Annotated in this window: 60 protein-coding genes (1 of these 60 running past the window's edge); 34 read left to right on the top strand and 26 right to left on the bottom strand. The window is 71.9% G+C overall.

Going from position 1 to position 55415, the window contains the following annotated elements; all coding sequences use genetic code 11:
• A protein-coding gene (locus tag F6W97_RS38535; protein WP_155375539.1) for a PrsW family intramembrane metalloprotease crosses the window boundary here: on the top strand, positions 1-20 show its final stretch. Its footprint begins 1408 nt before the window's first position; the window shows 20 of its 1428 coding nt (coding positions 1409-1428); its start codon lies off the left edge, out of view; it ends in the stop codon at positions 18-20.
• A gap of 66 nt (positions 21-86) precedes the next feature.
• On the opposite strand, the gene F6W97_RS38530 is transcribed toward F6W97_RS38535, so the two are convergent.
• The gene (locus F6W97_RS38530) at positions 87-1346 is read right to left on the bottom strand and encodes an AI-2E family transporter (RefSeq protein ID WP_230687330.1); all 1260 of its coding nucleotides are present in this window, start codon (positions 1344-1346) and stop codon (positions 87-89) included.
• Positions 1347-1427: 81 nt separating this feature from the next.
• Here F6W97_RS38530 and F6W97_RS38525 point away from each other — a divergent pair, with 81 nt between their 5' ends.
• On the top strand, positions 1428-1769 hold the full coding sequence (locus F6W97_RS38525; RefSeq protein WP_120317331.1) for a GroES family chaperonin: 342 nt from the start codon (positions 1428-1430) through the stop codon (positions 1767-1769).
• Between the two features lie 173 nt (positions 1770-1942).
• Positions 1943-3115, top strand: coding sequence for a DUF5685 family protein (locus F6W97_RS38520; protein ID WP_155375538.1), 1173 nt, complete (start codon positions 1943-1945; stop codon positions 3113-3115).
• A 137-nt stretch (positions 3116-3252) separates the two neighbouring features.
• On the opposite strand, the gene F6W97_RS38515 is transcribed toward F6W97_RS38520, so the two are convergent.
• Positions 3253-5331 carry an ATP-dependent DNA helicase gene (locus F6W97_RS38515; RefSeq protein ID WP_155375537.1) on the bottom strand — a complete coding sequence of 693 codons (2079 nt, stop codon included), beginning with the start codon at positions 5329-5331 and terminating at the stop codon, positions 3253-3255.
• 89 nt (positions 5332-5420) lie between these two features.
• On the opposite strand from F6W97_RS38515, the gene F6W97_RS38510 reads away from it, so the two are divergent.
• The 4 genes from F6W97_RS38510 to F6W97_RS38495 all read left to right on the top strand — a co-directional run bounded on the left by F6W97_RS38510 (position 5421) and on the right by F6W97_RS38495 (position 9070).
• Positions 5421-5912, top strand: coding sequence for a DUF402 domain-containing protein (locus F6W97_RS38510; RefSeq protein WP_155375536.1), 492 nt, complete (start codon positions 5421-5423; stop codon positions 5910-5912).
• 425 nt (positions 5913-6337) lie between these two features.
• A complete protein-coding gene (locus tag F6W97_RS38505) occupies positions 6338-7231 on the top strand; it encodes a PPK2 family polyphosphate kinase (RefSeq protein WP_155375535.1) in 894 nt (297 codons plus the stop codon).
• 117 nt (positions 7232-7348) lie between these two features.
• The gene (locus F6W97_RS38500) at positions 7349-7975 is read left to right on the top strand and encodes a DUF47 domain-containing protein (protein WP_155375534.1); all 627 of its coding nucleotides are present in this window, start codon (positions 7349-7351) and stop codon (positions 7973-7975) included.
• Positions 7976-8017: 42 nt separating this feature from the next.
• Positions 8018-9070: an inorganic phosphate transporter gene (locus F6W97_RS38495; RefSeq protein ID WP_155375533.1), complete on the top strand. Its 1053-nt coding sequence runs from the start codon at positions 8018-8020 to the stop codon at positions 9068-9070.
• Positions 9071-9175: 105 nt separating this feature from the next.
• Here F6W97_RS38495 and F6W97_RS38490 read toward each other — a convergent pair whose 3' ends face one another.
• The 3 genes from F6W97_RS38490 to mtfM all read right to left on the bottom strand — a co-directional run bounded on the left by F6W97_RS38490 (position 9176) and on the right by mtfM (position 11066).
• Positions 9176-10141 carry a Gfo/Idh/MocA family protein gene (locus F6W97_RS38490; RefSeq protein WP_155375532.1) on the bottom strand — a complete coding sequence of 322 codons (966 nt, stop codon included), beginning with the start codon at positions 10139-10141 and terminating at the stop codon, positions 9176-9178.
• A gap of 121 nt (positions 10142-10262) precedes the next feature.
• Positions 10263-10856 (bottom strand): heme-binding beta-barrel domain-containing protein, encoded by a 594-nt coding sequence (locus F6W97_RS38485; RefSeq protein ID WP_196279523.1) that lies wholly within the window; start codon positions 10854-10856, stop codon positions 10263-10265.
• Positions 10857-10961: 105 nt separating this feature from the next.
• The gene (gene mtfM, locus F6W97_RS41335) at positions 10962-11066 is read right to left on the bottom strand and encodes a small membrane protein MtfM (RefSeq protein WP_269059029.1); all 105 of its coding nucleotides are present in this window, start codon (positions 11064-11066) and stop codon (positions 10962-10964) included.
• Between the two features lie 39 nt (positions 11067-11105).
• Here mtfM and F6W97_RS38480 point away from each other — a divergent pair, with 39 nt between their 5' ends.
• The gene (locus F6W97_RS38480) at positions 11106-11477 is read left to right on the top strand and encodes a DsrE family protein (protein WP_407924648.1); all 372 of its coding nucleotides are present in this window, start codon (positions 11106-11108) and stop codon (positions 11475-11477) included.
• A 157-nt stretch (positions 11478-11634) separates the two neighbouring features.
• Here the strand turns inward: F6W97_RS38480 and F6W97_RS38475 are convergent, their stop codons facing one another.
• From F6W97_RS38475 to F6W97_RS38455, 6 genes are all read right to left on the bottom strand, one after another.
• A complete protein-coding gene (locus F6W97_RS38475) occupies positions 11635-12153 on the bottom strand; it encodes a hypothetical protein (RefSeq protein WP_155375530.1) in 519 nt (172 codons plus the stop codon).
• A gap of 273 nt (positions 12154-12426) precedes the next feature.
• Positions 12427-12759, bottom strand: a complete 333-nt coding sequence (locus F6W97_RS38470; protein ID WP_155375529.1) for a DUF1416 domain-containing protein — start codon at positions 12757-12759, stop codon at positions 12427-12429.
• Positions 12760-12764: 5 nt separating this feature from the next.
• Positions 12765-13613 carry a sulfurtransferase gene (locus F6W97_RS38465; protein ID WP_155375528.1) on the bottom strand — a complete coding sequence of 283 codons (849 nt, stop codon included), beginning with the start codon at positions 13611-13613 and terminating at the stop codon, positions 12765-12767.
• Between the two features lie 246 nt (positions 13614-13859).
• A complete protein-coding gene (locus F6W97_RS41480) occupies positions 13860-13937 on the bottom strand; it encodes an Ms5788A family Cys-rich leader peptide (RefSeq protein ID WP_322790472.1) in 78 nt (25 codons plus the stop codon).
• A 105-nt stretch (positions 13938-14042) separates the two neighbouring features.
• Positions 14043-14750: an LmeA family phospholipid-binding protein gene (locus tag F6W97_RS38460; protein WP_155375527.1), complete on the bottom strand. Its 708-nt coding sequence runs from the start codon at positions 14748-14750 to the stop codon at positions 14043-14045.
• Positions 14747-15730, bottom strand: a complete 984-nt coding sequence (locus F6W97_RS38455) for a hypothetical protein (RefSeq protein WP_407924644.1) — start codon at positions 15728-15730, stop codon at positions 14747-14749. The genes F6W97_RS38460 and F6W97_RS38455 overlap by 4 nt, the downstream gene beginning before the upstream one ends.
• Positions 15731-16082: 352 nt before the next feature.
• Between F6W97_RS38455 and F6W97_RS38450 the strand changes: the two genes are divergently transcribed.
• The 7 genes from F6W97_RS38450 (at position 16083) to pstB (ending at position 23793) form a co-directional block, all read left to right on the top strand.
• Positions 16083-16874: a winged helix-turn-helix transcriptional regulator gene (locus F6W97_RS38450; RefSeq protein ID WP_196279524.1), complete on the top strand. Its 792-nt coding sequence runs from the start codon at positions 16083-16085 to the stop codon at positions 16872-16874.
• A 107-nt stretch (positions 16875-16981) separates the two neighbouring features.
• Positions 16982-17923 carry a mycothiol synthase gene (gene mshD, locus F6W97_RS38445; RefSeq protein WP_155375524.1) on the top strand — a complete coding sequence of 314 codons (942 nt, stop codon included), beginning with the start codon at positions 16982-16984 and terminating at the stop codon, positions 17921-17923.
• A gap of 146 nt (positions 17924-18069) precedes the next feature.
• Positions 18070-19641, top strand: a complete 1572-nt coding sequence (locus F6W97_RS38440) for a hypothetical protein (protein WP_155375523.1) — start codon at positions 18070-18072, stop codon at positions 19639-19641.
• A 178-nt stretch (positions 19642-19819) separates the two neighbouring features.
• A complete protein-coding gene (gene pstS / locus F6W97_RS38435) occupies positions 19820-20884 on the top strand; it encodes a phosphate ABC transporter substrate-binding protein PstS (protein WP_230687329.1) in 1065 nt (354 codons plus the stop codon).
• An 89-nt stretch (positions 20885-20973) separates the two neighbouring features.
• Complete coding sequence (gene pstC, locus F6W97_RS38430) at positions 20974-21960, top strand: phosphate ABC transporter permease subunit PstC (protein ID WP_155375521.1); 987 nt, start codon at positions 20974-20976, stop codon at positions 21958-21960.
• A gap of 64 nt (positions 21961-22024) precedes the next feature.
• On the top strand, positions 22025-22939 hold the full coding sequence (gene pstA, locus F6W97_RS38425; protein ID WP_155375520.1) for a phosphate ABC transporter permease PstA: 915 nt from the start codon (positions 22025-22027) through the stop codon (positions 22937-22939).
• A gap of 62 nt (positions 22940-23001) precedes the next feature.
• A complete protein-coding gene (gene pstB, locus F6W97_RS38420; RefSeq protein ID WP_230687334.1) occupies positions 23002-23793 on the top strand; it encodes a phosphate ABC transporter ATP-binding protein PstB in 792 nt (263 codons plus the stop codon).
• Between the two features lie 111 nt (positions 23794-23904).
• Here pstB and F6W97_RS38415 read toward each other — a convergent pair whose 3' ends face one another.
• Genes F6W97_RS38415 through F6W97_RS38405 form a run of 3 tightly spaced genes read right to left on the bottom strand, consistent with a single transcriptional unit; the run spans position 23905 to position 26564 of the window.
• Entirely contained in the window at positions 23905-24486 is a 582-nt protein-coding gene (locus F6W97_RS38415) for an NUDIX hydrolase (RefSeq protein WP_155375518.1), read from the bottom strand.
• Complete coding sequence (locus tag F6W97_RS38410) at positions 24476-25651, bottom strand: thiolase family protein (protein ID WP_155375517.1); 1176 nt, start codon at positions 25649-25651, stop codon at positions 24476-24478. The genes F6W97_RS38415 and F6W97_RS38410 overlap by 11 nt, the downstream gene beginning before the upstream one ends.
• A gap of 31 nt (positions 25652-25682) precedes the next feature.
• Positions 25683-26564: an aminotransferase class IV gene (locus tag F6W97_RS38405; RefSeq protein ID WP_230687327.1), complete on the bottom strand. Its 882-nt coding sequence runs from the start codon at positions 26562-26564 to the stop codon at positions 25683-25685.
• A gap of 111 nt (positions 26565-26675) precedes the next feature.
• Here F6W97_RS38405 and F6W97_RS38400 point away from each other — a divergent pair, with 111 nt between their 5' ends.
• The 10 genes from F6W97_RS38400 (at position 26676) to F6W97_RS38355 (ending at position 35645) form a co-directional block, all read left to right on the top strand.
• Positions 26676-27098, top strand: coding sequence for a Fur family transcriptional regulator (locus tag F6W97_RS38400; RefSeq protein WP_144127817.1), 423 nt, complete (start codon positions 26676-26678; stop codon positions 27096-27098).
• Positions 27098-28165, top strand: coding sequence for a CAF17-like 4Fe-4S cluster assembly/insertion protein YgfZ (ygfZ, locus tag F6W97_RS38395; RefSeq protein WP_230687326.1), 1068 nt, complete (start codon positions 27098-27100; stop codon positions 28163-28165). The genes F6W97_RS38400 and ygfZ overlap by 1 nt, the downstream gene beginning before the upstream one ends.
• A gap of 20 nt (positions 28166-28185) precedes the next feature.
• On the top strand, positions 28186-29022 hold the full coding sequence (locus F6W97_RS38390; RefSeq protein WP_155375515.1) for a beta-keto acid cleavage family enzyme: 837 nt from the start codon (positions 28186-28188) through the stop codon (positions 29020-29022).
• A gap of 29 nt (positions 29023-29051) precedes the next feature.
• Positions 29052-29999 carry an asparaginase gene (locus tag F6W97_RS38385; protein ID WP_155375514.1) on the top strand — a complete coding sequence of 316 codons (948 nt, stop codon included), beginning with the start codon at positions 29052-29054 and terminating at the stop codon, positions 29997-29999.
• Positions 30000-30440: 441 nt separating this feature from the next.
• Positions 30441-30914: a helix-turn-helix domain-containing protein gene (locus tag F6W97_RS38380; RefSeq protein WP_407924647.1), complete on the top strand. Its 474-nt coding sequence runs from the start codon at positions 30441-30443 to the stop codon at positions 30912-30914.
• Positions 30915-30916: 2 nt separating this feature from the next.
• Complete coding sequence (locus tag F6W97_RS38375; protein WP_155375512.1) at positions 30917-31447, top strand: hypothetical protein; 531 nt, start codon at positions 30917-30919, stop codon at positions 31445-31447.
• A gap of 110 nt (positions 31448-31557) precedes the next feature.
• The gene (locus F6W97_RS38370) at positions 31558-31845 is read left to right on the top strand and encodes a DUF2516 family protein (protein WP_155375511.1); all 288 of its coding nucleotides are present in this window, start codon (positions 31558-31560) and stop codon (positions 31843-31845) included.
• Positions 31846-31852: 7 nt separating this feature from the next.
• Positions 31853-32743, top strand: coding sequence for an alpha/beta fold hydrolase (locus F6W97_RS38365; RefSeq protein WP_155375579.1), 891 nt, complete (start codon positions 31853-31855; stop codon positions 32741-32743).
• 23 nt (positions 32744-32766) lie between these two features.
• On the top strand, positions 32767-33531 hold the full coding sequence (locus F6W97_RS38360; protein WP_155375510.1) for an EI24 domain-containing protein: 765 nt from the start codon (positions 32767-32769) through the stop codon (positions 33529-33531).
• A gap of 5 nt (positions 33532-33536) precedes the next feature.
• Complete coding sequence (locus F6W97_RS38355; protein ID WP_155375509.1) at positions 33537-35645, top strand: endonuclease/exonuclease/phosphatase family protein; 2109 nt, start codon at positions 33537-33539, stop codon at positions 35643-35645.
• 145 nt (positions 35646-35790) lie between these two features.
• Here F6W97_RS38355 and F6W97_RS38350 read toward each other — a convergent pair whose 3' ends face one another.
• Positions 35791-36789: a LacI family DNA-binding transcriptional regulator gene (locus tag F6W97_RS38350; protein WP_155375508.1), complete on the bottom strand. Its 999-nt coding sequence runs from the start codon at positions 36787-36789 to the stop codon at positions 35791-35793.
• A gap of 12 nt (positions 36790-36801) precedes the next feature.
• On the bottom strand, positions 36802-37560 hold the full coding sequence (locus F6W97_RS38345; RefSeq protein ID WP_155375507.1) for a maleylpyruvate isomerase family mycothiol-dependent enzyme: 759 nt from the start codon (positions 37558-37560) through the stop codon (positions 36802-36804).
• 67 nt (positions 37561-37627) lie between these two features.
• On the opposite strand from F6W97_RS38345, the gene F6W97_RS38340 reads away from it, so the two are divergent.
• Positions 37628-38683: a UDP-N-acetylmuramate dehydrogenase gene (locus tag F6W97_RS38340; protein WP_155375506.1), complete on the top strand. Its 1056-nt coding sequence runs from the start codon at positions 37628-37630 to the stop codon at positions 38681-38683.
• Between the two features lie 157 nt (positions 38684-38840).
• Here the strand turns inward: F6W97_RS38340 and F6W97_RS41330 are convergent, their stop codons facing one another.
• The 3 genes from F6W97_RS41330 to F6W97_RS38330 form a co-directional block, all read right to left on the bottom strand.
• Positions 38841-38969, bottom strand: coding sequence for a hypothetical protein (locus F6W97_RS41330; protein WP_269059731.1), 129 nt, complete (start codon positions 38967-38969; stop codon positions 38841-38843).
• A gap of 106 nt (positions 38970-39075) precedes the next feature.
• Positions 39076-39885, bottom strand: coding sequence for a class I SAM-dependent methyltransferase (locus F6W97_RS38335; RefSeq protein WP_155375505.1), 810 nt, complete (start codon positions 39883-39885; stop codon positions 39076-39078).
• A 92-nt stretch (positions 39886-39977) separates the two neighbouring features.
• Positions 39978-40724, bottom strand: a complete 747-nt coding sequence (locus F6W97_RS38330; RefSeq protein WP_155375504.1) for an SDR family NAD(P)-dependent oxidoreductase — start codon at positions 40722-40724, stop codon at positions 39978-39980.
• Positions 40725-40767: 43 nt separating this feature from the next.
• Between F6W97_RS38330 and mshA the strand changes: the two genes are divergently transcribed.
• From mshA to F6W97_RS38305, 5 genes are all read left to right on the top strand, one after another.
• On the top strand, positions 40768-42114 hold the full coding sequence (mshA, locus tag F6W97_RS38325) for a D-inositol-3-phosphate glycosyltransferase (protein WP_155375503.1): 1347 nt from the start codon (positions 40768-40770) through the stop codon (positions 42112-42114).
• A 15-nt stretch (positions 42115-42129) separates the two neighbouring features.
• Positions 42130-42681 carry a type III secretion system chaperone family protein gene (locus F6W97_RS38320; RefSeq protein WP_155375502.1) on the top strand — a complete coding sequence of 184 codons (552 nt, stop codon included), beginning with the start codon at positions 42130-42132 and terminating at the stop codon, positions 42679-42681.
• Entirely contained in the window at positions 42678-43736 is a 1059-nt protein-coding gene (locus tag F6W97_RS38315) for a cobalamin biosynthesis protein (RefSeq protein WP_155375501.1), read from the top strand. Before F6W97_RS38320 ends, F6W97_RS38315 begins: the two co-directional genes overlap by 4 nt.
• On the top strand, positions 43726-44799 hold the full coding sequence (gene cobC, locus F6W97_RS38310; RefSeq protein WP_155375500.1) for an Rv2231c family pyridoxal phosphate-dependent protein CobC: 1074 nt from the start codon (positions 43726-43728) through the stop codon (positions 44797-44799). The genes F6W97_RS38315 and cobC overlap by 11 nt, the downstream gene beginning before the upstream one ends.
• A gap of 287 nt (positions 44800-45086) precedes the next feature.
• On the top strand, positions 45087-45299 hold the full coding sequence (locus F6W97_RS38305; RefSeq protein ID WP_155375499.1) for a hypothetical protein: 213 nt from the start codon (positions 45087-45089) through the stop codon (positions 45297-45299).
• A gap of 434 nt (positions 45300-45733) precedes the next feature.
• On the opposite strand, the gene F6W97_RS38300 is transcribed toward F6W97_RS38305, so the two are convergent.
• From F6W97_RS38300 to F6W97_RS38290, 3 genes are read right to left on the bottom strand one after another with little or no spacing between them, the layout of a single operon-like run.
• On the bottom strand, positions 45734-46249 hold the full coding sequence (locus tag F6W97_RS38300) for an O-acetyl-ADP-ribose deacetylase (protein WP_155375498.1): 516 nt from the start codon (positions 46247-46249) through the stop codon (positions 45734-45736).
• 15 nt (positions 46250-46264) lie between these two features.
• Complete coding sequence (locus tag F6W97_RS38295; protein ID WP_155375497.1) at positions 46265-46471, bottom strand: DUF397 domain-containing protein; 207 nt, start codon at positions 46469-46471, stop codon at positions 46265-46267.
• A gap of 18 nt (positions 46472-46489) precedes the next feature.
• Complete coding sequence (locus F6W97_RS38290) at positions 46490-47320, bottom strand: helix-turn-helix domain-containing protein (RefSeq protein ID WP_155375496.1); 831 nt, start codon at positions 47318-47320, stop codon at positions 46490-46492.
• Between the two features lie 214 nt (positions 47321-47534).
• Here F6W97_RS38290 and F6W97_RS38285 point away from each other — a divergent pair, with 214 nt between their 5' ends.
• On the top strand, positions 47535-47762 hold the full coding sequence (locus F6W97_RS38285) for a hypothetical protein (protein ID WP_155375495.1): 228 nt from the start codon (positions 47535-47537) through the stop codon (positions 47760-47762).
• Positions 47759-47950, top strand: a complete 192-nt coding sequence (locus F6W97_RS38280; protein ID WP_155375494.1) for a hypothetical protein — start codon at positions 47759-47761, stop codon at positions 47948-47950. The genes F6W97_RS38285 and F6W97_RS38280 overlap by 4 nt, the downstream gene beginning before the upstream one ends.
• 58 nt (positions 47951-48008) lie before the next feature.
• On the opposite strand, the gene F6W97_RS38275 is transcribed toward F6W97_RS38280, so the two are convergent.
• From F6W97_RS38275 to F6W97_RS41145, 4 genes are all read right to left on the bottom strand, one after another.
• Complete coding sequence (locus F6W97_RS38275; protein WP_155375493.1) at positions 48009-49619, bottom strand: serine/threonine-protein kinase; 1611 nt, start codon at positions 49617-49619, stop codon at positions 48009-48011.
• A 15-nt stretch (positions 49620-49634) separates the two neighbouring features.
• Positions 49635-51227 carry a serine/threonine-protein kinase gene (locus tag F6W97_RS38270; protein ID WP_230687323.1) on the bottom strand — a complete coding sequence of 531 codons (1593 nt, stop codon included), beginning with the start codon at positions 51225-51227 and terminating at the stop codon, positions 49635-49637.
• Positions 51224-52933 (bottom strand): FHA domain-containing protein, encoded by a 1710-nt coding sequence (locus F6W97_RS38265; protein WP_196279521.1) that lies wholly within the window; start codon positions 52931-52933, stop codon positions 51224-51226. The genes F6W97_RS38270 and F6W97_RS38265 overlap by 4 nt, the downstream gene beginning before the upstream one ends.
• A 228-nt stretch (positions 52934-53161) precedes the next feature.
• The gene (locus F6W97_RS41145; protein ID WP_230687336.1) at positions 53162-54319 is read right to left on the bottom strand and encodes a hypothetical protein; all 1158 of its coding nucleotides are present in this window, start codon (positions 54317-54319) and stop codon (positions 53162-53164) included.
• Positions 54320-54483: 164 nt separating this feature from the next.
• On the opposite strand from F6W97_RS41145, the gene F6W97_RS38255 reads away from it, so the two are divergent.
• On the top strand, positions 54484-55415 hold a 932-nt coding region (locus F6W97_RS38255), incomplete at its 3' end, for a hypothetical protein (protein WP_407924643.1).

Raw genomic sequence — 55415 nt, 5'->3', positions numbered from 1 at the left:
ACCCGCCGCAGGCGTCCTGACGCCGCTGCCGCGACGAAGAAGGGCTCCGCCGGTCGATACCGGCGGAGCCCTTCTCGTTTCGTGCCTCAGGCGGTGGGCACGGGCGGCGCCTTGACGATCACCGAATCCGGTTCCGGCTGCGGGCGTCCGGCCAGCTGCCGAATCGCCGTGTTGAGGACCGCGATCAGCGGTACGGCGATCAGCGCGCCCACGATCCCGGCCAGCACCACCCCCGCGGCGATGCCGAGGATCACGGCGAGCGGGTGGATGGCCACCGCCCGGCCCATGATCAGCGGCTGGAGCAGGTGGCCCTCGATCTGCTGGATGGCAATGACCGCGGCCAGCACCAGCAGCGCCGTCAGCGGGCCGTTGGTGACCAGGGCGACCAGCACCGCGACCGCACCGGACAGGGTGGCGCCGACGATCGGGATGAACGCGCCGAGGAACACCAGCGCGGCCAGCGGCAGCGCGAACGGCACCCGCAGGATGGCCAGCGCGATGCCGATGCCGACCGCGTCGATGAACGCGACCAGCACGGTGGCCCGCACGTAAGCGCCCAGCGAAGCCCACGCGGCGACCCCGGCCCGGTCCAGCGGCTCGCGGGCCTGGTTGGGCACCAGGCGCAGCAGGAAGCGCCAGATGACGCGGCCGTCACGCAGGAAGAAGAAGAGCGTGAAGATCACCAGGAACAGGCCGCTGAGGACCTCGAACACGGTCGTCGCGGTGGTGATCGCGCCGGTGGTCAGGGCTTCCTTGTTCGTCGTGATGCTCTTGGTGACCGAGTCGATCGCACTGCCCAGCTGCGCGTCGGTCAGGTGCAGCGGGCCGTTCTTGAGCCAGGTCTGGATCTGCTGCACGCCCTCCGCCGCGTTCTTGGTCAGGTCGGGCAGCCCGTTGACGAACTGGTTGATCACCATGGTCAGCGTGCCGGCGACCGCGGCCAGCCCGACCAGCACCACGATCGCGGTGGCCAGCGACCGGTGCACCCGGATGTGGTTCAGCCAGCGCACGGCGGGCGCCAGCAGCGCGGCCAGCAGCATGGCGATCAGCACCGGCACGATGACGATGCTGATCTTGCCGAGGAACTGCAGCAGGTAGACCAGCAGGAAGCCGAGCACGATGATGCGCCAGGCCCAGGCCCCGCCGATGCGCAGCGCGTACGGCACGTCGACGTCGTCGCGGCTGGCCGTGGAGGCATGCATCAGCTCGGGCTCGGCCGGCTCGGGCAGCGGCTGCTCGGCGTCGACGCGCTCGCGCTCCTCCTGCTCGCGCTTGGCGCGGGCGCTGGCACGGCTCGCCTCGTAGGCGCGCCGCACGTTCGCCTTGAAGTTGTCCAAACGACCCACTGGTGTCCTCCCGGGCACAGGCAACATCACCACGTTAGTCGCCTGCGACCACCGCACCATCGGGGAAGTACCCTGACCGGCGTGACACTCAATCCAGCCACCGCCGAGACCGGCCTGCCGATCCGCCTGCTGCACGACCGGGTCCTGGTCAAGCAGGAGGCGGCCGAGGGGGAGCGGCGCTCGTCCGCGGGCCTGGTGATCCCGGCCACCGCCTCGGTCGGCACGCGGCTGTCCTGGGCCACCGCCGTCGGCGTCGGCCCGCACGTGCGCGCGATCCAGGTCGGCGACCGGGTGCTGTTCGACCCGGACGAGCGCTCCGAGGTGGAACTGCACGGGGAGGCGTACGTGCTGCTGCGCGAACGCGACGTGCACGCGGTGGCCGCCTCGCGGGTGGAGCCCGACGCCACCGGTCTGTACCTGTGACCGCGGCCGCGTTCCGGGCCACCGGTCTGCACCTGTAGCTGCGGCCGCATTCGGGGCGACCGGTCTGCACCTGTAGCTGCGGCCGCATTCCGGCGCGGCGCTGTGATCAGGACCGATGTCCGGAGGGTCGGCGGCCCCTGGGGCGGGGTGACAGCGTGGCCTAGGCTGCGCCCGTGTTCGGCATCATTCGCCCCTGCGCGCACAGCCTCCCCGACCGCCTGCACAGCGAGTGGCTCGGCCACCTGTGCGGGCTGTGCCTGGCGCTGCGTGACGAGCACGGCCAGGCGGCCCGCATCGTCACCAACTACGACGGCCTGATCATCTCCGCGCTGACCCAGGCGCAGCTGACGACCCTGCAACGGCGTACCGCCGGGCCGTGCCCGCTGCGCGGCATGCGCACCGCGGCCGTGGCCGACGGCACGGGCGCACGCCTGGCCGCGACGGTCTCCCTGGTGCTGGCCTCGGCCAAGCTATCCGACCACGCCGCGGACGGCGACGGCGCGTACGCCCGCCGCCCGGTCGCCGCGGGCGCGCGCCTGGTCGCGCGACGCTGGGCGGCCCGAGCCCACCGGTCCGGTCTGGACCTTGGCCTGGACACCGGGGTGCTGCTGGCCGCGGTGCACGGCCAGCGGGAGGTCGAGCGGGCCGTCACGCTGGGCGGGTCGCTGCTCACCGTCACCGAGCCCACCGAACTCGCCACCGCCGCCGCGTTCGCGCACACCGCGGTGCTCGCCGGGCGCCCCGGCAACGCCGAACCGCTGGCCGAGGCGGGACGTTTCTTCGGCCGGATAGCCCACCTGCTCGACGCGGTCGAGGACCTCGCCGCCGACCGGGCCGCCGGGGCGTGGAACCCGCTGCTCGCGACCGGGTCGTCGTTCGCGCAGGCCGGGGTGCTGGCGCGGGACGCGGCGGCGGGCATCCGGCTGGCCCTGGACGAGGTGGCCTTCACCGACGCGAAGCTGGTGCACCGGCTGCTCGTGCACGAGGTCGAGCACGCCATCGAGCGCACCTTCGCGGGCGCGGACCCGCAGTACTACCCACCGGTCATCCAGCCCGGCAAGAAGGGCCGCCAACCGAAGGCGCCCAAGCCGCCGGGCAGCGGCTCATGCTGGTGGCCGCAGGTGGAGCTGCCGCCGAGCACCCGCGGGCCGATCTTCGGCTGCGCAGTCGCGAGCTGGATGTGCTGCACCTGCCAGGTCTGCTGCCGCGACCCCTACCCCGGCCCGTGGCGCGGCCTGCCCCGCGAGGGCTGGTGCGCCAGCTGCGGCGACTGCGGCAACTGCTGCGACGCCTGCGACTGCTGCAGACTCTGCAAACACTGCGACTGCTGCGACTGCGACTGCTGACCCCCCACCCCCGCCCCCGCGCCGGCGCCCGCGCCGGCTCCGCAGTTTCGGGGAAACTGCGGGAATCCGGCGGTCGATAGCAGCAGTTTCCCCGAAACTGCCGGACGTCGTCGGCGGCGCGGGTCGAGGCCGCCGGGTCAGCTCTCGCTGAGGCGTTTCAGGGATTTGAGGACGATTTCCTGTTTCGTCGTGTACCAGAAGGGCGGGAGGCTGGCGCGCAGGAACGAGCCGTAGCCGCGGGCCGTTTCCAGGCGGGAGTCGAGCACGGCGACGACGCCCTTGTCCGAGGTGGAGCGGATCAGGCGACCGACGCCCTGGGCCAGCCGGATCGCCGCGATCGGGACGCTCACCGCGGCGAAGCCCGAGCCGCCGCCCGCGTCGACCGCGGCCGACCGGGCCGAGGCCAGCGGCTCGTCCGGGCGCGGGAACGGCAGCCGGTCGATGACGACCAGTTGGCAGGCGTCACCGGGCACATCCACGCCCTGCCACAGCGACATGACGCCGAGCAGGCAGCTGTTGCGGTCCTCCCGGAACTTGCGGACCAGCAGCGGCAGCGCTTCGTCACCCTGGAGCAGCACGGCCAGGTTCGTCTTCGCCCGGAGCAGCTCCGCGGCCTGCTGCGCGGCCTTGCGGGAGGAGAAGAGCCCGAGGGTACGCCCGCCGAGCGCCTCGACCAGCGCCAGCAGCTCCGCCCCGGCCGCGTCCGGCAGGCCCGACGCGGCGGGCCGGGGCAGGTGCGCGGCGACGTAGAGGATGCCCTGCTTCGGGTAGTCGAACGGGGAACCGACGTCGAGCGACTTCCAGCCCGGCCCGGAGGCGTACACGGGCTCCGCGCCCGGTTTGGCGGCGGGGGGCTTGCTGCTCACCGGCAGGCCCAGGGAGCGGGCGAGGGTGTCGAAGTTGCCGCCCAGGGTCAGCGTGGCCGAGGTGGCGATGACGGTGCGGTCCTCGTACAGCTTCTCGCCGAGCAGCCCGGCGACCGACAGCGGCGCGACCACCAGGGCCCGGCGCGGCTCGTGCTCCACCCAGACGACGTCGTGCTCGTTGTCCTCCAGCAGCCGCTGCGCGGTCTTGGAGACCTCGTCGAGCAGCGCCTTGGCCTGCTGCTTGCGCACCGGGTCCGGGTCGTCGGCCTTGATCTCGCCGATCCGGGACAGCCCGCGCCGGGTCGCCCCGTCGAGCAGGGTGCACGCCTCGACGATGCCTGCGGGCAGCTTGCCGGTCACCCGCCCGGCCGGGGTCTCGGCCAGCCCGACGGTCAGCGCGTCGGCCGCCTCGAGCAGGGACTGGTACTCCTCGCCCTCGACGAACGGGCGCGCCGCGCGGGCGGTGCGGTCCACCGTGTCCGGGGTCAGCTCGGCCTGGGCCGCGCTGGAGACCCGGTCGGCCAGCTCGTGCGCCTCGTCGATGATCAGAAGGTTGTGCTCGGGCACGATGTGCCGGCCGGCCATCATGTCCACCGACAGCAGCGAGTGGTTGGTGACCACCACGTCGGCCTCGCGGGCGCGGGCCCGGGACAGCTCCGCGAAGCACTCCGGCCCGTACGAGCAGCGGGAGGCTCCGACGCACTCGCGCGCCGGGGTCGACACCATCCGCCAGGCCGTGTCGTCGACACCCGGGTCGAGCTCGTCACGGTCGCCGGTGTCGCTCTCCATCGCCCAGTCGCGGATGCGCTCGATCTGCTTGCCCAGCCGGCCGGACTCGCCGAGCCACTTCACGCCGCTGCCGCTGGAGCCGGCGTCGAACAGCGAGTCCTGCGGGTCCTGCTCGTCGGAGTGCTCCAGCTTCGCCAGACACACGTAGTGGTGACGCCCCTTGAGCAGGGCGAACGTCGGTTCGCGGCCGAGCAGTGGGGCGATCGCCTTGCCGATGCGGGGCAGGTCCTTCTCGACCAGCTGCGACTGCAGCGCCAGCGTCGCCGTCGAGATGACGACAGGGCCGTCCACGGTCAGCGCCGGGGCGAGGTAGGCCAATGACTTGCCGGTGCCGGTGCCGGCCTGCACCAGCAGGTGGTCGCCGGACTCGATGGCGGTGGTGATGGCTGCGGTCATGGCCTGCTGGCCGGGCCGGGCCGAGCCGCCGGGCACCGCGCCGACAGCGGCCTCGAGCAGGTCGAGGGCGCTGTGGTCACGTGTTCGCTTCTTCTTCGGCGGCACCGAATGACCGTACCGGCTGGCACCGACGGTCTTCCACCGCGCCGCCGGATTTGGGACCATGGCGGCTTGTGGGCGCGACTTGCGTCACCCCCGCATCGTTGCGCGGTGGTGCGAGGGTGTACGCCACCGCCGTGAAACGAGGTAGTCGGATGGGCGTCGTACGGGTCGAGATCCGAAAGTTCGACGGGAGTGCGCACCGGGCCTTCCCGGCCACCCTGCTCGGCCGCGACGAGCACGGCACCTGGCTGGGCATCCCGAGCGGCACGGTCAGCGACACCGGCAAGGTCTACGAGATCCCCGGCGTGGTCCTCGTCCCGCACACCGGCTGGTGGACGGCCATGTTCAACGCCGCCCCCCGCAACACCTCGCTCTACTGCGACATCACCACCCCCGCCACCTGGAACGACGACACCGTCACCGTCACCGACCTCGACCTCGACGTACGCAAGATCCGCCTCACCGGCGAGGTGCAGCTGGTCGACGAGGACGAGTTCGCCGCCCACCAGGCCAAGTTCAACTACCCCGACGAGGTCGTCCAGCAGGCCCGCGCCGCCGCCCAGTGGCTCCTCCACGCCGTCCGCACCGACCAGGAACCCTTCACCACCCACTTCCACCGCTGGCTCGCCCACGTCTCCCCCTGACCGCCCCCTCCCCGGGTTGATCATGAACTTATGGCACGGCTCACCGGCGTGCCGCGCGCCTAACTTCATGATCGCCAACGCCGCGCGCCGGCCGACCCGGGTCGGGTGCCGCCGGCTCGCCGCGGTCGCGGTGGCTGGGTACCTCGGTCGCTAGGTGATCGCGGTCGCGGTAGCTGGATGACCCCGGTCGCCAGGGGATCGCGGTCGCGGTAGACGGGTGACCCCGGTCGCCAGGGGATCGCGGTCGCGGTAGCTGGGTGATCCCGGTCGCGGTGGTCGGGCGATCGCGGTCGCTAGGTGATCATGAGGTTGTGGGCATGACACGCCGTCGAGCCGTGCCATAAGTTCATGATCAACGGGGTAGGGCGGGGTGGAAGTTGGGGGATGGGCGGCGTGGGGGGCGGGTTGTGCGCAATGATCGGAATGTGGCGGACGTGTCCGAATTGCTCCAGGTCGGGTCGGGGGTGGACCTCGGCGCGATAGATCCGGCGGGGACGCCTGGGCTGCCCGATCGCAAGGGTGTGCGGCGCGATCCGAAGGGGTGGGCGCGGGCGGAGCTGGTGACGCTGGGGCAGGAGTTGGCGCGGCAGCAGGAGATGCTGTTCGCGAACGCCAAGTGCAATCCGGCCGATCAGCGCCGGGTGCTGCTCGTGCTGCAGGCGATGGACTGCGGGGGCAAGGACGGCACGGTCAAGAAGGTGGCCGGCGCGATGAACCCGGAGGGTCTGCGGATCACCGCGTTCGGGCCGCCGACGGCGGAGGAGCGCCAGCACGACTTCCTGTGGCGGATCCGCCGGGCGCTGCCGCTGCCGGGATACGTCGGCGTCTTCAACCGCTCGCACTACGAGGACGTGCTGGTGGTGCGGGTAAGGGAGCTGGCCCCCGCGCGGGTGTGGAAGCCTCGCTACTACAAGATCAACAACTTCGAACGTGAGCTTGTCGACAGCGGGTTCTCGCTGGTCAAGGTGATGCTGCACATCTCGTACGAGGAGCAGCGCCGCCGCCTGCTGGAGCGCCTGCGCGATCCGACGAAGTACTGGAAGTACAACCCGGACGACGTCGACAACCGTGCCTACTGGCCGGCCTACCAGCAGGCCTACCAGGACGCGATCCGGCGGTGTGGGACTGATCACGCCCCCTGGCATGTGGTCCCGGCGGACCGGAAGTGGTACCGCGACTGGGCCGTGGCGCACCTCATGCTCGATGCCTTGAAACGCCTGGATCTGAGTTATCCGCCGGCCGGCTTCGACCCCCAAGCCGAGACGAAAAGGCTGGAACGTGAGGAAACGGGCAGCGCGCCGAAGGTGAACGGCAGGTGAACAGGCCATGAAGGGCAGAAGGCGCAAGGTGACCGGGTCTTGAAGGCCGGGTAACAGTGCTTAGCATTCCCCCGACTAGACCGTCCGGATGACACCACCAAACCAAAGGTGCTTGCGGTGAAGTTTTCACTCCGCCCCCAAGAGGGCGCCTTCTACGAGATGTTCTCCCGTGCCGCCCAGAACCTGGTGCGGGGCACGGAGCTGCTCTCCGAGCTGGCGCTGCCCGGCGCTGACGTGCAGTCGGTCAGCGAGCGGCTGGCCGATGTCGAGCACGACAGCGACCAGATCACGCACGAGCTGTACAACAAGATCAACTCCACGTTCATCACGCCGTTCGACCGCGAGGACATCTACCGCCTCGGCTCCGGTCTCGACGACGTCATGGACCACCTGGAGGCCGTGGGCAACCTGGTCTACCTGTACGGCCTGACCAAGCTCCCGGCGCTGCCGCGCGAGATGATCGAGATGATCGACGTGCTGGACCAGCAGGCCAAGGTCACCGCGCTGGCCATGCCGCGGCTCAAGCAGATGAAGGGCCTCAAGGACTACTGGGTCGAGTGCAACCGCCTGGAGAACGACGGCGACCGCACCTACCGCATGCTGCTGGTCCGGCTGTTCAGCGGCGAGTACGACGCGCTGACCGTGCTGAAGATGAAGGAGGTCGCCGACGAGCTGGAGGCCGCCTGCGACGCCTTCGAGCACGTGGCGAACACCGTCGAGACCATCGCCGTCAAGGAGTCCTGATGCGCGGCCTCATCGCCGGCCTCCCCGGCGGGGGTGCGTGACGTGAACGAGCTCCTCATCCCGGTGCTCGCGGTCATCATCGCGGCCATGGTGTTCGACTACACCAACGGCTTCCACGACGCCGCGAACGCCATCGCCACCAGTGTCTCGACCCGGGCGCTGACCCCGCGGATCGCGCTGGGCATCGCCGCGCTCGGCAACTTCGTCGGCGCGCACTTCGGCGCCCAGGTCGCCAAGACCGTCGGCAGCGGCATCATCACGCCGCCGGAGGGCGAGGCCGGTCTGGGCATCGTGTTCGCCGGCGTCGTCGGGGCCATCGCCTGGAACCTGCTGACCTGGTACTACGGCATTCCCTCCTCGTCGTCGCACGCGCTGATCGGCGGCCTGGTCGGGGCGATGCTCGCCGCGATCGCGTTCGGCGTGCAGGGCGAGGTGCTGTGGGGCGGCATCCTGGAGAAGGTCGTCCTGCCGATGATCGTGTCTCCGGCCACCGGCTTCATCCTGGGCGCGGTGTTCATGCTGGCCCTGCTGTGGGCGGTGTACCTGCTGGCCAAGTGGCTGTCCAAGAAGAAGTCGGGACGGCTGCTGCAGCCCACGCCGCTCAACCGGTTCTTCCGGTTCATGCAGTCGCTGTCGGCGATCGCGATGTCGGTCGGCCACGGCATGCAGGACGCCGCCAAGACCATGGGCATCATCGTGCTGGCGCTCTACACCGGCGGGTTCCAGAGCTCGAACGACACCATCCCGGAGTGGGTGTTCTGGACCTCGGCGACGGTGCTGGCGCTGGGCACCTACGCGGGCGGCTGGCGCATCATCCGCACCCTGGGCCGCCGGGTCATCCACCTGGACCCGATGGCCGGCTTCGCCGCCGAGACCGTGGCCAGCAGCGTGCTGTTCACCGCGGCGGCGTACGGCCTGCCGATCTCGACGACGCACACCATCACCTCGGCGATCATGGGTGTCGGCGCGACCAAGAAGTTCTCGGCCGTCCGCTGGGGCGTCGCCGGCAACATCATGACCGCCTGGGTCCTCACCTTCCCCGGCGCGGCCGTGGCCGCCCTCATCGCCTACGTCCTGGTCCGCCCCATCTTCTGACGGCCCCGCCCTACAAGATCGCGACGATCTTGCGCGAACGGTTGCCGATTCGCCCGGAAAGGGCGTGTCGCACCCACCGTACGCGCAAGATCGTCGCTTTTGCTGTCAGTAGGTGACGCCGATCTGGGCGCGGACGGCGTCCAGGGTGCGCATGACGGACAGCGTTGAGGACAGGGGGACCAGGTCGGATTCGAGCTGGCCTGCGCGCAGGCAGCGGGTGGCCTCGGCGGCCTCGAAGTGCAGTCCCGAGGGGGCCGTTGTGAGCTCCTCGGGGTCTGCGCCGTGGCGGTGCAGGACGAAGCGGTCGGCGGCGTGGAAGCCCCAGGGGAGTTCGATCCGGCCCTGGGTGCCCACGATCGTGGCGTTGCGTACGTCGCCGTTGATGCCGCAGTACAGCGACGCCACCGCGCCGGACGGGAAGCCCAGCGAGATGCTGGTGCGGGCGTCGGTGCCCTCGGGGAACAGGTGCGCCCACGCGCGGATCTGGTTCGGCTCGCCGAGCAGCAGCTGCGCGAAGCCGATCGGGTACACGCCCAGGTCCAGCAGGGCGCCGCCGCCCAGCTCCGGGTTGCGCAGCCGGTGCTCCGGAGCCGGATCGAGCCCGATGCCGAACGCGGCCTGCACCGAGACGACCTCGCCGATCGCGCCGTCCGCGATCAGCTCCACGATCTTCAGCGTCGAGGGCAGGGTCCGCGTCCAGAACGCCTCCATCAGGAACAGCTCGCGTTCCCGGGCGATGGTCACGAGGTCCTGAGCCTGCGCGAGGTCCAGCGTGAAGGCCTTCTCCACCAGCAACGGCTTGCCGGCCCGCAGGCACAGCGAAGCCGCCGCGTGGTGGTGCGAGTGCGGGGTCGCGATGTAGATGATGTCCACGTCCGGGTCGGCGGCCAGCGCCTCCCACGAGCCGTGGCTACGCGCCGCCCCGTGCTCGGCGGCGAAGGCCTGCGCGGACGACGCTGTCCGCGAGCCCACTGCCGCCAGTTCGGTGCCGGGCACCTGGGCCAGCTCGCGCGCGAAGCGTGCGGCGATACCGCCCGTGGCGAGAACGCCCCAACGAATCTGATCAGTCACGACCCGAAGCTACACCGGTTCAGTAAGGAGCCCGTCGCAGCGGCCGCCCGGTGTCTGTCCGGAGCGCAGCGCAGGATGGACGACCGACCAAGGCCGCGGAGCGGGCTCCGCATATGACAGCTCAGCCGCCGACGCGGATCAGGCGCGCGCTGAGGTGCGGCGTCAGGCCTTCGCCGACCGCGGCCATGTCCTGGGCGTACAGCAGCGCGCCCTCGACGATGCCGTAGAGCCGGTGCCCCGCGGTGACCTCCTTGGCCGTCGACGTGCGCGCCACGAAGTCGGTGACCATCTCGATCCGGGGCGGGTTCACCTCGACCTTGCCGAGGTAGAGCTCCATGATCCCGGTCGGGTTGGTCATGATGGCCTCCAGCTCGTCGCCGTCCTTGCCCGACGGCCGCCACCAGCCGACCTCACGGCCACCGGGACGCACCGGCTTGGACTCAGCGTCGAGGATCCACGCCTTCGACTCGTAGAACAGGAACGGCCGGCCGTCGTGGCTGATCCGGATCTCCTGCGCGTAGTCGAAGTCCTCGATCGACGGGTAGCCGCCGCGGCCGCGGCCCCGCCACACGCCGACGAAGGGCAGCAGGTCCAGCAGGTCGCCGTGCAGGTCCGGTCCCGTACGCAGGTCGTGGGTCTCCTCGTAGGGGTACGGGTCGACCGGCGGCGCGTTCAGCCACGGTGGCGGCTGCAGCGGATTCTCTTCAGTACTCACCGTTTCAACCCTCTTCGTTCGCGACTGCGGAACTCGTCGGCCCTGGCCCGCCGCACCGGTGTCGCACCGGGGCAGCTCCGCCCACCCGCGTGCGGGCAGGCACTCTCACCAGCGGCCGCGCGAGATTTTGACGGCCACATAGGCCAGGCCGCCGGCAAGCGCGCCGAACCCGGCGACCAGCAGGCTGACGAACCCGATCTCGGTGACCACGGGTAGATCCTATGAGGCGCGCCCGGGCTCGTGCATAAGCTGTCGGACGTGGCACGCAAACTCATCGTGAAGACGACCGCCGGAGCCGACGCGCCGGAGCGGTGCGCGCAGGCGTTCACCGTGGCCGCGACCGCCGTGGCGGCCGGCGCTCAGGTGTCGCTGTGGCTGACCGGCGAGGCGAGCTGGTTCGCCCTGCCCGGCCGCGCCGCCGAGTTCGAGCTGCCGCACTCCGCCCCGCTGCCGGATCTGCTCGACGCGATCCTGGCCGCCGGCACCGTCACCCTGTGCACCCAGTGCGCCGCGCGCCGGGAGATCACGCCCGACGACGTCATCCCCGGCATCCGGATAGCCGGCGCCGCGGTCTTCGTCGAGGAAGCCCTCTCCGACGACGCCCAAGCCCTCGTCTACTGACGAAGGAAGGGCATCGTCGGCTCGCGTCAGCGAGACGAGCAGCAGCTCTGCACATCGCTATCCGTGGAGGAAGGGCGCCTTCTCAACGGGTCGGCGCGGGTGAGCCGGGCGGAAGCCGCGATGCTTCGGCGTGGCGCGCCCAGGCTCGGGCGCCGGGTCAGGGGACGCGGCAGCCGGAGCTGAGGTCCACGGCCACGGTGCCCTCGCCGGTGACCTTGCCGTGTACCGCCACGTAGTTGCCCGCGTCGTAGTAGAAGCCCTCCTTGGGGCCGTCAGCGGGCCGGGTGAGGGCGTCGGGGAGCGCCGCGGCGAGCGCCTCGACCGTGGCGGACTCGTTGCCCACCGGGCCGGAGACGGTCAGCGTGCGGACCACCGAGACGCCGTCGCGGGCGGCGGACAGGCGGCACGTCTTCTCGGCGTACCCCTTGTCCTGGATCGTGGAGCCGGCCGGGACGACGGCGGTGACCTGGCCGACGATCTCTTCGATGGTGGCCTTGGCCGAGGCCACGGTGGTCTGGTCGCGCAGCGACGGCGGGTCGTTGCGGGCGGACCAGACGGCAAGCCCGACCAGCAGGAGGGCCCAGGCGGCGACGAGGGCGCGCCACAGGTTGCGGCGGGCGGGCGGCGTCGACTGAGGCTGCTCAGCCGCCTCAGGAGCGGGCGCGTCGATGGTCACGCCGTTCATGCTGCCACGCGCGTGCCGCCGGGCGTGTCGCGGTGGCCCCGGCCGTGGGCCGCTGGCGGCCGAAGATCGCTGTTTCGGGTCAGAAAGTCAGGTCAGACCGCAGTTTCTGACCCAAAACAGCGATCTTCGCCCCGGCCCGCCGGCGAGCGACTCTGCGCCGGCGGCACGGCAGGGCCTCCACCTGCCAATCCTGGCGGCAGGCGTTAAGAAGGGCACCTTCCACAACGCATAGCGTTAAGAAGGTGCCCTTCCTTTGGTCAAGGCTTAGGCGACGGCGAGGGAGACCTCGTTGACGCCGCGGTCGGCGGTGACGGTGGCGTCGCCGTTGCCGAAGCGGGACAGGGCGCGCAGCTGCCAGGTGCCAGGCGCGGCGAAGAAGCGGAACTGGCCCGCCGGCGAGGTGACGACCTCGGCGGTGAACTCGCCGCTGCGGTCGAGCAGGCGCACGTACGCCCCCGCGACCGGGTCGCCGCCGGCGGCCTGGACGGTGCCGGTGATGACGGTCTCCTTGTCCAGGTCGACGCTGAGCGGCAGCGGGGCGGCCTGGTCGGGCGCGGCGCAGCCGGCCGCGACAGTCGAAGCAGTCTGTGCGGTCATGGTGATCACGCCTTCCCGGGCTCGTCGCCCAGTGCCACCGGCACGCCGACCAGCGAGCCGTACTCGGTCCAGGATCCGTCGTAGTTCTTCACGTTCGCCTTGCCGAGGATCTCCTGCAGCACGAACCAGGTGTGCGAGGAGCGCTCGCCGATGCGGCAGTACGCGATGGTGTCCTTGCTGTCGTCGATGCCGGCGGCCGCGTACAGCTCGGCCAGCTCGCTGTCGGACTTGAAGGTGCCGTCCTCGTTCGCGGCCTTGGACCACGGCACGCTGAGCGCGGTGGGGATGTGGCCGGCCCGCTGCGCCTGCTCCTGCGGCAGGTGAGCGGGGGCGAGCAGGCGGCCCGCGTACTCGTCGGGCGAGCGCACGTCGATCAGGTTCTGCACGCCGATGGCCTTGACCACGTCGTCGCGGAAGGCGCGGATCGACAGGTCCTGCTCCTGCGCGACGTACTGGGTCGCGGGGCGCTTGACCTCGTCCTTGGACAGCGGGCGGGCGTCCAGCTCCCACTTCTTGCGGCCGCCGTCGAGCAGCTTCACGTCGCCGTGGCCGTAGAGCTTGAAGTACCAGTAGGCGTACGCGGCGAACCAGTTGTTGTTGCCGCCGTACAGCACGACGGTGTCGTCGTTGCCGATGCCGCGCGAGGACAGCAGGGCCTCGAACTGCTCCTTGTTCACGAAGTCACGGCGCACCGGGTCCTGCAGGTCCTGGCGCCAGTCCAGCTTGATCGCGCCGGCGATGTGGCCACCGTCGTAGGCGGTGGTGTCCTCGTCGACCTCGACGAACACCACGCCGGGTGCGGCGATGTTCTTCTCGGCCCAGTCGGCCGAGACGAGGGCGGATTCGCGACTCATGAAGTTCTCCCTTGAGATGTGGCTGGTGGATGAACGTCTGTGCGGGTGACGCCACCGGGAGCGCGAGCGGGAGAAAGAAAAACGTCGCCGCGTACGGGTCCACAGGGGATTCACCGAATACAGGGCGACGGCGGCTGGCTGACTTGCGGGGGCGGCCGGCTCAGCGATGAGCGGGCGATGCGAGTCAGTTGACAGAGCTGCTGACGATCACGGAATCGTGATCGAGGTGCGCAAACTGTGCCGCCGTCAGATGACGGGGCGACACAGGCACGTGGCCACGCGGCACAGGTCGACCGCGCGCCGCTTGGTAAGCAGCGGACTCATAGTTGGTGACCCTACCAGCAGCGCTGTCATTTCGGGAATGTGTCGTCCACCATCCGGGAACGGTGGATCACCATCCGGGAGTGCAGATGGTGATCCACGCGGCCGTCAGGCCAGCTCGACGTCCTTGGCGGTGAAGGAGACGATGAGGCCGGTCGACTCCGTCTGGACATCGGTCAGTTCGAGGTTGAACGGCAGCTTCGGCAGGGTCAGGGTCACCGCGAGCCGGTCCTTGTAGGCATTGATGATCGTTTGGCTGACCGAGCCGGCGGCGCCCTTGAGCGAGGTCACGCGCAGCCGCACGTGGCTGCCGTCCACGACGGTGACCTCGGCGGTGCCGGTGACCTCGCCGATGATCGGCACCTTGCCGGTGACCCGCACGTCGTTGGAGCCGGCCGAGGTCAGCGAGATCCCGGTCAGGCCGCTGGCCTCGACCAGGCTGGCGTAGGACACCGTGGCGTCGCCGTTCACCCGCGCCGCCACCGGCCGGGCGGTGCCGTCCATGAGCTGCGACAGCGGCGCCTCGACGTTGTGCGCCGCCACGTTCAGCAGCGGCAGGGGCAGCTGGCCGCCCTTCAGGTCGCGCATGGTGATGTCGATCTCGGTGTACTTGCCGGCCGCGACCTGGGTCAGGAACGGGAAGCCCTGGATCTCCACCTCGGGCGGGGTCGAGGTGACTCCCTGGTCCTGCATCCGCGCGGAGACCCGGGCGGCGATCTCACGTTCCGCGTAGTGCGCGCCGACCCGGTCGCCGACCACGACCAGCACCCCGAGCACGACGAGCACGACCGCGGTGATCGTGAGGAACTTCCTCATGCGGGCACCAGGAAGAACACGCTGATCACGTATGCGACCGGGGCTGCCAGCGCGAAGCCGGCCAGCGGGCCCTGCATGTGCCGGGCCAGCCACATGGTCGGCGCCTCGCCGGCCAGTTCCCGCCCCGCCTCGGCGAAGCCGATGGTGAGGTCGGCCAGCACGGCCGCCCCGGCCGCCGCCATGCCGATCAACGCGGCATCGCTGGGCGTGAACGGCACCAGGTAGCGGCCGATGAGGGCGGCCACGCCGGTGCCGAGCATCGCGCCGATCACGATGCCCGCCGAGCCGCGCGGGACCTGGTCGGCCAGGCGCGGGTACGGCGCGAAGACGTCGGTGAGCCGGGCGACGCTCAAGGCGATGCCGCTGGCGATGAGGCAGACCACAATGGCCTGTGTGCCCGCCGGGAGGCGAGTCAAAACAATCAATGTGGCGAACGAGACCACACCGAGCACGATGACCACCGTCGAGCCGAGCGACTCGGAGACGCGAACGCGTCCCTCGTAGCGCACCATCTGCCCGACCGCGCCCGCGACCAGGCCGCCCGCCGCGATGAGGCCGAGCGGGGCCACCGAGGCGACGTCGCTCAGGATCGCCGCGAGGTCGGCGCTGATCGCCGCCAGCACGCCGACCGTGGCGACGACCTTCGCCCCGGGCGGGCGGATCGCCATGGTGGTGGCGAAGACGTAGAGCAGCTGCGCGCCGAGGATCACCACGGCGTACGGGATGCGGCCGGTGCCCACGCCGGCGGTCTGCGCGCCCATCACCAGGCCCACGCCGAGCAGCAGCGCGAAGCCGGCCACGGCCGCCGACAGCAGCCGGCGCACGGGGACGATCTCGACCGCGGGGCCGTCCTCGCTCTCGGGCTCGGGTTCGTCGCCGCCGCGGGCGCGCCGCCGGTCCTTGCTCTTCACCGCCTCGTCGCGCCGGGAACGCGGGCCCGGTTCGGCACCCCGTTCGGCCGCGCCGCGGCTCGCGGGCACGGGAACGGGCGCAGGGCCACGGCCGGCCGGGCCAGGGCCGGGCCGGTGCGGCCCGTCGAACTGGGGGCCGGATGACCTGCGATTACGGACGCTGTCGTCGGGAGGGGAACCGAGCACGCAACGATCGTGCCACCTCTACCCCCCAGAGCGCACCTCACCGGGGTGGGAACCTTCCCGAGCTGGGCGCGGCGTCCGAAACACGCGCGAAAGATGACCGAAACAATTGCCTTCGATCACGCGCGGTGAGTGACAAAGACATGGCCTCCTGGTATTTCTTATGTACTCGACTATGCTCATGCTTTACCCGCCCGTCAGCGACGCCGGGACCGACGTGAGGCCAGCCACGCCCCCCATGTGCTGCTCGCGCGGCCCTTTGCCGCGAGGACGGAGGCGATCCGTGGAAATTCTGCTCCTGGTGACCGCACGCGCCGGTGAACCATCCGCCGTGCTTCCCGCGCTCGACCTGCTCCCGCACACCGTGCGCACCGCGCCCCGCGACGTGCGCACCCTGGTGTCGACCCCCAGCCCGGACGCCGTGCTGGTCGATGCGCGCTCTGAACTGTCCGAGGCCCGTGCCACCTGCCGGATGCTGCACGCGACCGGCATCGGCGTGCCGCTGATCGCCGTGGTCACCGAGGCGGGCCTGGTCGCGATCAACGCCGACTGGGGCGTCGACGACGTCATCCTGGCCTCCGCCGGCCCTGCCGAGGTCGAGGCCCGGCTGCGCATGGCCGTGGGCCGCCTCAACTCCGCGACCGCCGCCGCCGGCGGCCTCATCCGCGGCGGCGAGCTGACCATCGACCCCGACACCTATGCGGCGAAGCTCAAGGGACGCCCGCTCGACCTCACCTACAAGGAGTTCGAGCTGCTGAAGTTCCTGGCGCAGCACCCGGGCCGGGTCTTCACCCGCGACCAGCTGCTGCGCGAGGTGTGGGGCTACGACTACTTCGGCGGCACCCGCACCGTCGACGTGCACGTGCGGCGGCTGCGCGCCAAACTCGGCTCCGAGTACGAAGCCATGATCGGCACCGTGCGCCAGGTCGGCTACAAGTTCGTGGTGCCGTCCTCGCGCCAGCAGCTGGCCGACCGCGACCCGCTGGACGCCGCCACCGAGCAACTGCTCGCGGACCTGCCCACGATCTGACCCGAAAGCTCTTCGACGCGACATGCCCGTGGCTCCCGCCGCGGGCATGTTCCGTCTCACGGCGCGACCGCGGCGGCGATTTCACGACTCCCGGCTACGCTGACGCCATGATCGGGTATGCCGAGCGGCGCGACCGGCTCACACCGGACGAGGTCTCCGCCGTTGTCGAGCTGGCACGCGCGGCGGGGGACACCGACGGCGCATACCCGCTGTCCGAGCACACGGTGCTGCACCTGCGGCACGGTGGCGAAGCCCCGGCGGTGCACGTCATCGCCCGCACGCCCGACGGCGAACTGGCCGGCTACGCCCACGTGGACACCACGGACGCGGTCGACGGGCCCTCCGCGGAGCTGGTCGTGCATCCGCTGCGCCGCCGCCACGGCCTGGGCCGGGCCCTGGTCAAGGCCGCCATCGACGCGGCGGCCGAAGCCGACCCGGCCGGCCGGCTGCGGCTGTGGGCCCACGGCGACCACCCGTCGGCCGGCGCGCTGGCGCTGTCACTGGGCTTCCGCCGGGCCCGGGTGCTGTGGCAGATGAGGCGCTCGCTGTTCGCCGAGGTGCCCCAGCCCGACCTGCCCGCGGGCGTGGTGCTGCGCCCGTTCCGGCCGGGTGCGGACGACGAGGCCTGGCTGGCGCTCAACGCGCGCGCCTTCGCCGACCACCCGGAGCAGGGCCGGTGGACCCTGCGCGACCTGCACGTGCGGATGGCCGAGCCGTGGTTCGACCCGGCGGGCTTCCTGCTCGCCGAGCGCGACGGCGCGCTGGCCGGTTTCCACTGGACCAAGGTGCACGGTGAGCTGCGCCGTGACGCCGAGGACGCACACCACCACGACCCGATCGGCGAGGTGTACGTGCTCGGGGTCGACCCGTCCGCGCACGGCTCCGGCCTGGGCCGCGCGCTGACCGCCGCCGGGCTGCGCCACCTGCGGGCTCAGGGCCTGGACCAGGTGATGCTGTACGTCGATGAGTCCAACACCGCGGCGACCGCGCTCTACCAGCGGCTGGGCTTCGCGCGCTGGTCCACCGACGTGCTCTTCCAGCGCGCCTGAACGACCTCTTCCGCAATCCTGTGAGATCCATCACCATCTAAGGGTGCGGGTCTCCGGCCCGTGGGTCCTTCGGCCTCGTGCCCCCGCGCGAGGCTGCGGCCACGACACGGCGAGCGACGCGGTGATGCGGGCGGTCAGGAGGCGGCGTGTTCGAGCAGGAGCCGCCCGACGTGCTGTCGCAGCGGGACGAGGCGAGCAGGCAGGCCGCCGCCCCCGCCGACTTCACCGACTGGGTGGCCCGCCGGCTGCCGCCGCTGGAGCACGCCGCCAGGCAGCTCACCGGAGACGGGCCGCAGGCCGCCGCGCTGGCCCGGGACCTGCTCGGCCTGGTCGCCATGCGCTGGTCGCGGCTGCGCGGCAACGACGCGGAGCACCACGCCCCGCCCGGCGCGGCCGCGGATCGGCTGCTGCAACGGCTCTTCGCCCGGGAGGTCGCCGACGCCGCGCCCCCGCACCGGGTGCGGCTGGAACTGGACCGCACGCCGCCGTCGCGCCGTGCCGGGCACGCCCCGCCGGTGAGCGTCGAGCAGGAGGCGGCCGCGCTGTGGCGGCGCGGCCGGGCCACCACCCGCCGCCGGTTGCTGATCGCGGGCGCGGTCGGCGCGGTCGCCCTCGGCGCGGCAGGGATCCGGGCGCTGACCACCGGTCGCGAGGAGGGCCTGCAACCGCTGCCCGCCCTGCCCACCGGTCCGGCCGTGCTGGACGGAGTGGACGAGGTGCCTCCGGTGGCGCGACAACTCACGCTCCGGACGGCCCTGGTCGCGAAGCTGCCGCGGGACCTCGCACCCGGTGACCCGGGCAGGCTGCCGGTACTGAGCCGGCAGCCGACGCCGCGGGTGCTCGCCGTGCTCGACGCCGCCGTCACGGGCGGCGGCGAGGGCCCGCTGGTGGTGCTGGGCGCGGACGGCGAGTGGCGCAGGGTCGACAGGCTCCCGGCGGAGGCCGCCGCGCTGCTGTCCGCGGGGGCGCTGGCCCCGGACGGTTCGCGGGCGGCGGTGGTGACGTCCGACGAGCTGTGGGTGATCGAGATGGCCACGGGCCGGGCCCGCCGCCACGACGTCGGGCCGGAGTCGCCCGTGACCATCTGGCTCGGGCCGCGACACCTGCTGCTCGGCGTCGACAAGCTTCTTGAGGTCGACACCGGGCGGCTGCTGCCGGTGCCGGTGGGGGCACGCGACGCGATCGCGCCGCGCCGCCAGAACGGTCAGGATGCTCCGTCCTCGGTGCTGGAGCTGCTCTCGGCCGGGGACCCGATCACGGCGCCGCCGCGGGTGCGCACCTGGGAGTTCGACGGCCGCGACCACAGCGAGGGCACCGTCGCGGTCAGCGGACCCGGTGCCGGGCGGTTGGGGCAGTTCATGGGCCCGGGTTTCGCGGTCGTGGGCGTGGGCGGGCTGGTCGCGCGCCTGTGCGAGCCGATGGGGCTGCCGGTGCGGGCCGACTGGCGGGCCGGGGTCGCCGTGGCCGTGCTCGAACCCGGCTCGGCCAGGGTGCTGCGGATGCTGGCGGCCGACGCCGAGATGACCGGCGGGGTGACGCTGCTGGGCTGGCTGGACCGGCGGCGCGTGCTGCTGTGCTGCGCCGGCGGGTCGGGCGCGACGCCCGGGGTGAACCAGCGGGTGCTGGTGTGGGACGTACGGGACGGCAGCCTCGCCCTGGTCGGGACGGTGGCCACCGATGGCGGGCTGTCGCTGGCAGACCTGGACGGGGCGGTGTGACCGCGTTCACTTCCCGGCCACGCCTTGCTGATGGAGCCGTCACCGGTCCTGTTTTGCCTGTTCACCCTGCGTTCACCTGAGACGGGATATCCGTCTACCTCGGCCGTGCAATGTCGGGGTCAGGCCGGCGACGGCCGTTATCCCTGACTAGGAAGGCACCCCTGAAGTGAACCGAACCGTGCTCTCTCGGCGCGTGCTTGCGGGCGTCGCGATCGCTGCGCTTGCTCTTGCCGGTTGTTCCTCGAAGGGCGACACCACCACGGACCCCTCCGCCAGCGCTGACGCCAGCGGCCTGGCTTCCCTTTCCGGTGAACTGAAGGCGTCGGGCGCGAGCTTCCCGAACACCTACTACCAGGAGGTCATCCTCTCCCTGAAGGATGCCGCTCCGAACTTCAAGGTGACCTACAACTCGATCGGCTCGGGTGCGGGCAAGAAGGAGTACGGCTCCGGCCTGGTCGACTTCGCCGGCACCGACAGCACGGTCAAGGACACCGACGGCGTGGCCGCCGGCTCCTACCTCTACATCCCGACCGTCGCCGCGCCGATCACCGTGTCGTACAACCTCAAGGGTGTCGACAAGCTGCAGCTGAGCCCGGTCACCCTGGCCAAGATCTTCCAGCGTGAGATCAAGACCTGGAACGCGCCGGAGATCGTCGCGGACAACCCGGGCGTGACCCTGCCGGCCACCGCCATCTCCGTGGCGCACCGCTCGGACGGCTCGGGCACCACCAACAACTTCACCAAGTACCTGGCCGCCGCCGCGGCCGACGCGTGGAAGCTGGGCAGCGGCGACACCGTCGCGTGGCCGGCCGACACCCAGGCCGGCGCCAAGAACACCGGTGTGGCGCAGCTGATCAAGGCCGCTGACGGCGGTATCGGCTACGTCGACCTGAGCGACGCCAAGGACTCCGGCCTGGCGTTCGCCGCGATCAAGAACAAGGACGGGCAGTACGTGCTCCCGACGCTGGAGGGTGCCACCGCGGCGCTCGCCGGCGCCGAGGTCAAGGACGACCTGACCTTCAACCCGCTGAACGCGGCCGGTGCGGCCACGTACCCGATCACCGCGCCGACCTACCTGCTGGTCAAGCCGAAGTACGGCGACCCGAAGAAGGCCGAGCTGGTCAAGGCTTTCGTCAAGTACGTGCTGACCGACGGCAAGGCCATCGCCGCCGAGGTGAACTACGCGGTGCTGCCGACCGAGCTGCAGGCCAAGGCGCTCGCCCAGCTGGACAAGGTCAGCTGAAGCTGATCTGACCTGAGCTCCACCCCGGTGCGGCGGCTCCCTCCCGGATCCGCCGCACCGGCCTCGCCAGGCCACCCCTCGGAGTAGAGATGACAATCCTAGACAAATCCGCTCAGCTGACCCGGAAAGACCGCGGCAGGCACGCCGACCGTCTCTTCTGGGCCTTGTGCGTTTCCGCGGGCTTCGCGGTGCTGGTGATCCTGGCGTTGATCCTGATCACCATGGTGAAGCAGGCGTATCCGGCCTTCTCCGCCGACTTCTTCACCAGCTCGACCTGGATCCCCAACGACCCCGACGGCGACGGCCCGGGCAAGCCGGTCTACGGCACGCTGGCCTTCCTCTACGGCACGCTGGTCGTCTCCGCCATCGCCGTGATCGTCGCGGTCCCCGTCTCGGTCGGCATCGCGCTCTTCCTGACCGAGCTGGCGCCGCGCCGCATCCGCACCGCCATCGTCACGCTCATCGACCTGCTGGCCGCCGTGCCGTCGGTGGTTTTCGGCCTCTGGGGAATCCTGGTCGTGGCGCCGGCCCTCGGTCCGGTGTACACCTGGCTGCACGACGTGCTGGGCGGCATTCCGGTGCTCGGGTCGCTGTTCGGCGAGCCGCGCAGCAGCGGGCGCACCTTCATGACCGCGGGCCTGATCCTCGCCATCATGATCGTCCCGATCATCACGTCGATCGCCCGCGAGGTCTTCGCGACCGTGCCCGACTCCGACAAGCAGGCAGCCTGGGCGCTCGGCGCCACCCGCTGGGAGATGATCAAGGGCGCGGTGCTGCCGCACAGCTTCGGGGGCGTGGTCGGCGCGGTCATCCTCGGCCTCGGCCGCGCGATGGGCGAGACCATCGCGGTCGCCCTGGTCATCGGCAGCTCGGTGCAGATCACCGCGAACCTCTTCGAGAGCGGCTACGCGCTGCCGGCCATCATCGTCGACCAGTGGGGCGAGTCCACCGGGGTGTTCACCTCGGCCCTGATCGGCATGGGTGTGGTGCTGTTCGTCATCACGGTGCTGGTCAACCTGGTCGCCCGCTTCGTCGTACGCCGGGCGGAGATCCGGATGAGGGGAGCTGCGGCATGAGCGGGCTCAGCGAGCGAATCATGACGCCCGGCAGCGGCGCCGACGAGCGAAGCGAGGAGAAGCCATGACCACCACTGCTACTCGTCCGGCGGCGGCCGCCGCCCCGGTGCCGGCGGACCTGCGCCGCTCCGCGCTGCCGCTGCGCCGCCGGCTGACCGACGGCTTCAGCAAGTCGCTCATGGGGCTGGCGCTGCTGGTCGCGCTCATCCCGCTGGGCCTGGTGATCTTCCACGTGACCAGCCGGGGCATCGCGCTGATCAGCTGGGACTTCCTCATCGAGGACATCCCCAACTCGGCCCGCCGGGCCGGTGGCGGCATGGGCCCCGCCGTGGCCGGCACGCTGGTCATCACCGGTGCCGCGGCCGCCATGGCCATCCCGCTCGGGGTGCTCGGCTCGATCTACCTCAACGAGTACGGCAAGCAGAACGCGCTGGCCCGGCTCATCCGGACCATGGCCGACGTCATGACGGGCGTGCCCTCGGTCGTCATGGGCCTGTTCATCTACGTCTCGTACGTGCTGGTGGTGAAGGAGCAGTCCGGCTTCGCGGCCGCGCTCGCCCTGGGCTGCCTCATGCTCCCGGTCATCATCCGCAGCTCCGAGGAGATGCTTCGCCTGGTGCCGGACGAGCTGCGCCAGGCCAGCGCCGCGCTCGGCGCCCGGCGCTGGAAGACCACCGTCTCCGTGGTGCTGCCCGCGGCGATCTCCGGCATCGTCAGCGGCGTGATGCTGGCCATCGCGCGGGCCGCGGGCGAGACCGCGCCGGTCGTGCTGGTGGCCGGCACGATCTTCTCCTCGAACTGGAGCCTGGACGGGGCCAACACCACCCTGGCCGCCCAGATCTTCAAGAACGCCGGCGAGCCGTTCCCGGCGGCACAGGACCGTGCCTGGGGCGCGGCACTCACGCTGATGGTGATCGTGCTCCTGTTCACCGTCGCGGCCCGCATGATCTCCAGCCGCTTCGCGATCAAGGAACGTTGAGGATGACCACCATGAGCAGCGACTTCACCCTGTCCACCCTTCTTCCGGGAGCCGTGCCCGCCATGCCCGTCGCGTCCGCAACGCCGGTGATGCAGCTGGAGAATGTCAGCGTCTTCTACGGCAACTACGAAGCCGTACGGGGCACCACCATGGCGGTCCGCGAGCACCAGATCACCGCGCTCATCGGCCCGTCAGGCTGCGGCAAGAGCACCGTGCTGCGCTCGCTCAACCGGATGAACGACCTGGTGGCGGGTGCCCGGGTGGCCGGCAAAATCACGTTCCACGGCCAGGACCTGTACGCCGCGGACGTCGACCCGATCCAGGTGCGCCGCCGCATCGGCATGGTCTTCCAGAAGCCGAACCCGTTCCCGAAGTCCATCTACGAGAACGTGGCCTACGGCCTGAAGATCAACGGCATCAAGGACAACATGGACGACCGCGTCGAGCAGGCGCTGCGCGGCGCGGCCCTGTGGGACGAGGTCAAGGGCAAGCTGAAGACCAGCGGCCTGGCCCTGTCCGGCGGCCAGCAGCAGCGGCTCTGCATCGCGCGCGCCATCGCGGTCAAGCCCGAGGTGATCCTCATGGACGAGCCGTGCTCCGCACTCGACCCGATCGCCACCGGCAAGATCGAGGACCTGATGCACGACCTGGCGGGCACGTACACCATCGTGATCGTGACCCACAACATGCAGCAGGCCGCCCGCGTCAGCCACCACACGGCGTTCTTCACCGCGGAGCTGGACGAGGCCGGCGTGCGCCACGGCCGCCTGGTCGAGTTCAACGACACCGGCCGCATCTTCACCAACCCGGCCGACAAGCGCACCGAGGACTACATCACCGGCCGCTTCGGCTGACCAGCCCGGCCCGCCGCCCTGCGACAACTCTTAAAGACTTGCGGCCTCAGGACAGTCCTGAGGCCGCAAGTCTTTAAGAGTTGCGCCAGGTGGGAGCGTGGGTGGGGCGGGTCAGAGGGTGGGCATGTAGGGGGTGGTGACGTCGCGGTGGGTGGTGAGCATGTCCGCGACTGAGGGGTACGCTGCAAGCTCTTGCAAGGTGACCAGGGTGGGCGGGAGCATCGGCAGTTCGCCGGACTCGTGCTCGGTGATCGCTTCCTCGGGGGTCAGCCAGCGGGCCTTGTCGGCCTCGAACTCGGGCAGGGCGGCGTCCTGGCCGTCGGGCATGGCGGCCAGGAAGAACCAGGTGTCGAAGCGGCGCGGCTCGAAGACCGGGGTCAGCCAGCGGTGCCACGGCGTCAGCGCGGCCGGCAGCAGGGTCACCCCGGTCTCCTCCTCGATCTCGCGGACCGCGGCGTCGGCCGGGGTCTCGCCGGCCTCCAGGGAGCCGCCGGGGAACGCCCACATGCCGCCGAACGCCATCGCGCGCATCCGCCGGATCAGGAAGATCGTGCGGTCCGGGCGGATCAGCACCACGGTGGACGCCTCGCGGGGCGTCGCGGGCTCCCGGCCTGACTCGGCGAACTCGCGGGCCAGCGCTTCGAACCGGGCCCGCTGCTCGGGCGGCAGCAGGTCGAACGGGTTAGTCGACATGGACCAGCACCGCCTGTCCCTGGCCGACGCCGATGCAGGCCGCCGCGATGCCGTAGCCGCCGCCCTGGCGGCGCAGCGTGTGGCACAGGTCCATGACGACCCGGGGCGCGGACGCGCCCAGCGGGTGGCCGTACGCGATCGCGCCGCCGTCGACGTTGACCAGCTCGGGGTCGATCTCCGGCAGCTCGTGCAGGCAGCTGAGCACCATCGCGGCGAAGGCCTCGTTCAGCTCCCAGGCGGCGATGTCGCCGAAGCCGAGTTTCGCCTTGGCCAGCAGGGCCCGGATCGCGGGGACCGGGCCGGTCGAGAAGCGCTCCGGCGACACGCCCGCGACGGTGCTCGCCACGATCCGGCCCAGCGGCTGTACGCCGAGGCGCTCGACGGCGGCGGCCGAGCCGATCAGGGTCGCGGCTGCCCCGTCGTTGACGGGGGAGGAGTTGCCCGCGGTGACCGTGCCGTCGGGGGTGAACGCGGGGCGCAGCTTGGCCAGCGCGGCGGCGCTCGTGTCGGGGCGGACCGACTCGTCGCGGGTCACCCCGGCGACCTCGACCACCCGGTCGTCGAAGCGGCCCTGCGCCCAGGCCGCGGCGGCGCGCTGCTGCGAGCGCAGCGCCCAGGCGTCCTGCGCCTCGCGGCCGATGCCGAACTCCTGCGCCACCTGCTGGGCGGCCACACCCAGCGGCACGGTCCAGTCGTCGGGCATCAGCGGGTTGACCATGCGCCAGCCGAGCTGCGTGTTCCACAGCTTCGCCTCGCCGGGGAACGCGCTGTCGGGCTTGGCCATCACGAACGGGGCCCGGCTCATGCTCTCCACGCCACCGGCGACGACCAGGTCGCTGTCCCCGGCCCGGACCGCCCGGGACGCCTGCACGATGGCCTCGGCTCCGGCGGCGCACAGCCGGTTGACGGTCACGCCCGGCACCGTCACGGGCAGGCCCGCGAGCAGCGCCGCCATCCGGGCCACGTTGCGGTTGTCCTCGCCGGCGCCGTTGGCGTCACCGAGGATGATGTCCTCGATCAGCGCCGGGTCCAGCTCGGGGTGCCGCTTGAGCAGCGCGACCAGGGGCGCGGCCGCGAGGTCGTCGGTGCGTACGCCGGACAGCCCGCCCTTGTGGCGGCCGAACGGGGTGCGGACCGCGTCGATGAGATACGCCTGCGAGGTCATGCTCCGCAGGCTACGTCACCTGAGGGATCGTTCAGTAACCCAGGTTCGTGAAGCCCAGGTACGCGCGCAGCTTCTCGGTGTGCGCCGACGGAGCCGTGGCGGCGCCGTCGATCGCCCGCAGCTCGGCGACGCCGCGCACGCTGGACAGCAGCCACACGCCGTCGACGGCGGCCAGCTCGGCGGGTGTCACCATGCGCTCCGCGGCGGTCCAGCCGAGGTCGCCGGCGGTGTCGAGCAGGTGCCGGGCGGTCGTGCCGGGCAGGATGCCGGTGGTCTCCACGGGCACCGTGCACAGCGTGCCGCCGGTCAGCCAGACCAGCGTCGAGGTCGGACCCTCCAGCGCGTAGCCGTCCTCGGAGACCCACAGCGCGTCGTCCACCCCCTGCGCGAGTGCCCAGCGCTGCGAGGCCATGTTGATGGCGTACGACAGCGACTTCACGCCGCCCAGCAGCCACGGCGCCGAGGTGCGGGCATCGGCCGGGTAGCCCAGCGAGATCGTGGTAACGGTGATGCCGTCGCGGCGGGCGGCCAGGGTCGCCGCACCGATCGGGTTCACGGTGGCGAAGCAGGTGACCGGGCCGCCGGTGGCGGCCGTCGCCTCCGTGCCGCGGGTGCAGACCAGGCGCAGCGCGCCCTCGACGTCGGCCGGCCACTGCGCGCAGGCCAGCGCGGCCAGCTCGCGCAGCACGGACTCGGCGGGCAGGGCCAGCTCCATCCGGGCGGCCGAGCGGGCCATCCGGGCCAGGTGCTCGCCGATCAGCCACGGCTGCACGCCGCCGCGCCCGTCGGGCCGCACGTGCATGGTCTCGAAGACCCCGTCACCGCGCAGCACGCCGAGATCGTCGGCCCGGAGCACGGGAGTTTCGGCCGGCACCACACCAAGGCCCTGGACCACAAGAACAGGCTGCACCACGGCCGGAATGCTACGCGGCCCCCGGACCGTCCTCGCGGCCCTCCCACCGGTGCGTTCGGGGTCACCGTGCGCGGGCGGAGGCGCTCCGGTGTGCCGAACTATGATCGGACGATGCCCGAACAAGGCTCCGCCGAGCTGGCCGAACTCCTCCGGGATCGCGGTCTGCGGCTCACCCCCCAGCGGCAGCTGGTGCTCGACGCCGTGCGCCAGCTCGTCCACGCGACCCCGGAACAGGTGCACGCCGCCGTGTGCGAGGTGGCCTCCGGGGTGAACATCACCACCGTGTACCGCACCCTGGAGCTGCTGGAGGAACTCGGGCTGGTCACCCACGTGCACCTGTCGCACGGCGCGCCGACGTACCACGACGCGGCGGTCGTGCAGCACGTGCACCTGGTGTGCCGCAACTGCGACACGGTCACCGAGCTGGAGCAGAGCGAGCTGGCCCCGCTCGCGGAGCGGCTGCTGTCGCAGCGCGGCTTCCGGATGGACATCGGGCACGTGGCCTTGTTCGGACTATGCGGGAGCTGTGCGTGATGGGTACGACCGTGCTGGTAAGTCATTTCGACCCGGACTCCGCCGACGCCGCCGTCGCGGCGCACCACGGCGACCCGAACCGCGAGCAGCGGACGCTGCTTACCGGGGCGGGGCTGGTGGACCGCTCGCACCGCGGGGTGCTGGCGCTGACCGGCCCCGAGCGGCTGAGCTTCCTGCACAACCTCACCTCGCAGCACCTGACCGCGCTCGCCGACGGCCAGGGGACCAGGACGCTGGTGCTGTCCCCGAACGGGCACATCGAGCACGAGCTGTGGGTCTCCGAGCTCGATGGCACGCTCTGGGTGGACGTCGAGCCGGGCAGCGTCGACGCCCTGGTCGCCTTCCTGACCAAGATGCGCTTCTTCACCCAGGTCGAGATCAAGCCCGCCGACCTGGTCGTACACAGCCTGGTCGGCCCCGGCGCGCTCGCCGCCGCCGCGAAACTGGGTGTGGCCGTGCCCGCCGAGCCGGACGTGCTGGAGGTGCCGGGGCCCAAGTTCGCCACCGGCGCGCTGCCGCCGCGGCCGACCACGGTGTACGCGCTGACCCCGCTGCCCGGCGGCGGTTTCGTCCGCCGGCACGCCCTCGGCGACGTGCCCGTGCTGGATCTGCTGCTGCCCGCCGAGAGCGCATCGGCCACGCTCGCCACGCTGGACCTGCCGCCCGCGGGGCTGTGGGCGTACGAAGCGGTGCGGGCCGCCGCGAAGCAGGCCCGGGTGGGCGTGGACACCGATCACCGGACGCTGCCGTCGGAGGTGGACCTGACCGCCGCCGCGGTGCACCTGGAGAAGGGCTGCTACCGCGGCCAGGAGACGGTGGCCCGGGTGCACCACCTCGGCAAGCCGCCCCGCGCGCTGCGCCTGCTGCACCTCGACGGCATCCTCACCGACGAACTCCCGGCGCGTGGCACCGAGATCACGGCGAATGGCCGTACCGTCGGATTCGTCGGCACCGCGGCCCGCCACGCGGAACTCGGGCCGATCGCGCTTGCGGTCATCAAGCGCAATATTTCCGGCGACACCCCCCTCACCGCGGGAGAATCTACGGCTGCTATCGACCCTGACTAGAAATATGACAGGATGCGCCCATGACGAACGGGACTCTGATCACCGTCGCGCCCACCGGCGCGGAATCCGCCAAGGCTGACGTCCCCGCCCTGCCGGTGACGCTGGACGAGCTGGTCGCCACCGCCAAGGAGTGCGAGGCCGTCGGCGCGAGCGTGATCCACGTGCACATCCGCGACGACGAGGCCAAGCCGAGCCTGGATCCCGTCCGGCTGCGCGAGACCGTCGCCGCGCTGCGGTCGAGCACCGACCTGATCGTGCAGCTGTCCAGCGGCGGCTCGGTGCACGACCCGGAGTCCGCCCGCCTGGCCGTGCTCGACGCCGGCCCGGACATGGCCAGCTGCACCATGGGCACCGTCAACTTCGGCGACGACGTCTTCATGAACCGCTGGGAGTTCATCGTCGGCCTGCACACCCGGATGCAGGAACGCGGCGTCGTGCCCGAGTACGAGATCTTCGACCTGGGGCAGCTGTGGGCGCTGCAGCGGCTGCTCGACAAGTACGGCCTGCCCGCCGGCGGCCACGTGCACGTCGACTTCGTGATGGGCGTGCCCGGTGGCATGCCCGGCACCGCCGCCGCCCTGGTCGCCTGCCAGCAGGCCCTGCGCGAGCTGCCCGAGGGCACCACGTTCTCCGCCACCGGCATCGGCCGGTTCACCCTGCCGGTGCTGCTCACCGCGCTCGGCGCGGGCGGCCACCTGCGGGTCGGCATGGAGGACACGGTCACCTACGCCAAGGGCCAGCCGGTCGAGTCCAACGCCCAGCTGGTCGCCCGTGCGTCCGCATTCGCCCGGTTGGCGCAGCGCCCGCCGCTGACGCCGGGTGAGGCACGCAACCTCCTGGGGATCCCGCCGCGCTGAAATGTGAAACCCCGGTAGCGTTCCTTACCATGGGCAAGGTTTACGAGGGCGGCGTACCGCTCGTCGAGGTGGAACGCAGCGGTTTCGTCGAGGGCTGGCACCGCGGGTCGGTGATCGTCCTGGACGCCGCCGGCCACCCGGTCGCGTCCGCCGGTGACGTCACCGGGCCGATCTTCGCGCGCTCCTCCAACAAGCCCATGCAGGCCATCGGCATGCTGCGGGCCGGGCTGCGCCTGGCCGACCCGGCCGACCTGGCCCTGGTCGCCGCCAGCCACTACGGCGAGGACTTCCACGTCGCCCGGGTACGCGCGCTGCTGCGCAGTGGCGGGCTCACCGAGGCCGCCCTGCGCTGCCCGCCCGACCTGCCCCTGGACGACGCTGCGAAGATCGCCAGCGGGGGCACCCCGCAGCGGGTCTACATGAACTGCTCCGGCAAGCACTCGGGGATGCTGCTCACCTGCCGTGCCGCCGGCTGGGGCCTGGAGGACTACTTCCAGCCCGACCATCCGCTGCAGCAGGGCCTCAACGAGACCATCGAGGAGTTCGCGGGCGAGTCCGCGGCCGCGATGGGCGTCGACGGCTGCGGCGCGCCCGTGCTCGCGCTGTCGCTGACCGGCCTGGCCACCGCGTTCCGGCGGCTCGCCGAGGGTGTGCCCGGGTCACTGGAGCGCTCGGTCGCCGATGCCATGCGGGCATACCCGGAGCTGGTCAGCGGCACCAACCGCGAGGACGCCCAGCTCATGCGAGCCGTGCCCGGCCTGGTCAGCAAGGTCGGTGCCGAGGGCGTCTGGGCCGCTGCCGTCCCCGGCAAGGGCGCGGTGGCCGTGAAGATCGACGACGGCGCCGCCCGCGCCCGCGGCCCCATCATGATCACCGCCCTGCGCCGCCTCGGCGTCCCCGTCGACGCCCCCGTCCTCGCCGAACCCGCCCTCCTCGGCGGCGGCCGCCGCGTAGGCGCCCTCCACCCCCTCTGGTAACCCAGCCTCCGCCACGCCAGGCCACACCAGGGCCGCGCCGTGCCCTGCCACGCCGCGCCACGCTGCGCCGCCGCGTTGCGCCGCGTTGATCATGAACTTATGGCACGGCTCGACGGCGTGTCGTCACCCTAACTTCATGATCGACTGCTGGGCCGGCCCGTGGCATCGGAAAGATCGCCGTTTGTGGTCAGAAGCTGCGGTCCGACCGCAGTTTCTGACCACAAACAGCGATCACCGCCAGCGGCTCGCGGGCGAGCAGAGGTGATCATGAAGTTGTGGCGGGGACACGCCGGTGACCCGTGCCATAAGTTCATGATCAACCAGCTGGGGGCGGGAGCCCGGGAGCTGGGGTGGGTCGGGGATGGGGTGGTTTGCGGCGTGGCGTAGGTCGCTAGCGCGCAGTTAGCAATATGCTTGCTGTTGCTAGCAGTCGTGGGTAGCTTGGTGGACGTGCAGAGTCCCGACATCGGCGCCTTCATCAAGGACTTGCGGGAGAACGCCCGCATCTCCCTGCGGCAGCTGGCCGAGCAGGCCAACATCAGCAATCCGTACCTCAGCCAGATCGAACGCGGGCTGCGCAAGCCGTCCGCTGAGGTCCTGGCGCAGCTGGCTGCGGCGCTGCGGGTCTCCACCCCGGCCATGTACCTCAAGGCCGGGCTGCTCGGCTCTGACGACCACCAGGGCGTGCCGACCGCCGTCGCGGCCGACCCGCTGCTGACGGTCGCGCAGAAACAGTCACTCACGCAGATCTACGAGACGTTCGTACGCGAGAACGCGCGCGCCGAAGAGGCCGCCACCCCGCAGGCCGCCCCCGCGGCGGACCCGGCGGAGCCGACCGTTGCCACGGCGAAGAAGCCGGCGGTCAAGAAGGCGGTCAAGAAGGCCGTGCGTAAGCAGGCACAGGAGGAACAGTGACCATGACCCAGACGTCGAGCAAGTCGAACAAGACCGACGACCGCACCTACCCGAGCGCGTTCTACGCCGCGGCGGGCGTCGGCGACATGGCGTACGAGCAGCTGCGCAAGCTGCCCGAGCTGGCCGACAAGCTGCGCGACAAGGCCGCGGAGTTCGCCGACCAGGCCGCCAAGACCGACGTGCCGCAGTGGAAGGCCAAGGCCAACGAGTACGGCGCCTTCGCCACCAGCAAGGCCGCCGAGTTCACCTCGAAGGTCGACGCCGCGCAGATCCGCGACAGCATCGTCGCCGGCACGCAGACCGCGGCGGAGAAGGCCACGAAGCTCTACGACGCCCTGGTCGCCCGCGGCGAGCAGGCGTTCACGGAGCCCGCGACGCCGGGCTTCGAGCCGAAGACCGAGACCGCCTCCGCCCACACGGCGGAGACCAAGGCTGAGACCAAGGCTGAGGCCAAGTCCGGGGACAAGCCGTCCGAGGACGTGCCCCCGGCCGCCAAGCCCGCCGCGAAGAAGCCGCCGCGCGCCTCGAAGTGACAACCGATCTCGTCGCGGTGAGCCGATCGACCGGTCGGCACGCCGCGACGAGACGTATCCGGCGTCGTCACCGCTGGGATGCCGGGCTCGATGGTTCTAAGCTGTGAGCCATGCCTGCTGCGTTCGTCATCCAGAGCTGGATCAACATCATCCTGTGGATTTTGATCCTCGGGGTCCTGCTCTGGGCCTTCGGGGACTGCGTGATCCGGCGCAAGGAGGCGTTCCCCGCGATCGGCACCATGCCCAAGGTCGGCTGGATGCTCGTGATGGGCCTGCTGGTCCTGCTGACCGCCTTCGCGGGCTTCGGCATCTTCGCGTACATCGGCGCCGGCCTCGCCGCGTACTACCTGCTGGACGTGCGCCGCGGCCTGCGCGAGGCCGCCGAGGGACCCTGGTGACCTGGTGATCAACGATCTGCGCTGGCCGCCCCCGCCGGACGGATTCCCCCGACGCCTCGGCAAGCCGCGCAACTCCGCCCCGAACACGGGCCGCCCGGCCCCGCCCGCGCTGCCCACCGAGATCGTCGACACCCCGCACGGCGTACAGCTGGAGCGGCTCAGCACCGGCGTCGGCGAGCCGGTCACCGTCTTCGCGCACGGGCTCGGCCACGGCATCGCCGAGACCCGGCCGCTCGGCAGCGCCGTCACCGGCAAGCGGGTGTTCTTCCAGTTCCGCGGCCACGGCGAGTCCAGCTCGCCGCGCGGCTCCTGGGACTACGGCGACCTGGCCCGCGACCTGCGCGCGATCGCCGACATGACGGGCGCCACCCGGGCCCTCGGGGTGAGCCTGGGCGCGGGCGCGCTGTGCCGGCTGCTGGCCGAGACCCCGGACCGGTTCGAGAAGGTGGTGCTGTTCCTGCCCGCGGTGCTCGACCGGCCGCGGCCCGAGGCGGCCCGCCGCCGGCTGGTCAACCTGCTGGAGGCGATCAACAGCGGTGACCTGCCGGCCGTCGCCAACGCGGTGGTCGAGGAGATCCCGCCGTCGGCGCGCAACGGCGCGTCCGGCTGGGCGTACGTGCGCCAGCGCCTCAACACGCTGATGAACACCGGTCTGAGCAGCGGCCTGCTCACCCTGCCCGACCAGGTGCCGGTGCCGGACGTGAACCTGCTCCGGGACGTCAGCGCCCAGGTGCTGGTCATCGGCTGCATCGGCGACGACCTGCACCCGGCCTCGGTCGCCGAGGAGTTGGCAGCCGTGCTGCCGGACGCGACCCTGCACATCTACAACCGCCCGTCGGTGCTCTGGCACGAACGCGTTGACCTGCGGGAACGGGTTTCCGGCTTCTTGAACGGTTGACCGGGGAGCTAGGCTCCCCGTTCGTGGCAGGTCGAGCGGTCTCAGAGTTCTTCATCGGCGTACGTCTGCTCCTGCGGGGCATCGGGCGCTACGTGCGCAGCCCGAAGCTGATCCTGCTGGGGCTGATCCCGGCGGTGCTCAGCCTGCTGCTGTTCGCAGGGCTGTTCACGCTGCTGTTCTACAACCTTGACGGGCTGTCGGGCACCGTCACCTGGTTCGCCGACGACTGGTCCGAAGACCTGCGCTCTTCGGTGCGGCTGCTGGCCGGGATCGCCCTGGTGGGTGTCAGCGGGCTCTTCGCGGTGGTGTCGTTCACCGCGGTGACGCTGCTGATCGGCGACCCGTTCTACGAGGCGATCGGGGCTGCGGTCGAGGAGGACTTCGGCGGCGTACCCGATGCGGTCGATCTGCCGTGGCACCAGGAGCTGCGCCGCAGCATCTTCGATGCGCTGCGGCTGCTGGCGGTGTCTCTGATGATCGCGATCCCGCTGTTCGCCGGTGGTTTCATCCCCGTGGTCGGGCAGACGGTGATCCCGGTGATCGGCGCGTTCGTGGGCGGCTGGTTCCTGGCGCTGGAACTCGTCGCGGTCGCCTTCAACCGCCGCGGCCTGCGGCTGCCGGACCGCCGGGTGGCGCTGCGCAGGCACCGGGCGAGCGCGCTGGGCTTCGGCGTCGCGGTGTTCTGCTGCTTCCTGATCCCGTTCGGCGCGGTGCTGATCATGCCCGCCGCGGTCGCCGGCGGCACCCTGCTCGCCCGCCGCTCCCTCGGCCTCCCGATCGACAGGTAGAGCCCATGCCCAGCCACCCCGCCCCCGGCGCAGCACCGTCCGGCAGCCTCACACCCGAGCGCCTCCCGTCCGGCGGTGTCGCCTCCGCTGACGCCGAGTCGGCCGAGGCCGGTCTCCGCCAAGGCGCGAGCGGGACCGTCGACGCCGAACGGGCTCGCCGGCCTGCCGGAGCCGGACTCCGCCAAGGCGCCGGCGGGACCGTCTCCGCTGGCGCAGCGCGTGCCGCCTCCTGGCGGCGGGTGGCGGTCGTCGCGCTGCTGTTCGCCGTCACCGCAGAGTCGCTGCGTGCCTGTGGGCCGCTGCTGGACCAGCTGGCCGGGCCGATCGGCATCGTCAACGCCGCCCTCGTCGCACTGGCCGTATTCGCCCTGCCCGGCCTGCTGCTGGCGTTAAGAAGGGGCCCTTCCTCCACCCATGGCGTCAGGAAGGCGCCCTTCCTCGCGGTGACCGTGGGGGTGCTGGCGGTGGTGCGGATCGGCGGGGGTGCGCCTTATCTGGAGCCGACGCTGGTCGTGGTGGCGCTCGGGGCGGTGCTGGGGCTGGTCGCGCTGGCCGGGGCGGTGCGCCGGTTCGGTGATCCGGTGACGGTGACGGTCGGGCTGCTGGCCGGTGGGGTGCTCGACCTGGCCGCGCGGTCGTTCTCGGTGACCTGGGACGGGCTGTGGCACCGCGGCGACCTCACCGGGCTGCTGGTGCCGGCCATGGTGCTGGCGGCGCTGGCGCTGCTGGTCCTGCCGCGTGCGCCCGAGGTGGCACCCGCGGCCAACGGGCGCACCTGGGCGCTGGGCGGGTACCTCGCGCTGTGGACGACGACGCTGGGCAACGCCGCGTTCGCCGCGTCGCAGTCAGGGGTCGCGCTGCAGCTGTGCCTGGCCGTCCTGATCGGGGTGCTGCTGGTCGCGATCGAGCTGGTGCGCCGGCTGACGCTGCACGGCGGCACGAACGCGATCCCGGAGCCCGACCACTGGATCGCGGGCTCGGCGGCGCTCGCCGGGATGGTCGGCGGCCTCGCCCTGGCCTGGTGGGGCGCGGGCCCGTGGGTGCTGCTCGGCATCGCGCTGACGCAGCTGTCCGCGGCGGTCGCCGTCGCACGGGCGGCCGCGGCCCCCGGCAATCGCGGCGACTGGGCGTACGGGCTGGTCTGGGTGCTGCCCGTGCTGCTGTTCCAGGTGCACTACGACATGCCGCTGCCGTTCGACAACCGGTGGCTGCTGATCGCGCTCGCGGTCGCCGTCGGGCTCGCCGGGATGGGGCGGCGGCCCTTCCACCCGGGCGGCTGGCGGGTGGAACTGCGCCCGCTCGTGGCACGGCCCGCCCTGGTCACCGGGGTAGTCGCGCTCGCCCTGGTGGTCCCGGCGCTGATGCACGCGACCCGGCCTACCGCCGAGCCCGTCCTCGCGAGCACCACCGAGCTGCGGGTGCTGAGCTGGAACGTCAAGTACGGCCGGGACGACGCGTCCGGCCAGGCGAACCCGCAGCAGCTCGCCGCGGCGATCCGGGCCGCCGACCCGGATGTGGTGGTGCTGCAGGAGGTCAGCCGGGGCTGGGCCATCGGCGGCGGGGTGGACGTGGCCGAGTACCTGTCCCGTGAGCTGGGTATGCCGTTCACCTGGTCGCCGGCCGCGGACGGGCAGTTCGGCAACCTGCTGCTGACCCGGCTGCCGGTCGGCTCGGTGCGCACCGGGCTGCTGCCGTACGGGCAGGGGCCGATGTGGCGGTCGTATCTGAAGGCGACACTGACCCTGCACGATGGCCGCAGCCTCGACGTGGTCACCGCGCACCTGACCCACCGCAAGCCGAACACGCCGACCCGGCTGGCGCAGATCGACAGCCTGCTGGCGCAGGTCGACCCGGCCGCGCCGACGCTGATCGCCGGGGACTTCAACTTCTGGCCGAGCTGGCCCGAGCAGCGCTCGTTCACGGGCGCGGGCTGGGTGTCGGCGCAGGACGCCACCGGTCACGGCGCGGCCTGGACCTCGCCGACCGACCGGCCCACCAACCGGGTGGACTGGGTCTTCGGATCCCCACAGGTCGCCTTCACCGACTTCGCCGTCCTCGACCAGGTCACCGCCAGCGACCACTTCCCGGTCCTGGCCACCGTGACCCTCCGCTGACCGGAGCGCAGCGGGCTGCCTCGTCCCGCCGGCCAGACCCGACCCGGCGAGCCCGCCGTGTTCGGCCTGGTCACGACACATGCAGCGTTAACAAGGGCACCTTCTACAACGCATAGCGTTAAGAAGGTGCCCTTCCTTCGCTCGGTCAGGTGGTGCCGCGGATGACGAGTTCCGTGGGGAGGATGACGCTGTCGGCGATGGATTCGCCGGCGGCCAGGCGCAGGAGCTGGCGGGCCATTTCGCGGCCCTGGCCGACGATGGGCTGGCGGACCGTGCTCAGCGGGGGTTCGGTGTAGCGGGCCAGGGCGATGTCGTCGAAGCCGATCACGGCGACGTCGTCGGGCACGCGGCGGCCCGCGGCCTGCAGGGCCTGGAGCGCGCCGTGGGCCATCAGGTCCGAGGCGACGAAGACGGCGTCCAGGTCGGGGTCGTCCTCCAGGAGCTGGCGCATGGCCACCGCGCCGGAGTCGCGGGTGAAGTCGCCGACGGCCACGATCGAGCGGCGGTCGCTGCCGCGCAGCTCCTCGCGGTATCCGGTGAGCCGGTCGATGCCGGCCACCATGTCCTGCGGGCCGGCGATGGTGGCGATCCGGGTGCGCCCGGTCTCCAGCAGGTGGCGCACCGCCATCCGGCCGCCGTTGACGTTGTCGACCTCGACGTAGGGCACCCCGGTCTGGCCGAGCGGGCGGCCGCCGCACAGCACCGGGATGCCCATCCGGGCCAGCGTGCCGGGCAGCGGGTCGGCGCCGTGCATCGAGGCGATCAGCACGCCGTCGATGTGCCGGGCCAGCGCGTACCGCTCGATGCGGTCGTGGCTGGCCTGCGAGCCCGCCACCATCAGCACCAGCTGCTTGTCCGCGGAGTCGAGCTCCTGGCTGACGCCGCGGATGATGCCGGGGAAGAACTGGTCGTCGGAGAACACCCGGGACGGGCTCTCCGGCAGGATCAGCGCGTACGAGTCGGTGCGCTGGGTGACCAGGCTGCGTGCGGCCTGGTTGGGCACGTACCCCAGCTCGTCGATGGCCCGGCGCACCGCGGTGCGGATGGACTCGGCGACGGTGGGGGAGTCGTTGACGACGCGCGACACGGTAGCCCGGGACACCCCGGCCCGCTGCGCGACCTGTTCGAGGGTCGGCCGGGGCATCGACGCCGCCGCTCAGCCGGTACGCAGGCAGGTCAGCAGCGACTCGTCGCCGCTCACCTCGAGCGTGTCGAAACCGATCCGGCCCCACAGGGCGAGCATCAGGTCACTGGCCGGGCCGGCCGCGTGCACCCGGGTGTCCGGGCCGTCGGCGTCGAGCAGGGTGTCGGTGTCGAGCAGGGCGATGCCCTCCCCGCGCAGCCGGACGAACCACTCCTGGCCCTCCTCGGGCGCGGTGAGCTGCACGACGCCGTACCGGTCGGTGGGGCCCTTGCGGCGGCCCGCGGGCAGCCAGCTGTCCAGCACCTCGGTGATGCCGTCGACGGCCAGCCGGTCGTCGAGCGGCTCCGCCATGCCCTGCGACATCTGCATGTCCCAGCGGTGCACAGCGGTCTCGTGCGCCATCCGGCGGTGCCAGAAGTCGGCGGTCTTCGCCTGCGGGGCCCAGTTCCAGGCCGGCATGTGCGGGTCGAGCGCGTCGAGCAGCTCCAGCAGGCTCTTGCACTCCTCGTCGAACCAGGTCAGCGTCTCGTCCGCGCCCGGGTAGTCGTGCCGCCGGGACGCCGGGTCGGGCGCGCTGGTGATGCCGCGGCTGGCGAAGCTGCGCACCCACCGGTACACCCCGCCCAGGTGGTGCACGAGGTTCAGCACGGTCCAGTCCGGACACGTGGGCACGATCGCGGTCAGTTCGGCCTCGCCGGCGACGGCCCGGAACGCGGCCGCGTCGGCGCGCAGCGAGTCCAGCCACAGTTCCTTGCTGCCGTGAGCTCTCATGGCCTCGTCCTCATCGCGTCTTCCCCACCTGGTCATTCGGGATCAGTGGCGGCACTAGTGTGGTGACGTGTCTGACAATAGTCCCGCCCGCCACGCGCTCGCCGACCTGACCACCCTAGGGCTGGGAGGCCCGGCCGGACGGCTGGTCACGGCCGAGTCCGCGGACGACATCGTGTCGGCCGCGCACTCCGCCTCCCGTACCGGCGAGCCGCTGCTGGTCCTCGGCGGGGGCAGCAACGTCGTCATCGGCGACGTCGGATTCCCCGGCGCCGTGCTGCTGATCCGGTCCTCCGGGGTCGAGGTGGTCGGCGAGCACGGTGACGAGGTGTCGGTACGCGTCGCCGCGGGTCACCCGTGGGACGACTTCGTCGCCCGGACCGTCGACGACGGGCTGGCCGGCGTCGAGTGCCTGTCCGGCATCCCGGGCGCCACCGGCGGCTCCCCGATCCAGAACATCGGCGCGTACGGGCAGGACGTGTCGCAGACCATCGAGTCGGTGACGGTGTACGACCGCACCGAGGGCGAGGTCGCCGTGTTCAGCCCGGCCGACTGCCGCTTCGAGTACCGCAACAGCGTGTTCAAGTACACCGACCGCTGGATCGTGCTCGACGTGACGTTCCGGCTGCGCCGCGACCCGCTGTCCGGCCCGGTGGGGCACGCCGAGCTGGCCCGCGCGCTCGGCACCGGGCCGCATGACCGGGCGCCGCTGGCGCAGGTCCGCGAGCAGGTGCTGGAGCTGCGCCGGAGCAAGGGCATGGTGCTCGACCCGGGCGACCCCGACACCAGCTCGGTGGGCTCGTTCTTCACCAACCCGGTGCTGAGCGCCGCGGCGTACGCGGAGCTGTGCCGGCGGCTCGACGGCGCGGAGCCGCCGGCGTGGCCGGGCGCGGACGGGGTGATGAAGGTGAGCGCGGCGTGGCTGATCGAGCAGGCCGGCTTCACTCCCGGCTACGCCCACGGCGCAGCCGCGATCTCGTCCAAGCACCTGCTCGCGCTGACGCACCGCGGCGGCGGCACCACCGGCGAGCTGCTGGAACTGGCCGCGGAGATCCGTGATGCGGTCCACGACCGGCTGGGGGTCACGCTGCGCCCGGAGCCGGTCCTGGTCGGCTGCGAGTTCTGACCCGGAGGCCCCGACAGGTGTCCGGACCGACGCGCGTGCCGCTTCAAGCGGTGCGCGGGCCGGGTTCAGCGGTGCGGGCGGCGCAGGCCGCCCGCGAGCCAGCCGAGACCTCCGCACACGACGAGCAGCACGGCGAGGCGGATCAGGTCGCCCCGGTTCACTCGGCGGACCGTCGCGCCAGCACGAACGCGGCCACCAGCAGGACAACCCCCAGCACCAGCAGCCCGACCCCCCAGAACAGCGGCGGACTGGCCCGCACGGTCAGCTGCTGCCCGTGCGCCACCAACGCCGAAAACTCCCCGATAAGGTTCATATCGGACGTAACGACCAGCCCGCCCCTAAGGGATCATCCGCTTCGCGCTGCCCGTTCCGCAGTTTCGGGGAAAGTGGCCCTACCCGCGGTGGGATTCCTGCACTTTCCCCGAAACTGCGGGAGCGGGCCAGGCGAGGGTCACCTCGCCGAGGCGCCAGCGGGCGGGACGGTCGAGCACCGGCCAGCCGGCTGCTTTGAGGCGGGAGATCGCGTCCTGCCAGCGTTGACGGGGGCCGAAGACGGCCAGCGGCGCAGCGTGCCGCCAGGCCTCGTCGAGCGTGCGCAGCAGGTCGTACACCGGCTCGCCCGGCACGTTGCGGTGGATCAGCGCCTTGGGCAGCCGCTCGGCGAAGGTGGCCGGGGACTCCAGGGTGGAGAGTTTCGCCGCCAGGGTCAGTGTGGCCGGGGTGGACGCGCCGGCGGGCAGGGCCGCCCAGCTGCCGAGGCGGCCCAGCTCGTCGCAGGTGCCCTCGATGAGCCAGCCGCCCGGGGCCAGGTTGCCGGTCATCGTGGTCCAGGCGGCGGGGACGGCGCTCTCGTCGTACTGCCGCAGCACGTTGAAGGCCCGGACCACGACGGGCCGCAGGCCGGCCAGCTCGAAGCCGCCCCGCGCGAAGGTCAGGCCCGGCGGGTCCGCGGCGGCCTGCGCCGCCGCGACCCGCACCGGATCGATCTCCAGCCCGGTGACCCGCACGTCCGGGCGCACCCGCCCCAGCCGCGCCCGCAACTCGACCGCCGTGATCGGTGTGGCCCCGTAACCCAGGTCCACCACCAGCGGATCGGCGGCGCCGGCCAGCGCGCGAGCACACCACCAGGCGATCCACCGATCCACCCGGCGCAGCCGATTCGGATTGGTGGTCCCTCTGGTGATCTCCCCCTGCGGCTTCACCTGCCTCCCCTCCCCGTGTTGATCATGAAGTTATGGCGGCGACACGCCGTCGAACCGTGCCATAAGTTCATGATCAACCCGAGAGGCCGGGCCTAGGCCCCTACGCGGTGGACCTTGTGTTGGGCGGCCTGGGCGAGGGGGCGGACCACGAGGCGGTCGATGTTGATGTGGTGGGGGAGGGTGGCGCACCAGGTGACGCAGGCGGCGATGTCGTCGGCGGTGAGGGGCTTGTCGACGCCCGCGTAGACGGAGGCGGCGCGGGCGGCGTCGCCGGCGAAGCGGTTGAGGGCGAACTCGTCGGTCTTGACCATGCCGGGGTCGATCTCGACGACGCGGACGGGGTCGCCGCAGAGTTCGAGGCGGAGGGTCTCGACCAGGGCGGTCTGGGCGTGTTTGGCTGCGGCGTAGCCGCCGCCGCCCTCGTACACGATCAGGCCTGCGGTGGAGCTGATGGTGACCACGGTGCCCGCGCCGGAGGCGATCAGGGCGGGGAGCAGGGCCTTGGTCAGGCGGAGGGTGCCCAGCACGTTCACGTCGTACATCGCCTGCCAGTCGGCGACGCTGGAGTTGGCGACGGTGTCCGCGCCGACCGCGCCGCCCGCGTTGTTGACCAGCAGGTCCACCCGGTCCAGCGTGGCCGCGTAGGAGGCGACCGCGTAGTCGTCGGTGACGTCGCAGGTCACGGCGGTGCCGTTGATCTCCTTGGCGAGGGCCTCGACCCGGTCGGTGCGGCGGGCGAGGGCGTGCACGTGGTAGCCCGCGGCGGCCAGGTGCCGGGCGGTGGCGGCCCCGATGCCGCTGGACGCCCCGGAGACGACGGCGATGTTCTGGTACGACATGAGCAGATCCTAAGCGCCGTGACGTCCCATCATCCGGGCTGCGATGCGCATCACGCCCCGGATCGGGAAGACACCCGGCCCCTCGGCTGTTGATCGACACGTGAACTCTCGTTCCCTCCCCCAGGGGCTGCCCAGGCGGATCGCCACGCTCTCCGTGCACACCTCTCCGCTGCACCAACCGGGCACCGGGGATGCGGGCGGCATGAACGTGTACATCGTCGAGGTGTCCAAACGCCTGGCCAACGCGGGTGTCGAGGTCGAGATCTTCACCCGGACCACCGGCGGCGACCTGCCCCCGCGGGCGGAACTCGCCCCCGGCGTGACCGTGCGCCACATCAGCGCCGGCCCGTACGAGGGCCTGGCCAAGGAGGACCTGCCCGCGCAGCTGTGCGCGTTCACGCACGGCGTGTTCGGCATCGAGGCGGCCCGTCCGCCCGGCCACTACGACCTGCTGGCCTCCCACTACTGGCTCTCCGGCCAGGTCGGCTGGCTGGCCAAGGACCGCTGGGGCGTGCCGCTGGTGCACACCGCGCACACCCTCGCCAAGGTCAAGAACCGGCAGCTGGCCGAGGGCGACCGGGCCGAGCCGATGGGCCGCGTCGTCGGCGAGGAGCAGGTCGTCGAGCAGTCCGACCGGCTGGTCGCGAACACCCCGACCGAGGCCCGCGAGCTGATCGACCTCTACAACGCGCCGCTGGAGCGGGTCGCCGTGGTCGCCCCCGGCGTCGACCTGGACCGTTTCCGCCCCGGCGACCGCCTCGCCGCCCGCGCCCGCCTGGGTCTGCCGTCGGCTGCCAAGATCATCGCGTTCGTCGGACGTATCCAGCCCTTGAAGGCCCCCGACGTGCTCATCCGTGCGCTGGCCGAGCTGCGCGACCCCGACGCCATCGCGCTGATCGTCGGCGGCCCGAGCGGCTCCGGCCTGGACCGCCCGACCTCGCTGATCGAACTGGCCGAGTCGCTGGGCGTGCGCGACCGGATGCGCTTCCTGCCGCCGCAGGCCGGGGACCGGCTGGCCGACGTGTACCGGGCCGCCGACCTGGTCGCGGTGCCCTCGCACAACGAGTCGTTCGGGCTGGTCGCGCTGGAGGCGCAGGCCTGCGGCACGCCCGTGGTGGCCGCCGCCGTCGGCGGGCTGGTCACCGCGGTACGCGACGAGGTCAGCGGCGTGCTCGTCGACGGGCACGGCGCGGCCGACTGGGCGCGGGTGCTGGACCGGCTGCTCGCCGAGCCCGGCCGCCGCGACGAGCTGGCCGTGGGCGCGGTCGAGCACGCGTACGACTTCTCCTGGGACCACACGACCGCCCGGCTGCTCGACGTCTATCGTGAGGCGATGACCGAGCACCGGTCCCGCCGTCAGCTCGAACTCGCCGGCTGCGCCCGGTGGTGACCCGCTAGGAGCCTCATGACCACGGTCGCCGAGGCCTGCGAACTGATCGAGCAGGCCTGTGCCGAGCTGCCCCTGGACCGCACCGGCCCCCACGCGTACGTGGTGACGCTGCCCGGCACCCACAAGCTCAAGACGAACGTGAACCTCATCGTCGGCGAGCACGCGCTGCGCATCGAGGCGTTCGTGGTACGCCAGCCCGACGAGAACCGCGAAGCCGTCTGGGCGTGGCTGCTGCGCCGCAACGCGAAGCTGTACGGGGTCGCGTTCACCGTCGACGCCGTCGGCGACGTGTACCTGACCGGCCGCCTGCCGCTGGGTGCGATCACCCCGGAGGAACTCGACCGGCTGCTCGGCGCGGTGCTGACCGCCGCCGACGAGTCCTTCGACACCCTCCTCGAACTGGGCTTCAGCACCGCGATCAAGCGCGAGTGGCGCTGGCGCATCAGCCGCGGCGAGCCCACCGACAACCTGCGCGCCTTCCGCCACCTGATGGACGCGCCGCCGGAACCCGAGGCGGAGTCCGTCCTCGACACCGGCACCGACGTGCTCCCGGAACCCGGCCGGTGACCTCCCGGCGTCGCCCGGCCAGGACGGGGACGGCCCGGCGGGCCGACGCGCTGGGCCTGCTGGCGGGAGTGGCGCTCGACGCCGCGCTCGGCGACCCGCGCCGGCTGCACCCCGTCGCCGGGTTCGGGAACTTCGCGAAGGTCGTCGAGCGGTACACGTACGCCGACTCGCGCCGGGCCGGGGCCGTGTTCACCACGCTGGCCGTCGGGGTGCCGGTGGCGGCGGCGGTCCTGGCGCAGCGGGCCACGCGGGGGCGGCCGGTGCTGCGTACCCTGCTGGTGGCGGCCGGGACCTGGGCCGTGCTCGGCGGGCGCAGCCTGCGCCGCGAGGGCGGCCTGATGGCCGGAGCGCTGGAACGGGGCGACCTGCCCGCGGCCCGCGCCCGCCTGTCGCACCTGTGCGGCCGCGACCCGTCCACGCTGGACGAGAAGGAACTGGCCCGCGCCACCGTCGAGTCGATCGCCGAGAACTCCTCCGACGCCGAGGTCGCCCCGCTGGTCTGGGGCGCGCTGGCCGGGCTGCCCGGCCTGATCGGCTACCGCGCCGTCAACACCCTGGACGCCATGGTCGGCCACCGCTCGCCCCGCTACGCCCGCTTCGGCACGGCCTCGGCCCGCCTCGACGACGCCGCGAACCTGCTCCCGTCCCGCCTCACCGCCGCCCTGACCACCGCGTCCGCCCCGCTGGTGGCCGGCTCCCCGGCCCGCACCGCCCGCATCTGGCGCCGCGACGGCCGAGCCCACCCCAGCCCCAACTCCGGCCAGTGCGAATCCGCCTTCGCGGGCGCCCTCGAAGTACGCCTGGGCGGCACCAACGTCTACTTCGGCCGCTCCGAAACGCGCCCCACCCTCGGCGACGGCCCCGGCCCGCTCACCCGCGACATCCGCCGCGCCGCAACGCTCTCCGCGGCCGTCGGCCTGGCCGCCGCCTCCCTCGCCGCCCTCACCCGCCTAGGACGAAGGAAGGGCACCTTCTTATCGGATTCCGTAGAGGAAGGTGCCCTTCTTAACGCGCGACGACGGGTGGGCAGGGCGGGAGGAGACGGTGAGCGTTGACGATGCGCCGCCGCGGGCCGCGGAGCAGGGCTACGACCTCGGGCATCACGGCGACGTCGAGGTCGCACCCGGTCTGGTCGACCTCGCGGTGAACGTTCGGCAGGCCCCGCTGCCGGACTGGCTCGCCGAACCGATCCGGGAGTCGCTAACCCGCCTGGACGCCTACCCCGACGGCACCGCCGCACGGGCCGCGATCGCCGCCCGGCACGGCCGCGACCCGGACGAGGTACTGCTCACCGCCGGCGCCGCCCAGGCGTTCACGCTGCTCGCCCAAGGCCTGCGCGACGCACGACGCCCGGTCGTGGTGCACCCGCAGTTCACCGAGCCGGAAGCGGCGCTGCTCGCCGCCGGGCACCGGGTCGGCCGGGTGCTGCTGCCCGACCCGTTCATCCTCGACCCGGCCGCCGTGCCGGACGACGCCGACCTGGTGCTGCTCGGCAACCCGACAAACCCGACCTCCGTCGCACACCCCGCACAGACGGTCGCGAGCCTGGCCCGGCCCGGCCGCGTGCTGGTCGTCGACGAGGCGTTCGCCGACACCATCCCCGGCGAGCCGCACTCCCTCGCCGCCCGGCGGGACCTGCCCGGCCTGGTCGTCGTCCGCAGCCTCACCAAGACCTGGGCGCTGGCGGGCCTGCGCGTCGGCTACCTGCTCGCCGCCCCGGACCTGGTCCGCCGCCTGGCCGCGGTGCAGCCCCTGTGGCCGGTCTCGACGCCCGCGCTCGCCGCTGCCGCCGCCTGCGCCACCCCGTACGCCGTCGCCGCCGAGGAGCGCATCGCCCACGAGCTGACCGTACGCCGCGAACACCTGCTCGCCGCGCTGCGGCAACTGCCCGAGGTGGTCGTCGCGGGCACGCCGGCCAGCTCGTTCGTGCTCCTCAAGGTCGCCGACGGCCTGGGCGTACGCACCCGCCTGCGCGACGCGGGCTACGCCGTCCGCCGCGCCGACACCTTCCCCGGCCTGGGCCCGGACTGGCTGCGCGTCGCGATCCGCGACGCACCCACCACCGACGCGTTCACCGCCGCCCTCACCCGCGCGGTGCGCGGCGACGGGGAGCCGTAGCAGGGCATGATCGCTGTCTTCGGTCACAACCTGCGGTCCAGCCCGACGTTCGGCCCGCAATCAGCGATCATGTGCGCCGTCCATCCAAAGCGTCCCTTGACTCGCGGCGGTCGATCCGCGACCCTAGGACGCACATATCCATTCATAGAAATACGGGGAGCCACATGCGACGCGTCACGCGGATCGCCATGGCAGCAGGCCTGATGGCAGGAAGTGTCCTCACGGGGACTCCGGCTTCCGCCGCTCCATCCAACTGCAGCTCGGGATACGCCAATTCCTATACCGCGATGGCCTACTGTGCCACCGGCTACGGACGGTTCCGGGCTGTCGCCATCTGCGAGTACACGGCGTACGTCCATCCCGGGGGCTCGTGGACGGAGCGCCACGCAGGAAGCTGGCGTGACCGGCCGACCCAGCTGTCGGCGTACGCCACCTGCCAGAATTCGGACCTCCCCGCGGTCTGGTCCCTGATCGGCACCAGCTACGAAGTCGCCAACTGACGGATCAACCGCGACGGCCGCCTCAACCGAGCTGCGGTGGCCGTCGCGGGCCACGGCGGCCGGCGCGTTGTGCTCCTCAAGGTCACCGACACGTTCACCCCCGATCTGCTCGCCGAACTGGGGCTGACGAACGCCGCCGGGCTTCCCGTGCGAGGTCTTACCTGCTCGCTGCAGGAGCACGGTGCTGTGCCGTGTCGGCCTGGCGCGGTGCCTTCAGCATCGGCGGCGAGCTGATCGTCCGACGGGACCGGCTCTGCTGAGGATCGTCGGCGCCGACCAGACCCTCGCGGCATGTCACGCCGCGCACGCGTGAAGCCTTGATCGCGGTTTCCGGTCACTTTGTGGAGTCGGACTGAATCTGCTGAACGCAGACAGCGATCGCTGTCTGCGTTCAGAAAGTGGGGTCGGACCGCGTCTTCTGACGCAGATAGCGATCACGCCCCGGTCTGCCGTACGGATTGGGCGATTTGGTACGTGGGGTCGTCGAAGAGGACCAGGGTTGCCGCCTCGATCGGGGTTTCGGCGGTGTCCAGCACGTCCAGGGCTTGGCGTACGGCGTCGTCGACCGGCCAGCGGTAGACGCCCGAGGAGATGAGAGGGAAGGCGACGGTACGCGCGCCCAGCTCGCCCGCCACCCGAAGTGCGTTGCGGTAACAGTCGCGGAGCAGCTCAGACCGGTCCTCGTTGGCGCTGTAAACGGGTCCGACGGTGTGCACGACCCAGCGCGCGGGCAGCTTGCCGGCGGTGGTGGCGACGGCCTGGCCGGTCGCGAGTCCCCGGCCGTAGTGGGACGCGCGCAGCGCTCGGCACTCGGCGAGGATCTCCGGCCCGCCCTTGCGGTGGATCGCCCCGTCCACCCCGCCGCCGCCCAGCAGCGACGAGTTGGCCGCGTTGACGATCACGTCCATGTCCTGGCTCGTAATATCGCCCTGCACAAGGGATACCTGCATCGTCCGCTCCAATGGTCAGCGGTCGAATTCGCCGTCTTTGATCCCGGATAGGAAAGCGGTCCAGTCGTCGGAGGTGAAGGTGAGGACTGCACCGCTCGGGTCCTTGCTGTCACGGACACTGACGGCGATCTCCGCCATGGCCACCTCGACGCACTGCCCGCCGTTGTTGTCACTGCGGGAACTCTTGCGCCATGTCGCGTGGTCGAAAGCCGAACTCGTCATTGCTCATCTCCAACGGTGCTACTTGCGGAGTGCGTCGGCGATCTGCTCGATCAGCCGCACAGACTCCCGCGGACCGAGAGCAGCGGCGCTCAGCCGGCTCCACAGCCTAGAGTAGACGCGCGCAGTCTCCTGATCGTCAAGGTAATACGCATTCGTGTAATCCTCCAGGTAAACCACATCGGAACCGGCATCGTGCTCGAAGCGGAGCAGGGTGAAGCCGAAACTCGATGTCGTGTACGTCGATGCGTTGAACGGCAGTACCTGAAGCGTGATCAACTGGTCTGCTGCAGCTCGGGCGAGGTGATGCAACTGGGCATGCATCACATCAATGCCGCCGACCTGCCTGTGTAGCGCTGACTCGCTGATGATTACGGCGAAGTCGGGCGCATCATCTCGCGTCAGTAGCTCCTGGCGCTCCTTCCGGAGAGCTACATGATCGTCGGTTTTGCCCGGATCGGCGGGACTCATGGCTCGGATGTAGTCCTCGGTTTGCATAATGCCTGGCACGATCTCCGACTGATACCAGCGGACTTCTGACGCGGCAGCTTCCAGGTCTACATATTGGCGAAACCAGTCGGGAACGTTCCGGCCACTCCAGCGGCCGCGCTGACGGCCCGCACGCGCCAGCTCGCGAAGGGCATCGGCGGGCTCATCACCGAGCCCGTAAAAGTCCAGCAGCGTGTTGAGGTCGTGAAGTTTGATGCCGGACTGACCGAGTTCCATCCGGCTGATCTTCGTAGCGGCCGCATCGATGGTCCGGCCAGCCTCCTCTTGCGTGCGGCCAGCGGCTTCGCGGGCACGGCGAAGTGCGTGGCCCAGGCGCCGACGCTGGATCGTCGGGTTGTCCATGTGGTTGTTCTCCTTGGGGCCACGCGAGACGGATCGCCAAACTTAGGTTCCTAATATAGGAATCGATCAGTAGTGTAGTCCACAACAGACACAGGCTCATCGCGACATTGCCGTCCGAGGATCGGCGACGAAGAGTGCTGTTCAAAGCCGGAGGCGGGGCTGACTGGTTGGCCCCGGCGCCCCGCCTCCTCCACAACTCCATCGGAGGTGGTACATGGCAGTCTACGTGGCTGTCGTCGTGCTCGGCGCGGTCGTCGTGCTGGCGATGCTGGCGGGCTGGGCGCTGCGCGGATACGCGGCGAACTGGTGCATGTCGTGCGGCGGCAAGGTCGGTGCGGTATGCGGTGCATGCACCCACCGCATGCAGCGTGAGCAGGTGATACGCACCCATTCGCCGCGGCTCGTTCGGCACCGGGCCGACGCCGAGGCGGTGTCCGTGTGACCAGCCCTCCGCCCGGCCACGCGCCGATCCCGGAAGAACTGGCGAGGCGGTACTGGGAGGCCGTCGCCGTCCACGGGGACGATCCGGCGACCGACATGTGCGTGCACTGTCGGCGCAGCCGCTGCCCCGACTGGGCGTACGCCGTGGAGCAGCTCATCCTCGCCGACCTGCTTGACCCGGACGCCTAGCGCCTCGGGGACGACCGAGCCCACCCGCTGAACGGCGGGTGGGCTCAGTGTCCGGGCGTCACTTGCAGGAGTACGTGAACTTCGACGAGCCCTGGGTCACGCTGGGCTTCAGGATGCGCAGCGTGGCTTCGGCCTCCCGGGTGCCCTTGCCCTGGAACCGCCAGAACAGGTGCACCTGGACGCTGCGCTCGCCCTTCTTGACGGCCTGCTCCAGCGCGCCGGAGGTCTCGCCGTCGTTGCGCAGCCACTCGTACGTGATGATCCCGGCCTGGCCGTCGGTCTCGATGAGGCCGACGATGTCCACGTTGACGTTGCATTCAGCGGTGACCGGCGGGACGACGGGCGTGACGGTGACCTTGGTGACCTGGACCGCGTTGTTCTGCGCCTGCCACCAGTTCCAGCCGACGTACCCGGCGATGACCAGCAGTGCGACCGTGGTCAGGGCGCTGAAGAACGCGGCGATGCGCTTGCCGACCGACTTCTTGCGGCGGGGCGGCGGGGCGGTGTGCGCGGACGCCATCTGCCAGGCGGGCGGGGCGGGCGGCACACCCTGGCCGAAGCGGAGGTTCACGTCCTGCTGCGGCTGGTGCGCGGGCGGCGGGGCGGCCCGGCCCACCTGGTACGCCCCGGATTGGCGCTGCTCCTCGGCGGCGCGGTTGCCGAGGCGGGTCGCCCCGTCCGGCGGCACGACCGGCATCACCGCGGTCGGCGGCGCGGTGCGCGGCGTCTGCGGCGGCACCGGCGGCGGCGCGGAGTGCGAGCCGCCGGCCAGCTGGATGGTCTCCTCCGCGGCCGGCACGCCACGCGGCGGCGAGGCCGCAGGCGGCCCGGACACCGGCGGTGCCGAGACCGGCGGTGCGGCGTAGGTCGGTGCGGCGTAGGTCGGTACAGAGGACGGCGGTGCGGACACCGGGGGCGCGGACACCGGCGGTGCGGAGACGGGCGCGCTGGACAGCGGGTGCATCTGCGCGGCGAGTGCCTTCAGGGCGGCACGGTCGCCGAAGCCGGGGATCTGCTGCGCGGCGGCGCTGAGCGTGCTCAACGCGGCGGTCAGGCCCGCGCTGCCGCCGACCGCCTCGGCCTGCTGCCCGGCCTGGCGCAGCAGCTGCTGGGTGGCGGCGTCGTGGCAGGCGTCGGCGAGCTGGGCCAGCAGCCGGGACCAGCCGGCCGCGTCATGGCCGGGGCCGGGGGTCGTGCCTAGCACGGCGTGCCCGTAACCGGCCTCGGAGAGCAGGGCCGCGCCCCCGGCGCTGACCACCACGCCGTGCGCGTTCAGCTCCCCGTGCGCCAGTTGTGCCTGGTGCAGCCGGAGCAGGGTCTGCGCGGTGTCGGTGGCGATCAGCGCGGCGACGGACGGCGGCAGGGTCACCCCGGCCGCGAGGGCCTGTGCCACCGTCGGCGACGGTGCGGCGTTGGTGATCAGCCAACTGTGCCGGCCCTCCGTCACCTGGTCGATGACGTTGAGCAGGCCGGGCACGCGCAGTGCGGCCTGTCCGCCGATCGCGTCGGCGAGCCGCCGCGCCGCGGCCGGGTCGGTCAGGCCCCGGTCCTCCAGGCGCAGCGCGCCGCGCTGTTTGCCCTCCGCAGTGGACACCGTGTGCCACGTGCCGAGCCGTCCGGCCCGCCCTGCGTCCAGCAGGGTGTACTTGCCACCGATGGTGTCGGTCACCGCAGCGCGTCCTTCTCAGCCGATGATGCAGTCAGCGTTCTCAATGATGGGTGCAGAGTAGACCTTCGTGGGAATGGCCGGGCCGCCCCGTGTGGTCTCGATCGTCACCCGGATCTGGGTGTTGCAGTAGAGCAGGCCGGTCATGTCGACGGTGGTGGAGACCGTCTTGCTGGTCCCGTCCGTGATGCCGGTGACCAGGAAGGTCTTCTGCGGGATGGTGCCGATCGGCTGCATGTTGTAGTCGATCGCCGTGAACCGCAGCGTGTAGCGGTACCGGCCGGCGTTTTCGGTGTTGACGATGACCGTGGTGCGGGAGTCCTTGCTTGCGTTCTCCGACGCGGTGCCGTTGCAGATCCCCTTGACCACCCAGCACGTGCTCGGGCGTAGGAAGGCGACGACCGGGGCGACGGGTGTCGCCGGCGAGGTCGACGGGGACGGCTTCGGGCTCGGGCTCGGCTCCGGCTCCTCCGACGGGGAGGGCGACGGCGACGGGCTCTCCGACGGCGACGGGCTCGGCGACGGGGAGGGCGACGGCGACTCGCTCGGCAGCGGCGACTCGCCCGCGCTCGCGCTGGGCAGCGGCGTCGGGGTGTCGCTGGTCGGCCACAGGGCCGCGGCACCGGCGCCGCCCAGGAGCAGCACCACCGCGGTGACACTGGCGGCCAGGGTGAACGCCTTGCGGGACATGCCGAGGATGGTGGTGCCGATGGCCGTCGCGTTGGCCTGCACCGCGGCCAGCGGGAAAAGCAGCGCCAGGAGCAGCGCGCGGCGGGCCAGCTTGCTGCGGCCCTCCTCCTCCCACTCCGGCCCGTAACCGGCTCCGGCGACGGCCTCCAGCTCGCGCAGGAACGTCGCGGCGTCCTTGGGGCGCTGCTTGGCGTCCTTGGCCAGGCCGCGGCGCACCAGGCCGCGTACGGCCTCGGGGACCATCTCCACCGGGACATTCGCCTGCTCGTGCTGGCGGCGCAGGCCCTGGAGGTCGCCGGGGGCGCGGAACGGCGGCTGCCCGGCCAGGCACTCGAAGAAGGTGGCGGTCGCCGCGTAGATGTCGGTCGACGGGCTGGCGGGGGCGCCGGCCCACTGCTCGGGGGCCATGTACGAGGGCGTACCCGCGAGCGGGCCCTGCCGGCCGCTGCGCGCCGAGATGCCGAAGTCGGCCAGCTTGCTCTGGCCCTCGCCGTTGACGAGCACGTTCTCGGGCTTGTAGTCGCGGTGCACGACGCCACGATCGTGCGCGGCGGCCAGGCCGAGCAGCGAGCCCTTCAGCACCACCAGGGCGGCTTCGGGCTCGGTGGGACCCTGCTCGCGCAGGATCGCGCGCAGCGCGACGCCGTCGACCAGCTCCATCACGATCGCCGCGCCGCCGGGCGCCTCGATGTACTCGTACAGCCGCGCGACCTGCGGTGACTCGACCTCGGACATGACCCGGGCCTCGGCCCGGAAGGCGCGGATGAAGCTCTCGTCGTCGCGCAGGTGCTCGGCCAGGTACTTGATGGCGACCTTGACCTGCGTCGCCTCGTGCTCGGCGAGCACCACCAGCCCGGACGCGCCGCGCCCCAGCTCGCGGATCTCAACGTATCCGGGAACGGTCCACATGATCTGGCTCATGCCGCCACCTCCGCCGTTGCGGCCTTACGGGACTTGATGAAGCCGGTCAGCTTCCGGAACAGCCGGTACCAGATCGGGAACATGATCAGGCCGATGCCCAGCACGATGACCAGGACGTCGATACCGGGCGGCAGGTACTCCTCGACGAGCCCGCCGAGCCGGTCGCGCCAGGCGAGGAAGCCCAGCAGCACGAACAGGCCGGTGCCGACGACGGCGGTGAAGCCGTACGCCGCCATGCCTATCTGCTTGATGCCGGGCTTGCGGCCCGCCTTGATGTCGGACCAGATGCCCTTGGTGAAGTACGCCGACGCCTCCTCGCGCAGGCGCGGCAGCCGCAGCCCGTCCGCGAGCGCCTGGTAACCGTCCAGCGGCATCAGCGGGTTCAGGTTGTACAGCGTGTTCAGGTAGAGGCCGAAGGCCAGCTGGTAGGCGATGCCGGACACCTGCGGCGCGGGCACCCAGGCGGCGACCGCGGCGAGCATCCCGGCGATGGCCGCGGTGGACAGCGGCCCGGACAGCGTCACCACGATGCGCGACCAGCGGCTGCCGAACCACATGTCCGAGGTGTCCACGAACGCGAACGGCATGCCCATCATCAGCATGAACCCGCCGCGCGTGACGGTGCGGCCATAGGACTTCACGGCCAGCGCGTGCGCCGACTCGTGCACGATCAGCGCGAACAGGTAGCCCGCGGCGATGGCGATCGCGCCCCAGATGCCGGCGCCGTTGATGTCGAACAGGTTCTGGCTTCCGCTGGCCACGGTCATCGCGTAGATGCCGCCGACGATGCAGAACCAGAGCCCGAACACGCCGGTACGGGTGAAGAAGCGCCAGCCGAACGCCCGGTACATCTTCGTGAAGACCCCGTCCAGGCCCTTGACCGACAGCTCCATGCGCAGCAGCGTCTTCAGCACGGCCTGGCCGAACCGCTTGAGCAGCGGCGGCTTGTCGGCCTCGCGCTGGCCGTGCACTCCGCGCACCAGCTCCAGCGCCGCGAAGGTGCGCAGCGTGCGCTCGATGCGCGGCAGCGCCAGCTCGCCGAAGCGCTGGGCGTACGCGAAGAGCAGGTCGCGGACCGTGTTCTCGCCGTCGAGCTGGTGCCACAGGTACACGTCGCGCTCGTCGAGTTGCAGATACTGCCCGGTGCGGGTGTTGCGCAGCACCCACTGCTGGTCGCCGCGCATGTCGGGCACCTGCTTGAGGGCCCAGCCGCTGCGCCGTCGGGGCCGGGCCGTGAGCGGGCCGGTGGCCGTCGGCGCGGTCTCGGGCTGTCCGGCGGGCAGCAGGATGCTGTGCTCGACGCCGCGCACCATCGTCTTGGAGCCGATCGCCGCCGAGCGCGGTTGGGCGAATCGCAGCGGTATGTCACCGATGTGCAATTCGGACTCATCGGGCAGCGGGGCCCAGTCGCCGTGGAACGTGCGCCGGCCGATCGTGGTGCCGTTGAACGAGTTGAGGTCCTCCAGGTGGAAGCCTTCGGCGTTGCGGACGACCCGGGCGTGATGGCGCGAGACGCTGGCGTCGTCGAGCATGATGTCGTTGTCGGGGGCCCGGCCGATGGTGGTGGCGGGCTTGACCAGCGGGAACACCCGCTCTCCCGCGGCATCGGCCCACCGCAGCTCCGGCGCCGCGTACGAGTCCACGACGGCGCCCTTGCGCAGCGTGCCGCAGTGCAGGCAGTACGGGTAGTCCCGCCGCAGGTGCACATGGCAGGCGTGGCACAACATCGTTCGGCCTTTCAAGGGGTATGGAGCCGTGCGGCGAGCCGAATCATAGGCGGCCGAACGGCTGCACGCTCTCGGCTGACTGCTTTACGACGGTGATCCGTTCAGGCGGTTCGTCGATGAGTGGGAAGCCCGCGGGAGCGGCTGCCGGGCGGCAGAGGTGCGACGGGGGCGCACACCCCTGCTGCCCGGCATGTCTGGTGCGGACGGTCAGGCCGTCGCGGTGCCTTCGGTCCCGTCCTGGTCGGACTTGAAGACCTTGCCCGCCACCGCGCCGGCGACACCGCCCGCGACCGCACCCGCGGCCAGGCCGGCTCCGCCGATGAGCAGCTCCTCGGTGCCGATGCCGTCCGAGCTCTCGCTCGCGGCGGCCTGGTCGCCGGCCAGGGGGGCACCCGCCTGCGGGGCACCGGCCTGGGCCGGGTCGCCGGCCGGCGGGGTCGCCGCGGGGTCGCCCGACTGCACGACGACCACGACCGGGCCGGACTCCTCGACGGGTGCGGCCACCGGGTCCGCGGCCGGCGCGGGGGCCGGAGCGGGCGGTGCAGGAGCGGGGTCGGGAGCCGGCTCAGGCGCGGGCGCGGGCTCGGGGGCGGGCTCGGGCTCGGGTGCCGGCGGGGGCGGCGCGGGCTCCGCCGGCTCGGCGGGCTCGGCGGGCTCGAGCTCCGGGAAGTCGGGGGACAGGTCGAGGTCCGGCGGGAGGTGGATCGGCGGGATCCATGGGCCGGGCGGGTCCGGGATGGGCTCGAGCTCCGGGAAGTCGGGGGACAGGTCGAGGTCCGGCGGGAGGTGGATCGGCGGGATCCACGGGCCGGGCGGGTCCGGGATGGGCTCCAGCTCCGGGAAGTCCGGGGACAGGTCGAGGTCCGGCGGCAGGTGAAGCGGCGGGATGATCGGGTCGGGCTCGGGGTCCGGGTCAAGCGGGGTGAGTTCCAGGTCCGGCGGCAGGTGGATGGCGTCCGGCAGCGGGAGCGGCGGCGGAGGCGGGGGCTCCTCCTCGGCGTCCGGCACGAGGTCCTCGGGGCTGAGCGGGATCAGGTCGACCGGCGCGAGGGGCGGCGGCGGGGGCGGGGGCGTCGGGTCGTCCGGCGCGTCCGGCAGCTCCGGCAGCTCCGGGATGGTCGGGGTCAGATCGGCGGGCTGGATCAGGCTGCCGAGGCCGCCGGTGCCGATGCCGGACTTGGACAGGCGTACGCCGAGGGCGGTGGGCCCGGCGCCGGCCGAGGCGTCGGCGAGGCCGCGCAGCTGGTCCGTCTCGTCGGCGGTGAGGCCGTACTGGGTGGCGACGGCGTCCGGATTGGCCCGTGCGTGCCGGGCGAACTCCGGGTCCACCGCCATCCTGGCGATGAGATCGCGGAACTGGGACATCGGAGGCTCCCTTTCGATGGGAGGACGTTCGGGCGGGGGCGTTGGTGCGGGGGCGTTGCGAGGTGAGTTCACGCTAGGTCCGCTAGGGGACTGCGCACATCGCGGCGAGTACGTAACTTCTGCACCGGGGGTGTCTGCGTACCGACCCGGAGAGGGGAGGCGTCGTGGATCGACGAGAGGCCGCTGAGCTGCTGCGGGAGCGCACCGGCCGATCCGTCGCGCCCCGTCTCGTGGAACAGCTGCTGCGGCGTACCGACGGGGACCCGACAGTGCTGGCCGCGATCGCGGACCAGATCGACGCCGACGGGGACGGGCTGTACCGGCTGCCGCTGCGCTGGCCCGAGGAACTGGCCGAGCCGGTGCGCGCCGCGCTGGGCTCGCTGGCCCCGCATGCGCGCGAGACGGTGACCGCGGCCGCCGTGATCGGGCGCGAGTTCGACCTGGCCATCCTGGAGGGCGCCTGCCCCGGCCTGGACGTGCTGAGCGGGCTCGACGACGCGGCCGAGGCCGGGCTGGTCCGCGAGCAGGGCCCGCAGGTGTACGGCTTCGTGCGCGCGCTGGACCGTGAGGTCTGCTACGACACGCTCGGCGCACGTTCCCGGGCTGCACTGCACGAGCGCGTCGCGGCGGTGCTGACCCGGCTGGGCGCGCTCGGCGGGACGCGCTCGGCGACCCTGCCGGAGCTGGCGCACCACACCGCCGAGGCGGCGGCGCTGGGCGGGGCTGCCCGGCTGGACGCTGCGGTCGCCGCGTCGGCCACCGCGGCGGCGGCCGCCGACGAGGACGGCGCGTACGACCTGGCCGCGGGCTATTACGCGCAGGCCGCGCTGTTCGCCGGGCGGGCCGGGTGGACGCCGTCCCAGGCGGGCCGCCTGCTCGCCGCTTCCGGCACGGCCCGGCTGCGCGGCGCGGGCAGCCCGGCTGCCCGGGAGGCGGGCCGGGCGTCGCTGACCGGCGCACTGCGCCTGGGCCTGCGCGCCGGCGACATCGGCCTGATCGCTGTGGCGGCGCTGGGGCTGGGGCCGCGCCCGAGCGCAGGCGCGCTGGCCGGGGCGGCGGCGGGCGCGGCCTTGCCCGTGCCGGCGGACCCGGTGCG

The sequence above is a fragment of the Catellatospora vulcania genome, from assembly GCF_009720385.1.
GTDB classification, from domain to species: Bacteria; Actinomycetota; Actinomycetes; order Mycobacteriales; family Micromonosporaceae; genus Catellatospora; species Catellatospora vulcania.
Note: the sequence above shows the minus strand (reverse complement) of the source record. Positions and strands in the feature narration are given on the sequence as shown.

Excerpts from the sequence above, each read along its gene's own strand:
- F6W97_RS38415 (WP_155375518.1), bottom strand. The coding sequence starts at position 24,486 with ATGTCGACTAACCCGTTCGACCTGCTGCCGCCCGAGCAGCGGGCCCGG.
- mshD (WP_155375524.1), top strand. The coding sequence starts at position 16,982 with ATGATCGGGTATGCCGAGCGGCGCGACCGGCTCACACCGGACGAGGTC.
- F6W97_RS38370 (WP_155375511.1), top strand. The coding sequence starts at position 31,558 with ATGCCTGCTGCGTTCGTCATCCAGAGCTGGATCAACATCATCCTGTGG.
- F6W97_RS38460 (WP_155375527.1), bottom strand. The coding sequence starts at position 14,750 with ATGAGGAAGTTCCTCACGATCACCGCGGTCGTGCTCGTCGTGCTCGGG.
- F6W97_RS38465 (WP_155375528.1), bottom strand. The coding sequence starts at position 13,613 with ATGAGTCGCGAATCCGCCCTCGTCTCGGCCGACTGGGCCGAGAAGAAC.
- ygfZ (WP_230687326.1), top strand. The coding sequence starts at position 27,098 with ATGGGTACGACCGTGCTGGTAAGTCATTTCGACCCGGACTCCGCCGAC.
- F6W97_RS38515 (WP_155375537.1), bottom strand. The coding sequence starts at position 5,331 with ATGGTCCCAAATCCGGCGGCGCGGTGGAAGACCGTCGGTGCCAGCCGG.
- F6W97_RS38400 (WP_144127817.1), top strand. The coding sequence starts at position 26,676 with ATGCCCGAACAAGGCTCCGCCGAGCTGGCCGAACTCCTCCGGGATCGC.
- F6W97_RS38410 (WP_155375517.1), bottom strand. The coding sequence starts at position 25,651 with ATGACCTCGCAGGCGTATCTCATCGACGCGGTCCGCACCCCGTTCGGC.
- F6W97_RS38355 (WP_155375509.1), top strand. The coding sequence starts at position 33,537 with ATGCCCAGCCACCCCGCCCCCGGCGCAGCACCGTCCGGCAGCCTCACA.
- F6W97_RS41480 (WP_322790472.1), bottom strand. The coding sequence starts at position 13,937 with ATGAGTCCGCTGCTTACCAAGCGGCGCGCGGTCGACCTGTGCCGCGTG.
- F6W97_RS38320 (WP_155375502.1), top strand. The coding sequence starts at position 42,130 with ATGACCACGGTCGCCGAGGCCTGCGAACTGATCGAGCAGGCCTGTGCC.
- F6W97_RS38390 (WP_155375515.1), top strand. The coding sequence starts at position 28,186 with ATGACGAACGGGACTCTGATCACCGTCGCGCCCACCGGCGCGGAATCC.
- mshA (WP_155375503.1), top strand. The coding sequence starts at position 40,768 with ATGCGCATCACGCCCCGGATCGGGAAGACACCCGGCCCCTCGGCTGTT.
- F6W97_RS38290 (WP_155375496.1), bottom strand. The coding sequence starts at position 47,320 with ATGGACAACCCGACGATCCAGCGTCGGCGCCTGGGCCACGCACTTCGC.
- F6W97_RS38350 (WP_155375508.1), bottom strand. The coding sequence starts at position 36,789 with ATGCCCCGGCCGACCCTCGAACAGGTCGCGCAGCGGGCCGGGGTGTCC.
- F6W97_RS38385 (WP_155375514.1), top strand. The coding sequence starts at position 29,052 with ATGGGCAAGGTTTACGAGGGCGGCGTACCGCTCGTCGAGGTGGAACGC.
- F6W97_RS38270 (WP_230687323.1), bottom strand. The coding sequence starts at position 51,227 with ATGAGCCAGATCATGTGGACCGTTCCCGGATACGTTGAGATCCGCGAG.
- F6W97_RS38285 (WP_155375495.1), top strand. The coding sequence starts at position 47,535 with ATGGCAGTCTACGTGGCTGTCGTCGTGCTCGGCGCGGTCGTCGTGCTG.
- F6W97_RS38510 (WP_155375536.1), top strand. The coding sequence starts at position 5,421 with ATGGGCGTCGTACGGGTCGAGATCCGAAAGTTCGACGGGAGTGCGCAC.
- F6W97_RS38305 (WP_155375499.1), top strand. The coding sequence starts at position 45,087 with ATGGCCTACTGTGCCACCGGCTACGGACGGTTCCGGGCTGTCGCCATC.
- F6W97_RS38345 (WP_155375507.1), bottom strand. The coding sequence starts at position 37,560 with ATGAGAGCTCACGGCAGCAAGGAACTGTGGCTGGACTCGCTGCGCGCC.
- F6W97_RS38300 (WP_155375498.1), bottom strand. The coding sequence starts at position 46,249 with ATGCAGGTATCCCTTGTGCAGGGCGATATTACGAGCCAGGACATGGAC.
- pstA (WP_155375520.1), top strand. The coding sequence starts at position 22,025 with ATGACCACCACTGCTACTCGTCCGGCGGCGGCCGCCGCCCCGGTGCCG.
- F6W97_RS38295 (WP_155375497.1), bottom strand. The coding sequence starts at position 46,471 with ATGACGAGTTCGGCTTTCGACCACGCGACATGGCGCAAGAGTTCCCGC.
- F6W97_RS38470 (WP_155375529.1), bottom strand. The coding sequence starts at position 12,759 with ATGACCGCACAGACTGCTTCGACTGTCGCGGCCGGCTGCGCCGCGCCC.
- pstB (WP_230687334.1), top strand. The coding sequence starts at position 23,002 with ATGCCCGTCGCGTCCGCAACGCCGGTGATGCAGCTGGAGAATGTCAGC.
- F6W97_RS38450 (WP_196279524.1), top strand. The coding sequence starts at position 16,083 with ATGTGCTGCTCGCGCGGCCCTTTGCCGCGAGGACGGAGGCGATCCGTG.
- F6W97_RS41145 (WP_230687336.1), bottom strand. The coding sequence starts at position 54,319 with ATGTCCCAGTTCCGCGATCTCATCGCCAGGATGGCGGTGGACCCGGAG.
- pstC (WP_155375521.1), top strand. The coding sequence starts at position 20,974 with ATGACAATCCTAGACAAATCCGCTCAGCTGACCCGGAAAGACCGCGGC.
- F6W97_RS38375 (WP_155375512.1), top strand. The coding sequence starts at position 30,917 with ATGACCCAGACGTCGAGCAAGTCGAACAAGACCGACGACCGCACCTAC.
- F6W97_RS38330 (WP_155375504.1), bottom strand. The coding sequence starts at position 40,724 with ATGTCGTACCAGAACATCGCCGTCGTCTCCGGGGCGTCCAGCGGCATC.